This window comes from Phormidesmis sp. 146-33, assembly GCF_052939515.1.
In genome coordinates this window covers 1-40,773 of record NZ_JBJPHU010000057.1, presented here as the reverse complement: position 1 = coordinate 40,773, position 40,773 = coordinate 1, and the positions used below count along the sequence as shown (strand labels likewise).

Genomic DNA, 40,773 nt, shown 5'->3' with positions numbered 1-40,773 from the left:
AAAGCCGTCCTTTAGCGAAGCGGAGGACGGGGTTTTAGACCCATCTCTCTGATAAATGGGTCAACCGCTGCCAGAGTTGCATCTGCTACAACGCCCATCAGCCCAACGTTTCCGCCGCCATACACGAGCGTTAAACCTTTTGTTGCTAAAGTTTCACCCAGTTGTTGTGCAGCAAGTTGATAGGCGGGATTCGCCCCCATGCTGGAGACACAAAATACACAAATAGCCTTCACGATCAGCTTTCCTCTAGCGTTTCGTAGAAGGCTATCACAAATTTTGATGGTATTAAAACTGATTAGATTGCTGTTGGTAAGCGAGATAAACGGCTTCTAAAAATAGATCGGCAGTCATTTGAAAGGGTAATTCTTGCATTCCGATTAGCTGTCTAGCTTGACGAGCCAACTGTATACTCAAGTCCGATCGCGCTTTTGATTCCATTAGCGTTCTGCGCTGCAAATACTCCCGAATCACAGCAAAATCATCGGGTAATAACTTCCCAATCTCAGCCGTATTTAACAATTTATTCGCCAGAGATTGTGCATCTGTGGATAGCTGAAACGTTGCAGAGACGACAGGGCGCTCATTTTGAACGACGATCGTTCCCGCTGCCCAATCCCCCACTCGCTTTTCTCGCTTACCCAGGATAATGAACAAAACGCCGACAAACAAGACATCATCAATTGGTCGTAGCAACGCTCTGAGAATCGCCTGAGACAAACCCGCAGGTTGCCCATCATCTCGAATCACGCGGATTTTGGCGAAGCGCTTTCCGATCGTTTGTCCGCGCCACAGTGTCTCAAAAAATACAAAATAGCCAATGTAAAGGCTGAAGCCGACCAGCATTCCGATCGCCTGCATCCACAGGTTCAGATTCCTAGAATTGATATAGTTGGACAACTGCCAATAAACGATCATCCATATGAGCGCAAACGCCAGCAGGACAGCACTCCAGACGATGTAGTCGATCAATAGTGCCAGCGTCCGATTGCCAATTCCTGCCAGCGTAAACTCTAACTCGACACTTTCGGGTGTTTGAACTTTGACCTGATTGAAGAAACGCATAAATTGTTTAACGATCGCGTAACTGCAATCCTAACCCTTCACGACGAGCGCGAAGATCATAATAAATTACGGCTTTGATCACCTGCCAAAAGGGCATCACCAGCGCAGAACTGACAATTAGAACCACAAGAACCGCCAGACCTACAAACACCGCTAACACGGGCACCGAACTTGGATCGCTGGGGATAAAGATCTGTAAAACTGTACTCAAAACCTGCGTCGGAATTTGTACCACCAAGCTAACCAGAAATGCGACGAACACAACCCACTGAATGCGACCTACAGCCCCTTCAGTTAAGTCCCAACTGCGGCTAAGAGAAGTCGTTGCATCAATATTTTCTTCAACGGCGATCGCCACATCATAAACAAACCATCGAGAATAGATTCGGATCAAAACAATTAACGCAGCAATGGTGCCAACGATACCAAATAAAATACCGATCGGGCCCAACAAAGTACTTAGACCAAACACAAGAGCGAGAACGATCACGATTCCAATGTACAAGCCAATAAAAATCAAGCCTAGTAAAATTGATGCTACAAAGAAACGCCAGATTCGGCTATTGGTAAAGCGTCGAGCGTCTCTGATGCTTTCTGGCTGGTTGATTAATTCTGCGTAGGCGTGTCTCGAAATTAAGCCAGAAATGGCAGCCATCTTGGCCCATCCAAAAACTGGAACAAAAATCCACAGGTAGGTGATCAAAGAAAGAATAAGGTACTGTTTGAAATGGGAGCGATAAATTCGGATTCCAGTGCTGACAACGTTACCGACACTAAGCGGGCCGAGGGGACTAGCGGGACTGACGTTTGACATAAGATTGGGTTATTGATTGAGGAGGCGAATGAGGTGTGGCAATAGACTTGAAACTGTCTAAGCCCTTATTAGAGGCTGAGGTGCTTCAAGATTTGCGGTCTAAAGTCTAACAACGATAGAGTTGACGCTATCTTAAGCGACCTAACAGTTAGTTTCCGGAAAATTTAAGATTGTTCAAAATGAATGTCAAACGTTGGATTGCACGACGAGAACCAAATTGGAAATTGTTGGATGCGCTGCTCACACGAGTCGAAAAGCGAGGATTGCGATCGCTCCAGACCAACGAGATCAAACAGTTGGCTAGCTTATACCGATCGGTTTCGGCTGATTTGGCCCGCGCCAGAACCAATCAAGCCGTAGTTGGAAATACGTTGGTTCATGATTTACAGCAGTTAGCCTCTCGTGGCTACAGTCAAATTTATCAGGGGTCACGCCGTCAAGAGTGGAAGGCAATTCTCGACTTTTATCGCTGGGGCTTCCCGGCTGTGGTGCAAGAAACCTGGGTTTGTATTGCGATCGCCACCGCTTTATTCATCTTAGGTGGCTTGATTGGCTGGTGGTTTGCGTGGCGTGATTCGGCTTTTATGTCGCTCTTTGTGCCCGATGAAATGCTGCGAATGGTGCGCGACGATCGCAAGCTGTGGATGGGTTCGATTTTGGGAACGGAACCGACCGCTTCGAGTCAAATCATGATCAACAATATTATGGTTTCATTTAGAGCGATCGCAGGTGGTATGACGTTAGGAATCATCACCGTTTTGCTGCTATTTTTTAACGGGTTGATGATCGGAACGATCGGGACTTTAGTGGGTCAAAACGATTTAGCTTTTCCATTTTGGGCATTTGTATTTCCCCACGGATCTTTAGAACTTCCCGCAATCTTCTTAGCCGGAGGAGCCGGGTTATTGATTGCACGAGGAATCTTATTACCGGGAAAGTTTCGTCGAGCCGATGCACTAAAGTTTTATGGATTACAAGCGGCTCAGTTGGTTTGTGGACTGGTGCCCATGCTGGTGATTGCGGGAGCGATCGAAGGCTTCTTTTCTCCCAATCCTGCGATTCCTGATCTTCTCAAATACATCACCGGAATCGTCTTGTTTGTGTTGCTAATCAGTTATTTCAACCTAAAGCATTCAACTGATCAACAAAGTACCGAACTTCTGAATTATCCTAAAACCTAAAGTATTGAAAGTGATTGTCATGCAAGCCACAGAACGCCGCTACTACACCCCACAAGAATATTTAGAACTCGAAATTTCCTCTGAAATTCGTAACGAATACATTAATGGTGAAATAATTACCATGACAGGAGGTACTCCTACACACAATCAAATTACTGGCAATCTCTACGCTCATCTCAACTTTGCCCTGAAACGCCAAACGTTCAGAGCTTTTGTCACTGATCAGCGTCTTTGGATACCTCAAAAGAGAACTTATACTTATCCTGATGTAATGATTACGCCGCGAGAATTTCAGTTACAAGAAGGAAGAAAAGATACGATCGTTAACCCGATCGCCATTGCAGAAGTTCTCTCTAAATCAACCAGAGATTATGATCATGGCGAGAAGTTTTCTGCTTATCGGACAATTCCCAGCTTTCAAGAATATTTGCTGATTGACCAATACAGTATTCACGTCGAGCATTATTCAAAAACTAACGCAAATCAATGGCTACTCTCTGAATATGAAGATCCGAATTTTGTTCTATCCTTCACTTCTTTTGAGTTTCAGATTGCTATCAAAGATCTTTACGATGAAGTCGATTTTGATGCGGTTGGAGAAACCGACTCGAGTTTTCAAAGTTGATTTTTGGCTTTGAGTTGTAGATAGCGATCGACGAGTTGTTCTGTAATTTGATTGGCGGGCGCATCCAAAACCAACACCCCTTTTTGCTTTAATTCTGCAAACGCAACTTGACGCTGAGCCAACAAATCTAACGCCACTGCCCGCGCATAAGTAGACTGAATATTTTCAGTAATCGTATGAGCTTGAAGGTCAACTTGCGGATCTCGAAGCGTCACACAAAACGGCAAATAACGAGGCGTTAATCGACCCATCGCCGCTAACAATTCTGCCGAAGCGGTGGTGTCTACAATGTCAGTAATTAGCACCACCAGAGCGCGACGAGACTGTTGATTAACCAGCGTTGTCACCGCTCCCAAATAATCGGGTTCCAAAATCTCAGGCTGAATAGGTGTTAATCGCTCAATTAAATGCGTCAAATGAGACTGACCGCGTTCTGGTGGAATCCAGGTGTGAATCTGACGATCGAACACGCCCACTCCCACGCGATCGCCTCGATTCAAACCCGCCAAAGCCAGAGAGAGCGTCGCATTTAGCCCCCAGTCAAAGCGAGAAAGTCCCTTCACGTTAGCCGTCATCAAGCGACCGCGATCGAGCAATATAATCAGCGTTTGTTCTTGTTCTGGCTCCAACACGCGCACCAAAGGCTGGCCTCGTCGAGCGGTCGCCTTCCAGTCAATGAAGCGGAGATCGTCACCCACGCCATATTCCCGCAGTTCTGAAAACTCGGTGCCGATGCCCAATCGTTTTGCTCGTTTCATCGCTCCAGAAGACTGCAAAGTCAACCGAATCGAGAGCGATCGCAGTCCAATCAAATCGGGATACACCGCCACAGTCTGATTTTGAGGAATCTTCCAATCTCGCCACGCCAACCCCCACGGACTCAACTGCCTCACCTGAATCCCCCGCCATTGATGTTCTCCGCGACTGGTAGGATGCACCGTATAAATCAATTCTTGACGACTATTGCTCGGTAACTTTGCCGCCAGCGGCATGACCGACACGCCAAAATCTAAGGGATACGCATCATGAATTTGAATTTCAGCAGGTTGCTTCCCAGCTTCGACCGACAGACTCACTAGGTTATCTCGACCGATCGACAACCGCGACAACGACGATCGCTCCACCCTGACTTTTTCGACCCGACGACTATCGACGATCGCCAACCCCAACACAATTCCATCCCAAATCAAAAGAGTTAGAAGGGATGCGCTTAGACGATTTTCAGCCCAAATTAGGGAAATGAGAGCCGCGATCGCCATTCCCAACAGCAGTAGCCCATAGGTGCGACGAGAAGGAATCATGGGAGGGATGAGGGATGAGGGATAAGGGATGAAGTTGATTCTGCGTTTCAGCCGAGATTTGCTAGTTTCGCTATCTAGGAACGGGAACCTGGCTCAAGACAGATTGGATCACTGCATCAACTCCTACGCCGTCTAATTGAGCTTCGGGACGGAGGATTAGACGATGCCGTAACAAGGGAGGAGCAATGGTTTTGATGTCGTCTGGGGTGACAAAATCGCGCCCAGAAAGCCACGCCTGGGCCTTACTTGCTTGTAGCCAACTGACCGCCGATCGTGGCGACGCGCCCAACACCAGATCGGGATGCTGACGAGTTTTTTGGACAACAGCTAACAGATAATCCAAAACTGACTCCTGAACCGAAATCGCTTTCACCAATTTTCGCGCTTGGACAATGTGCGCTACGGTTGCCAACGCATTCAGCTTCTCTAAGTCCGATCGCTTTGCCTGAAATCCTGCCTCACTGTTGAGCAACATGCGCTTCTCGGCGGCGGCATCTGGGTATGAGACAAACAGCTTAAAGAGAAAGCGATCGAGTTGCGCCTCTGGCAAGGGATAAGTGCCCTCAAACTCTAGAGAATTTTGTGTAGCAATCACCCAAAACAACTCAGACAGCGCCAAACTTTCACCATCTAATGTCACCTGCTGTTCTTCCATTGCTTCGAGTAAGGCGGCCTGAGTTTTGGGCGGGGTGCGATTAATCTCGTCGGCTAATAGAATTTGCGTAAAAATCGGCCCTTTCTTAAGCGTGAAACTGCGCGTATTTAAGTCAAAAATATTCGTCCCCAAAATGTCAGAGGGTAGAATGTCGGGCGTTAGCTGAATCCGCCGAAAATCAGCCTGCACCAACTGAGCCATGACTTTAACGAGCAGCGTTTTTCCCGTTCCCGGAACGCCCTCCAAAATCACATGCCCCCCCGAAAGTAGCGCGACGAGAAGCTGTTGAACGATCGCGCCTTGACCCACAACGACTTTATCGAGGGCTTGGCGGAGACGATTAATCGTGGCGTAGAGGTCGGACATAGGAGGTAGGGAGGAGGGAGGAGGGAGGAGGGAGGAGCTAGCTAGGGGAGGTGTTGGTGGACGGTTTGGATATTTTTGATCCAGGTGGTCAGGTCTTGTTCGCTGAGGCGTTGTTTTTTGGAGAGGGGTTGAAGGACTGGTTGGAGGTCGGTGGTGGGGCGGCCGGTTTGCTTGACCCAGAGGTTAATCAGCGTTTCGGGGTCTAAGGGCGTTGAGCCGAGACCCAAAGCTTGCTGAATTTGAATTTGTTCTGCTTTGCCGATCGCATCCACCACAAATTCACTGCGACCTGCTTGATGCAAAACGCCCGCAAGTGCCTGAATATAAGCTTCACTATTGTCAGTTTTGGTATTGGTTAAGGGCAGAGGTTGACCCAGGCGATGATTGTTTGCCCAGATGTAGACCAAAAGCAGCACGATCGCTTGCACCAACACTGGCAACAGAGGCGTTTGGGTCAAATACGTCAGCCAGTTTCCTTTCTTTTGAGCTACAACTTCGCTTTCTTGGTAGCCGTGGCTGTATTCATCAACCCAAATCGTCTTGCTGTTTTGTTTGACCAGTTTGGCTAGAAATGCAAGATTCGGCTGGTCTTGATAAGCATTGGCACCCAAGTAAGGCGTATTGACGAGAATGACCCGTCCTTTACCGATCGCGCTTTGCCAGACAATAGCTCCATAGCGATCGCCCAACAACTGCGCTTCACCCCGCTCCAACTTTTCCCGGCGAGAAGTTTCGATTTTGACACCACCTGTCTGAGTCGTGCTAAAAGGCGCTTCTGTCGCAGGCGTAAATTTCCCTAAAATAACCAGGGTGTTGCCTCGACGCACCCACTCTAGATTGCTTTCTGCCAGCGATGCCCGATCCATTCCAGGGTCGATCGTCACAAGCGTCACCGGAGCCTTGTCTAAACCAGCCTGTTTCCCAAACTCCGCAAAAGGACGCTTCCACTGTTTAATCGGCGTTTCCTGCTGCTGCATGTAGGCATACCAGGCCCCATACCCATCGGGAGCGCGACTAAACGTAGAGCCACCGACCTGGCGACCTCTCGGAGCCGCAAATAGGGTAAGCAATACGATCGCCACCAGCACAAATCCAGCAAACAAGAGCCGTCGATCGATCCGCTTCATCTGATCTGCCCCTCGCTGCCTTGCTCAATCTCTTGATAGGCTCGCTGACAGGTCGAAAACTCTTCAGACGAAATAGTAGCCTGACCAAAACACAGTTGCTCATGAGTGCTAATCAGAGTTTGATAAGACTGTGCTTGCGGCAACTGCTGGACGACCTGTAAATACTCTCCATCGGTGCGGCTAGACTGATGCGGCAACAGCTTCGTATCGTTTAAGCGCTGTAGCATCGCCATGTATAAGGCACGACACGCTTCCGAATAATTGCCCTGACGCTGAAATTCTTGCATCTGACGCATCCAAGCGGCAACGGTACGATCGCGCTCCTCATCCCCTTTAGCGGGTCGGTTGAGCCAGCGAGCCTTGTCAGGATTTAGAACGTTGAGATAAGTGAACAATCGCCAAATCCGCCAGCCTAACCAAATTGAGGCAAAGATCACGATCGTCCAAAAAGCCGTTTCCAGCAGATTCTCTGGAAACCACCATTGGGGCGCATTGGGTAGATTGGGCAGATTGGGAGCTACAAACACTCGCTCAACCCATTCCCCGGCGCGCCGGAAAATCTGCTGGACTTGCCAGTCAAAACTATTTTTCTCAAAAGCAGCAGACATGCAGGAATCTCATCCAGACGTGAGAGCGATCGGACGCAATAAATCACGCCTCTTGCTTAGATCCCACATTATATTCGCTTACTTCAAGAAGCTACTGAATATCCACAAAATGAAGAATGTAACCAAACTCACCACCACATCTGGCATCGGCAACCCTGGAATTTGCGATCTCAAAGAGATATCTGCTGAAGCAGATCGCAGCGCTCCATCGAGCAAGCCACCAATCAAAAATCCCAGAATCAATCCGCCCAGACCGAGCAAGACCGATCGCCCCAGTTTGCGCTCTTTACGATAGATAAAGTACAGCGTAGAAGCCACACTCACCGCCATTGCTAACTGCAACGTAGAATCTTGCGGATAGAAAAACACGACACCCCCCAGAGCAAGCTGAATCACCGCAGGTAAAGCAATCTCTTTGGCAGCGGGCACGTCCAGCAGATTGCTCAACCACTGAGGAGAACTTTTAGACGGAGACGGGGCCGGACTGGGCTTTGATTGGGCTAGCTTTTCTGGAAAGCGAATGCGATCAGGCACCGGAATTTTCCCTTCCTGGCGCATTTTGAGGCGCTCCATCAGGACAGCATCATAGGCCGTTTCGATCTCGGTTAGTTTTTTTTGATCGTCAGCAAACTCTGTCAACAGACGCTTTTTGGCACTCTGAATCTCCTCAAAGGTCGCACCTTCTTGGACACCGAGTTTTTCGTAGGGATTTCGATCGCTCATCAGCCGTTACTCCACCTTCTCATTCAGGGTAACTTAGCTCAACACAGGTTCACAACTAGACTTTGGACTTTAGACTAAGAACGTCAGACCTCGATCATTTCGGGCTGCTCGGCTAAAAACGAATTCCCTGCTCGTCTCCAGTCTACCGTCTATCGTCCGCCTCTCCCACAAGCTTTTTTGCGGAAACCACGGTATCTGAGGATATTCTAGACAAAAGCTGAGGCATACTAATGCTGATGGCAAATATATCCTGTGTATTACAGAAATAGACAGCTTCTCAACTAGCTCTGCACATCACACCTAGTTTCCACCCCTACACTTTCAACGCAAGGTTATGGTCATGGCTCCAGCCAAGATTCTCGTAGTAGATGATGACTCGGCAATCCGGAATTTGATCCATCGTTTTCTCACGAAGCAAAACTACCAGATGGAGTCTGCCGAAGACGGTAAAACGGCTATGACAACGTTTGAACAGTTCAATCCTGATTTAGTAATTTTGGATGTGAATTTGCCAGATGCCAATGGCTACAATCTCTGTCAAGAAATGCAGAGCCGTACCGGAGTGTTTGTATTAATGCTCACCAGTCGGACAGATGAGGCAGATAGAATTCGCGGATTTAGCCAGGGTGCGGATGATTACATCACAAAGCCTTTTAGCTTAGGAGAGTTGGGCGTTCGAGTTGGGGCGATCTTAAAACGTCAGCGAGTCGTGACAACCGCCGAGCAGCAATGCCTGAGTTTTGACAAGTTGGTGATTGATCCCGTCCGGCGAGAGGTCAAGCTTAACGAAGATATGGTGCCTTTGACGGCGCTAGAGTTTGATCTGCTGCACTTTCTAGCCAGCCATCCGGGTCGGGTGTGGCGACGGGCAGAGTTGATTCAAGAAGTTTGGGATTATGAGTATGTGGGCGATCAGCGGGTGGTAGATGTCCATATTGGTCAGATCCGCAAAAAGATCGAAATCGATACGAGCCAGCCAGCTTTGATTCAAACGGTACGTGGCGTTGGCTACAAGTTTGAGTCGCCTCCCGCAACCGAAGAAAAACGATAAGCGATCGCGGAGTGATGAAGGTTGCTCCGCTTTTTTTTAGCTGAATCCATTTAGCTGAATCCATCAAGTTCGTTCGCTTTGTTGTTCAGCGCTTCTGCTCCCCAATTCTGGGAGACTTTCAAACAAGACTGATAGCGCGAAGCGAGGAATTTCATCGAATTTACGTATTGCTACAACCGATATTGCCGATAAACGTCGCTGGCGGCCCTATGCAATAGAGAGTGCCGATACACCAGAGCGTCCAGATCCTCTGCATAACCGCCGCCAATCACACAAGCGATCGGAACGCCCAATGAGACGCAGGTGATCAAAACTTGCATTTCGCGGCGAAAGAGTCCGGTATCGGTGAGCGAGAGTTTGCCCAGACGATCGCCCAAGTGTGGATCAACGCCAGCATCATACAGCACCAGATCGGGTTTCACTTCTGATAATAGGTCTGGCAAATAATTTGACAGGGTTTGTAAATAGTCGTCGTCTTCCATGCCTTCTGGGAGTGGAACATCCAGGTCACTCTGCTGTTTGGTGCCCGGAAAGTTAACGCCGCAGTGCATCGAAAACGTGAACACACTGGGATCGTTTTGGAAGATAAACGCCGTCCCGTCGCCCTGATGAACATCTAAATCGACGATGAGAATCTTTTGAGCCAGCTTGTGTTTTTGGACATAGCGAGCGGCGATCGCCAGATCGTTAAAGATGCAAAACCCTGAGCCATACGCAGGAAAGGCGTGGTGCGTTCCGCCAGCCGTATTACAGGCTAATCCTTGTTTGAGCGCCAGTTGCGCGGTGAGAATCGTGCCCCCGATCGCGACACAAGTTCGATTCACTAATTCAGGACTCCACGGCAACCCGATGCGGCGCTGGGCCTTGGGATCAAGGGTGCCGTTGCAGTAGGCATTAACATAATCGGAGTCATGAACAAACTCAATCCACGCTTGAGGAGACCGCTGGGGAAAATGGAATTGAGGCGCGATCGCCACGCTCTCCAACAGCAGCATTTCGTAAAGTTTCTTGAACTTCATCATGGGAAAGCGATGATCCGGCGGTAACGGCGCAACGTATTGCGGATGGTAGATTATTGGCAAATCCATTGAAGCATTTGTCTGAAAGGCGTTTTGAGTTTTGTAAATTACTCTGGTCAAGTATTGCTGTTTGTAAGAATTTCTAGGTTGCCGATCTCTAATCCTTTAGACTGATCTCCAATGTAAATTCTTGATGTAACGGTCATGGCGCATTCGGTTTGGCAAACATATTTAAGTCTGATTTCTTTTTTTGCAGCAGTTATTGGTCTTTACGTTTTACATCACGTTAACTCCAAGCCAGGTGAGGAGCTGGACGCTGCTGACCATACGCTGTTTGCGTTGAGTTTTGGCTATTGGGTGGTGCATTGCATGGCAGTCGGGGCCCAAAGAATGGTGTCACCTGACTGGGAGATTGCCGCCTTAAGCCTAAAGTTTACCGCTGTCTTTTCTTATCTACTAACATTCTCCAGCGCGTTGAGTCTGCCTCTGCATCGGATGTCAATTAGACAGAAGCAGACAGAGCCTTAATTTTTACGGAGAGCAGAAGATCGCGACAGCAAGCTTGCCACCGTGATCTTCTCTCATTCACTCTTTGTCGCCTGATTGACTGACAAATCTTTTCAGGTAGGTTGGGTTTCACCAGGTTCAACCCAACGTTAGCAACGGTAGAAAGGCGGCTGTTGGGTTTCGCGTTGCTTAACACCAACCTACGAAAAATCGAGGGTTTCAGGAGTTTTGTCAGTCAACCAGCTTTGTCGCTCCGTCTGGTTGCTACTTTGACATGATTTGAGCGATCGCGGCTTCTAAATCTGCCTGTTCTAAAGTCGTCAACACAAACACTTCTTGGGCAGTTTTTCCGTGACGAGCGATCGCTTTGTAACCGCCGCGAATTGGCACCGATATTTTGAGTTTGAAGTGTGGAGAATGCGATCGCACAGACGCAATCACGCCGGGCGTAATGGTCTGAATGCCAGGATAGTGAGTCAGCTTTTCGAGCAGAGCAATCAACCCAGGAACATGTGTGGAGTGATTTAGAACCAACCGTCCACCAGAGTTTTTCATATCAAACGGTTGACTCCTATCTGTTTATTAATCACCTATGCCGCTTCTAGGGGAGCCATTGTCAGCCCTTCCATGCCTAGCTGCATGTGATAAAGCTCTGCCTGCTCTAGCGGCCCCGTCCAAACAATGGCTTGCCCATCGAAATGAATTTGATTGGTGAGATTCCAGGCTCGATCGCCCGTCATCCCCGGAATATATTTGAGTAAGCACTGAGACACATGCTCAAATGTATTAAAGTCATCGTTCAAAACAATCACCTTATAGTTGGGACTCGTTTTGCGAACTGTTTGGCTTGTCTTTTCGGGGGCAGCCACCGCAGCGATGATTCCCTGAAAGATTACAGCCTTAGAAGCTTTCAAAAGAGTCTTAGTCATAAGGCAATTACCCAAAACTTTAGAGAATTTCTGTCATAAATTCTAGACTACCGCCAAAGAACGGAAGTGTGACAATTCATCCCAGAATTAAACCCAGATCCGACAACCTGGGCTTTTCGAGATGCAGTCGATCGCAACCCAACATTTTTAGGAGAACACTCACGAGATGCAGTCGATCGCAACCCAACATTTTTAGGAGAACACTCACGAGTCGATCTTTCCTAATCCACTGAGGGAGATTGAGCGTGGGCGATCGCCGCAATTACATCAGTTTGCGCTCCACCAAGGGTCGTGAATTCAATAAAATCGTTATCTACGTAATATTCGGTTTTATTAAATTCACAAGCCTTAGATGACTGTTGAATACGATCGTTATTGGCAAAATACCAGATTGGTTCCGGGTGTATTTTGGAAGCCGTTGGAGACCCATCCACTCAGAGGTTTGGCAATTTGCACCCAGATCCGACCATCGGGAGAAACCTTAGAGGTTGCAGGCGTGGTGGTCAAGAAAACTTGACTATTAAAATCAACACCCCCGACAACACTAGAAGTCGTATTCGGCCCTTGACGAACGACGAGGCCTTGGGTTTGAGTGACCCGACGGCACAGCCCTTTGGCAGGAGGCGTAGGCGCGGGATTGTTGGCACAGAGTTTTAGGTTAACCGTCTGCACAAATCCTTTGCTGGGGGCACTTACGCCAATAAATCCATCGGTTCCACCGTTCTCAGAAAGGGTAACGCGCTGCTCGGCGGGTAATGCGGTGACTACGGCGCTGGTGGACGATCGCTGACTAAAAATTGCGGTAGATTGTTTGGCTGCACGGCACTGTCCGACCAAGGAGGCAGGAGTTTGAGCGGCGGCAGGCAGGCTGCTGGTGGCGATCGCCATAATGGTTACACTTGCGATCGCTTGATTCCAACGATTGTTCTGAAGGCTGATCATTTAAATACACTCCTCACTGAGTAAAACTCGCACAAGACGCAAATTTCTGCACTTGTTCCTGCATGGAATTATGACATGCAAGTTCTACACACATTACCAAAATTAAGCAACTGAAAATTTTCTGTAATGTACTGGCTGGGGTCGTTTCAGATCCCATGACTCTTGCCGATCACCCAATGCCGACGAAAGAATCGAGCAAGGGCCGTTTCTTCTAAAGACAAGAAGATGGGACGGCCGTGGGGACAGGTTCGAGGGTTGCGGGTTTGTTGCCACTGGTCGAGTAGGGTTTGCATCTCGGTCAGCGTCAGTGGGGTGCCATTGCGAATTGCGCTGCGACAGGCGGTGGCGACTTGTGCCGTTTGCAGATCTCCGCCCAAGCTCAGTTCTAGCAGGGCTGCTGGGCAATCTTCTCGCTGCGCCAAAAGTGCGGGTGCGGTACGAATCGCCCAAAGCTGGTCGCCAAATGGTTCGACGGTGAGGTTTAGACGATCGAACTGTTCTAACTGATGAGTAGACAGGTGATGGAGAATAATGGCGGGTTCTAAAGGGACTAGCTGCCAGCGATCACAGACCTGTTCGTACAAAACGCGCTCATGGGCAATGTGTTGTTCGACGAGCCACAGGCCAGCGGGGTGTTCGGCGAGAATGTAGCGATTGTGAACCTGAGCGATCGCGGTCAGTGAGGAGTGAGGAGTGAGGAGTGAGGAGTCAGGCTGGATTCCTCGATCGACAGTGTAGCCGCCTCCGGATTCAGCGGTTTTGAGAAGTTTGCCGACGCGATCGCTGTAGAGCGCTTCGCCAACAGATTCGGGATTGAGCCGGAGAGCTTGATCGATCGCTTCACTAACTTTTGTCTGCCAAAATTCCAAATGATGCAGATAGATTTCGGCTTTGGCGGGGTGACGATTCCAGTCAATTTGTTCGGGGGGCACTTGTAAATGCAGCAGACAGACGGGGTAACGATCGCGGGGCAAGGTGCGTCGAAAGGCGTTGAAAATAGTCTGCTCTAAGTCAGGCATCTGAATTGATCGCCCATTGATCGCCACTCTGACCCAATCTGGACGATGACGATGACAGCGATCGGGCAGTCCAAGGAGGATTTGCAGGTTTGAGCTTTCTTGGCTGACTCCTTCCGGAGGAACTTGGAGGTTGATTTCTCGCAAATCAGTATTCTGAACGCTTCGCAAAATTTGAGGAAGAATTTGCCGAGCAGTCTTACCTGACCAGAGATTGAACCATTCTCGATCGTTTTGCTGAACCTGCCAGGTGACCTGGGGATGGCTCAAGGCGATTTGCTGAATGATGGACTGGATGGCGCGGAGTTGTTGAGCGATCGGAGGCAATCCTTCGCGGCGGGCGGGCCAGTTGCCAAACAAATTGTTGACGGTGACGATTGTACCGGGCGCGATCGCGGCAGTTTCGACCTGGGCGACTTCTCCCTGAGTGTTGTAGAGAATCTTCCAGCCCTGAGTTGAGTGGATGGGACGGCTGAGAATTTCTAAGTCTGAAAGCTGCGCCAAACTGTGAAGCGCCTCACCCCGAAAGCCTAAACTGCGAATCTTCCAGAGGTCGTGGCGATCGTGAATCTTGCTAGTCGTATGGGGCAAGGCGGCCTGCTGCAATTCTGGCAAGTCCATGCCTGCGCCGTTGTCTGCGACCTGAATGCGCCCCTGATCGCCCCAAACTGAAATGGTAATGCGAGTGGCAGCGGCATCGATCGCGTTCTCTACCAGCTCTCGCACTACGGCCGCCAGAGAATCAATGACTTCGCCAGCCGCAATGAGATGAATGACTTCGGTTGGTAATGGTTGAATACAAGACCCCATACTTCTAGTCTATCGGGTGATTGCAGGAGGCGACGATCGGGCTGCAAAATCACGCTGCGTAGGGCTAGATCGGTGGGCAACCTCTCAAACGCAAGTTGTTTGACATAAATAATGTGGAGTTCGCTAAATAATCCTGACGGAGAAGAATCAGTCAGTATTATTACGAGTAATAGCGTTTAGGTAGTGCTAACACACTCACTTGTAATTCAGTGAATTTGCGATGTGACTCAGAATTTTGGCGTTGCTGAATCAGGGGATGAATTGTCCCAAAGCGGAAGGAAACCCAAGGTTCAACCTCAATTTTGGGGGATTTAGGAGGCGAAAAGATGGGCACTTCCCGCGGATTCATCCCTCCAATCAGCAACGCCAGAATTTTTAGGCTACTGAGTGCCTTTCAAGATTGTCAGGTCATTCTACCCACCGTCAATTTGTCAAATCTTGGAGCTAACATGACCGTCTCAACCAACCCCCGTCTACTCGAACAGTTTCAGTTGCAAAACGGAATCTTTTTCCCTAAAAACTATCAACAACTAAAAGCAACTTCCCAAAAGCAACTGTGGGATAAAGTTGGAAAAACTTATTACGGTTCTCAGAAAATTGAGGATGCAAATGAAGATATTCTCAAGGCAAGTCACTATCAAGAAATCACTGGAAAGATTGGCGGTCTTTGGAATCGATTTGCTAACAATCAACACTTTGAAACTATTCTTGAGATTGGTTGTGGCTATGGGAGAGCCTCGATCAATCTTTCTAAAGAAAAGAATTTGACCTGCGATCGCTACTACGGCATTGACATTTCTGAATCCTTGCTGAGACGCTTGTTGCGCTTTAAGGAAGTCTATGATTTCTATCCGTCAGCCGAGTTTAATATTATTTGCGACTCAGCCGAAACTTTGCCTCTTGAAGACAATTCTGTGGACTTGATTCTCTCAAATGCTGTGTTGATGCATATTGAAAAAGAGAAGGTCAAAAAGCTGATGTTAGAAGTGACTCGCGTTCTCAAACCAGGCGGCGCTTTTATTTTGAATAATTCGTTTCACAATCAAAACTGTCCGGCTCACTGGCTCAGAAACTTATCCAGAACAATCGTGCCTTTTGGCGCAAATTCTATCTACTTAAATCAGCATTCTGCTACCGAAATTGAAAGGCTGCTGCACAGTGTAAATGTGCGATCGAAATGCCCAGGATTCATCGTCGAACCCAACACCCACTATGCTCTATTGCCCGAAGAGTTGGGTCGATTTTCGGTGCCATTTGCCCATTCAATCAACCGCAGCCTCAAGCCTTCTCATGCACTCAAAGGAACGTTAGCCTACAGCTACAACGCTTACAGCGCAGGGGTTTTGGGTTAAAGTGAATTCTATAAAATCCTTCGCTGCGGTTGTTAATTCAGGAGAGCAAGCTAAATCCCCCACGAGTGAGGGACTTTGAACCAAAAGTCTTGTCTGAAAGTTTCCCCCAATTGGCACTTTGGAGGGCAAACGCCGTAAACACCGTAGCAAAAAACTCTCATCGAATTGACAACTCAGGGTCGAATCGGGATTTCGATCCAAAACTCAGTTCCTTGACCAGGTTGAGAACTGCACTTAAAGACTCCACCGTGCTTCTCGACGACGATTTCATAGCTGATGGAGAGTCCCATTCCGGTGCCTTTGCCGATCGGCTTGGTGGTGAAAAACGGATCAAACACCTGTAGTTTGAGACTTTCAGGAATGCCCAACCCATTGTCACCAATACGAATCAAAATGCGATCTCTTTGAGTAACCCGCAAGGGGTCGCTTCCCAATCGCTCAGTCCGGATGCGAATAATCGGCGGGTCGCTTGACCTGATCCCGGCTTTGCTCTTTTGACTGTCTGCTTCCTCTAAGGCATCGATCGCATTGCTCAAGACGTTCATAAATACTTGATTTAGCTGTCCGGCATAGCACTCAACTAGAGGCAAATCGCCATACTCGCGAATTAACTCAATCCCCGATGTGTCTGCTTTAGCTTTGAGGCGATGCTGCAAAATGAGCAAGGTGCTTTCCAGTCCTTCATGAATATCAACGGGCTTCATTTCGGCCTGGTCGAGTCGAGAAAAATTTCGTAAAGACAGCACAATTTGGCGAATGCGTTCGGCTCCTACCTTCATCGAAGACAGCGTTTTGGGCAAATCTTTGGATAGAAAATCGAGGTCGATCGCCTCCAATTGCTCAGACACTTCTACAGAAGGGCGGGAACACTGTGCCTGGTAGATTTCGACCAGTTTTAACAAATCGTGGGCGTAGTCGTTGACGTGATTGAGATTGCCATAGATAAAATTCACTGGATTGTTAATTTCGTGGGCGACTCCTGCAACCAGTTGCCCCAGACTAGACATTTTCTCGGTCTGCACTAATTGGTTTTGCGTCTTTCTCAAGTCGTGCAGCGTTTGCTTGAGTTGCTCAGTTTGATTTTGGGTCTGAGCCAACAAGTCCGACTGCTCTAACGCGACTCCCAACTGGGCCGCAACCTGAGTCGCAAACTGAATCTCGATCGGCTTCCACACTCGCGGTCGATCGCACTGATGAATGCACAACAGCCCCCAAAGTTGATCCCCTCTCAGCAGCGGCGTCGTGAGCAGCGCCTTAACCTGAAACTGATCGAGAATGCCACCAAAACACGCTTTATGACCTGCGGCTTGAATGTCATCCAACGCTTGAACTCGTCCATTGCGATACAGCGTCGCATAACTTTCGCCAAAGCAGTGATCCCGCACTTTAGTGGCTAATGCAGAAGGAAAGTCGGGCAATACATCTTCTGCGATGAATTCACCCTCGTTAAATTGGGAATCAGGGTCAAAGCGGTAAACGCCCACTCGATCGGCAGACAGCGATCGCCGCAGTTCTTGAGTCAGCGTTTTAAAGATAGTGTCGAGATCCAGCGACTGGCGCATTTTGGTCACGACTTCAAAGAGAATTTGCTGCTGCTCGGTGGACTGTCTGAGTTGGGCGGTGCGCTCTTCGACCTGGACTTCTAGACGAGCATTGAGGGTTTGCAGATGCTGGTGCATTTCGTATTGCTGAATGGCGGTCGCAAACTGCTTACCCAGGGTTTGGAGCATTTCAATCTCGTCCGTTGTCCAGGGTTGGGCTTGACCCTTTTTCGATTCTTTCCAGACTTCAAACGAGAGTTGAGCGGGACGCTGACGACGATCGGGGTCAACCTGCCCAGCCCAGAGAATCTCAGTCTCAATTTCATCGCGAAACACCGTCAGATAGCCCAACAGTAGATGGCGATGCCAGAGTGGAACAATCAAAATGCCCCGAATTGGAGTAGGACGAAAAGCAAACTGCAAATTGCGTAAACCTGGCTCTTTGTAGAGATTTTGAATCTCCCAAACGGACTGCTCATCCGACTTAAAAAATTCCTTCCAGACGCTGTATTGCTCCATGAGCGGGTAACGAGCCTCAGCCGGGATCTGGGGCTGAACTCCATTGGTATAAAGCCGAACTGAGCAACTCGGCACTCTCGAATCAGAAGAACCAGCAGCACAAAGCTCTAACGCTTCAGGACGAATCCACAGCCGACCGCCCGATCCGTGTAGGGCTGTCACCGTTTCATCAAGGGCAGCCTGTAGCTCGATCGTCGAGAGCGAATGCAGCAGACAGGTAATACGATTGATCGCCGCTTCTTGGGTGGCTTTGGCGCGGGCTTGGCTGGTGAGGGTAGATTGAGCGATCGCCACCGACAGTTGATCGACCACCAATTGAACGGCCCGCACCTCAATTTCTGGAATTTCTCGTGGCTCAGAATGGTGAGAGACAAACAGCCCCCAAAGTTGATCGTGCACCAACAGCGGCATGACTAGAGAAGACGTGACTCCCATCGCCATCAAATACTCAACATGACAAGGATCGACCGCTCGATATTCCAGGTCTGCAAACGCAATACTGGTGTCTACGTCTTCGAGAGCACTTTGGCCAATCTCCTGAGTGTCTACGTTGACGATCGATCGCGTTCGCGTTTTGGCAAACAATTCTCGTGCGTAGAGAGGAATGTCATCAGCCGGAAAGGTCAACCCCAGCAGCGACGGCAAGCGACCGTTTTGAATCGACTCAGCGACGACTTGACCACTCCCATCGGGTTGAAACTGATAAATTTTGATGCGATCGGTGCCCAAAAACTCACCGACTTCTACCGCCGTTGCTTGCAAAATATCTTTTAGCTCTAGCGATCGTCGAATGCGATCAATGATGCGATGTAATAATTTTTCTTGATCAAGGTTAGCGGATTTGTGATTGGTCGGCTCAAGGCTCATCGCTTATATTTCATCTATTAGGATTGGTCAGCACAGAGATAGAAAGACAGAATTCCTTCTGTTTCTACCAGAAAGTATGGGCAAACCGATCGACAAAATTGCGGAGAGCGTGAGTAAAAATTTGAAAGAGACTGACTGTGTGATCTAGTAGAACAATTGAACCGTGATCTTCTCGGCGTTACAGACTTTGAGAGACTTTAAGCCTGCAAATTCCTCTCAGGGTTGAGAAGTTAATGACCTGTAATTTTTTGGCTGACAGTTCAAACCGTGTCGCTAAGAGCAAGGTCTGCCTTCGCCCACTCAATCCCTCGCAAATCAAGATTTTCACAAAATAGTGTCACTTTGCGACAAAAGTCCTCTATCGTATCAGCTTGCGCTCTTTGGGCTGATAGTCTGTGCAGTCTTTTGCAGCCGTTGTCATCGCTAGAGATGGATTGACCGCACACTTGACGTAGGGATTGCTATTAAAAAAGCGACACTTTTTGCAGGGGGATTGCGCCGTCAATTTGTTGGTCTCAACGTCTTTGCGATTGACCTTCCAGGTATTGGAAATCACACAGACCACGGCCGCCCAGACTGCCACAAAGCAAATAGGAATCATCACCATCGCCGCATCTTGATTAGCAACCGATGACGAAACTTCTGGAGGCGGAGAAGTTTGGGCTTGAGTCAGGGTCGATCGATCAGCAATATTTTGTTTTAGAACAGGTAAATAAATCGACTCAGAGGGCGGCATAGCAGTTTTTTCTCACTTGATAGGATCAACCCAGTCAGACTCCATCCGAAGGAGGAAATGCCCCTTGATGCTGTGCTGGCGATTAGGTGCAAATTTAATCCAGTTAATCTAAGTTTTAGCGACGCTTGGGACAGCTTATCTCTGTCAACGGTTTTGGATTTGGTAAGTTCACGTATGCCAATGGAGATAATTTGGGTGAATTGGTTACGAGCGAATGGCTTTGAGAATCGGATGTTAAATTGATTGATTCCCGATAGGATAGTGCAGAGCAAATCACAACAAACTTCAGAGCAATTGCTGAATGGTAATGTTGAAGGCTTGGTTGTCGATCGGTTCACTATAGTCGTCATGGAGAATTCAAGATGATCAAGAACGCTCTAGCAGCTTTCTGCACGGTTGCTCTGTTATTTGCCGTTCAGCCTGCTCAAGCACAAAATCCTGCTCCGGCTCCACAAGCTGCCCCTGCTGCGTCTCCTCAACCGAGTAAAGACGAAGTGCAGAAGTTTGCGGGAGCCATCAAACAGATTTTGGTGATCAACAAAACTTCTGAGCAGCAGGCTGTGCAAGCGATTCAGGGGGAAGGCTTGACACCGCAACGGTTTGACGAAATTTACAAAACGCAGGCAAATCCTAAAGCAACTCCCGCCAGCCAAATTCAGCCGAAGGAGCGGCAAAGTTACGATCGCGCAGTTGCTAAGTTAGTGACGATTCAAAAAGATAGTCAATCTAAGATGGAAAAAGCGGTACAGGATCAGGGTTTGAATGTGCAGCGATTTAACCAGATCTTTGAGGCGATTCAAAAGAATCCTCAGCTAAAGCAAGAAGTTCAGCAGTTGATTCGCAAGTAGAAGTTTGCTTTTAGCGGTTGGCAAGGGGTCGATCGCTAGAAGTTAATTAAGTGGTGAATTTGATGGCGTTCTTTTGCCTCGTCGCGTGGAGCTTTTGCCCCCAAGCTGCCATTGGGAGACTTTAAGAGGTTAGAGCAGGCGTAGCTGAGTTTGAGTGAGTTGGGTCGAGGCGGGATCTTCGAGATCGATCGCCAGATCGCTATCTCCTAACCAATCAGTTTGATCGAGAAGGTTTTGGGCGGCCGTGAGAATGGGTTCTTGCAGGTCGCGCAAATCTTCTCGGTTGTCTAGGTAGGCGCGCAGGGCGTTCAAGGGGTCGATCGTCGTCCCAATTCCCAATTCGGGGAGGCGCGATCGTGACAGTTGGCTAATTAATTCGGGTTGAAGGGTGTAGCTGTGGGCGATGCTCAGGGTTTGGTGAAGTTGGGTGTCGTCCATGCGATCGCTCTGTTCGGGACGAAGCTGGTAAATCACTCGCACAACAGCATTTTGAACGGATTCTGACTCAATGGCTTCGAGTAGGGCGGATTGCGGATCGTCTTCTTCGGACAAATCAAGCTGAATGGTGCAAAATTTGCGAACGGGCAGGGGACAGAACTCGATCGCCGCATTCCCTTTTTGCAGGTCAATTAGCACATAGCCTTTGTCTTCTTTTTCTTCACTAAAATCAACTCGTTCAATACTACCGGGATAAACGATCGGTGGATCTTGACAGAGAACTTGATGTCGATGAACATGACCTAACGCCACATAATCGAAACAGTCGCGTGTCAAAAACGACAATGGAATCGTGAATCCTTTTCCGACTGCCAAAAACCGCTCTGCGCCGTAGTTTGCGGCATCTGCCATCAGGTGAGCTAAGAGAACGGTGGGAACGGTAGGATCGAGTTTGCGAATTTCACCTTCTAGGGCAACGCGGAGGCGATCGAGCAGCAAATGTCCCACTTCTGACATTGACAATCCTTCGGTCTCTGGTCGCGTTAGTAAAGTAGACCGATTGAGCCACGGCAATGTGATCACTTGAACCAGGCCGTTTTGAGTTTGAATGCAGTGCGTTTCGAGGCGATCGCCCACCACGATATTGGGAACGCCTAACGTTCTGTAAATGCACAAACTTGCGCCGCCTGCTCCTTGAGAATGCTGATCGTGATTGCCGACAAGCAAAACGGTAGGAATTTGAGCCTCGACCAGGCGATGAAACTGGCGGGCAAACGCTTGCTGAATATAGGGTGGAGGCGTGGCATCAGGAAAGGCATCTCCGCCAAACAGCACGAGATCGACGGGTTCTGAGAGGGCGCGATCGATACACCGTCCCAATGTGGCAACAAAATCTTCTAATCGCGTATTCAGCCCCGTTTCTGGATTGATTTTTCCATGCGAAAACCCGCTACCTAGGTGAATATCAGAAAGGTGAAGAACTTTGATCATGCGGTTAGAATGCTCGTGCAGTTTAAGGCTAGTTTGCTGAAGTTTCTTGGCTTCGTTATTTGGCGCTTTTGCCCCCCAACCCCCAATTCTGAGGGACTTTAAGATAAGAATTTCAGTGCAAAATTCTCCATTGATGGGCAAAGTCCTTCATCGAATGCTGATAGTTTAGGATTTGCGAATCACGCTGCTACGAACTATTGTACTAAACAGGCTGTCGGGTAAAAACTTTCGCAGTAAAAGCAATATTCCAGCGTTGCCGCCTGCGGGATAGCGAAGTTTTTTAGAATTGTCAGTTGCAGCTTGATAGATGATTTCGGCAACTTTTTGGGGTGGCGATCCGGTTTCTCCCGCTTTTTTGAGACTGGGAATTACTTTGGCGGCGAAAGCATCGTAGGCGCTCAGTCCTGGCTTTTGGGCAAGGTCGAGCGATCGCCCATAAAAATCAGTTTTAATTGGCCCTGGCTCAATCAGTTTGACTCGAATATTAAAGGGTTCCAATTCATATTGCAGCGAGTCAGAAACCCCTTCGATTTCCGGTAGAGGCTCCGGTGATCAAGACAGTCTTTGTCATGGCGTTGTAAATTGAGGGATGAAGGATGAGGGATGAGGGATGAAACAATGAAGTTAATTCTTTACAGCAAGCCGGGATGTCATTTGTGTGAAGGATTACAGGAGAAGTTAGAGCAGATTCAAACCCTGGAAATCGACCTGGAAATCCGCGACATCACCACCCGCGACGACTGGTTTCAAGCTTACCAGTACGAAATCCCCGTTCTCTTTTTGGTGGACGATCAAGCAAATCCTTCATCCCTCATCCCTCATCCCTCATCCCTTATCCCTCATCCCTCCTCCCTGCTTCCCCGCCTTTCTCCTCGCGCTACCGTTCACCAATTAGAACAGATGCTACAGAAATATGGGGGCCTCGATCGCTAATAATAGGCGCAAGCGTTTTGGCAAAGGAGTGAACGATGCAGCTTAAAGAATTATTGGCGAAACTGCCTGGATTAGGGGAATTGCCCGACCACCCGGCACTAGACGCGGATGTAAAAGGGTTGACGACTAATTCTCTCGCATGTCAGGCAGGCGATCTGTTTATTGGGATGCCCGGAACGCGAGTCGATGGTGGCGATTTTTGGCAAAGTGCGATCGCATCCGGCGCGGTGGCAGCGATCGTCTCTTCTCAAGCGGCGAGTAAGGCGATGGGCGATCCGGTGTTTTTGACTGAACGGCCGCCTTTGGTGATTCCGGCGATCGACATGATGCAGGTGTGCGCTCAACTCGCGGCCGCTTTTTACGAATTCCCAGCCCAAAAGCTCAAGTTGGTCGGCGTGACCGGGACGAATGGCAAAACCACGACCACCCATTTGATCGAATTTCTTTTAACCGAGGCGCAAAAACCGACCGCTCTGTTTGGCACACTCTACACCCGCTGGAAAGGCTTTCAGCAGACGGCGGCTCATACCACTCCGTTTCCTGTCGATTTACAGCGTCAGTTTGCAGACGCGATCGCCGCAGGCTGTCAGGTGGGCGTGATGGAGGTGAGTTCTCATGCGCTGGCTCAGGGTCGCGTGTTGGGCTGTCCGTTTGAGGTGGCGGTGTTTACCAATTTGACGCAGGATCACCTCGATTATCACAAAGACATGGAGGATTATTTTTCGGCAAAGGCGCTCTTGTTTAGCCAGTCTTATCTCAACAGTCGAGCGATCGTTAATTTGGATGACACTTATGGACAACGCCTGATCGAGCAGCTAAAAGAAAACGCTACAGCCGTCTGGAGCTACAGCACACAGCAAAAAGCCGATTTGTGGACGAGCAATTTAGTTTACGGTTCAGACAATGTGAGCGGACTTCTCCATACGCCCAAAGGTGACATTGAATTTCGATCGCCCCTGGTGGGTCAGTTCAATTTGGCGAATTTGTTGGCGGCGATTGGCGCAGGTCTGCATCTCGGACTCGATTTACAACAAATGGCTCACACGCTGCCCAGCTTTACAGGTGTACCGGGGCGCATGGAGCAAGTGCAGGTGAAACCTGATCAGGACATCAGCGTGATTGTCGATTATGCTCACACGCCTGACAGCTTAGAAAACATGCTGAAAGCGGCGCGGCCGTTTATTCCGGGTCAGATGATTTGTGTGTTTGGCTGTGGCGGCGATCGCGATCGTACCAAGCGTCCCAAAATGGGCAATATTGCTGCAACGCTGGCGGATCAGGCGATCGTGACTTCTGACAATCCTCGGACTGAAGATCCCGATCGCATTCTTCAAGATGTTGTGGCGGGTATTCCTGAATCCGTCAAGGCTCTGGTGGTGAGCGATCGAGCGACCGCAATCCGCACCGCTATTCTGCAAGCCAAACCAGGAGACGGCGTGTTAATTGCAGGCAAAGGCCACGAAGATTATCAGATTTTGGGAACGGAGAAAATTCACTTTGACGATCGTGAACAAGCAAGAGCAGCCCTAATCGAACGAGGCAAACGATCCTAATGGTGCATTATTCGTGGTAAGCAGATACGACAGAATTGTTTATCTAAGATTCATCAATCTATGTAACCTTCATTCAATTTAGTGTTGTAGAAGCTTCCAAGATCTGTAGCACTCAAAGATCAATTTGGTATAAGGGATTCAGCAGTCTAAAGGTGTGGGTTAGAGTACCGCTTAAGATGATTGCTAGTTTGAGATGGATAATTTGTCGATCGCGTTAATCCAAACATAGTCTGGGCTTAACATCCTGGTAGTAGACTACACAGCAATTCAGTTAATCCAATCCAGGCACGTTGATGAATAACCATTTTTGGGAAAATCTGAATCCTTCCTCAATCATTCAGAGAATCTCTCGGTATATCAGGGTGATTCTATCTAGCATTGTTCGACCTTCAAATTTTCGCTTATTTAGACGACTTTTGGCATTTGCGATCGTCACCTTTTTGATTGCAATTGGTATTCATACAACGGTTGCTCAAAGTGCTACTAGACAATCGCCCGTTGTGTTGATTTCTCTAGATGGCGCAACGCCTAGATTTGTTGAAGAGTATCTACAAAAAGGCATTCTCAAACCGAACCAGGGCCTGGGATTATTAAAAAGTCGGGGAGTCGTTGCCGAGCGTAACATCACCTGTAATCCCTCACTGACGGCGGCTTGTCATGTCTCGATCGGAGCCGGGGCCACGACGGCCAAAACCAATGTAGTCGCTAACAGTTTTCACCTGGTTGCCAGTCCGTTTCGGCAAAATATTAGCGGGTTTGCAGCCCCGATCGGCGGCTATTCGATCGACGCTAACGGCGTGAGTCAAAGCGCCACACCCACCGCAGAACCCATCTGGATCAGACTGCGACAAAACGGTAAAAAAGTCGTCGCTGCCACCTTTCCGGGTGCCGATGGCGCTGATATTCGTCTGACCACTGCGCCGACCAGTCCGCTACTGCAATCTGCTAAAGAACGCACCGTCGATTACACCGTGCCATTTGGAGCCTTTGCGGGACTGTCTGCGAGAGGGTTTAGCCTGACTCGTTCTGACTTTCAGCCTGCCTCAGAGCCGACGATTGCTCAACTCACCGCCGTCAACAAAGTCTCCTACAGTCCCGTTTTGCAAACTTCGCTAGAGCAGGTCACCGTCGGAGGAGCCAGTTTTGATCTGCAAGCGGCGGCACTTGACACCAGCAACGATCGCCAGACTAACTACGACACGATCGTGTTCTTTGATGCAAAATTGGGAATTCAAGTGGGTGGCAGCTTGCCCTCTACAGGGTCGGCATTTGTGCAGGCAAAACTCAAAAAATCGAGTCCGTTTTACTTTGAAGGCAGTTCTAACAAGGCTGGAACCGCTTTTTATGTCAGCAGACTTACGCCTGACTTGTCTACGGTGCGTTTAGTTCGCTATTCGGCTAACGCCATTCCTCGCAACGCTGCTGTCTTGGCGGATGTAGACGATATCAACAACAATGTTGGATTTTGGGCACCGCAACCTGATTTTCGGATTCCTCAGCGATCGGCAGTCGGTCTGAATGCCTTTCCTGATAGAGAACTTGAAGACATTTACGAAGACCTAGTTCAAACCTTTACCGACTATCAAACCCGTGTCGCCCTGAGAGCGATCGCCAAGAATCCTGATGCCGATCTGGTGCTGCTGTATTTTGAACAACCCGACGGCTCGGAACACCAATTTTTGACGATCGACCCGCGACAGGCAACCGATCCCACTGATCCCAACTCGATCAACGGGGGACAAGATGCTGCCAAGGTTGCCCGCTATGCGACCTATGTTCAGAGGGCTTATCGAGTCGCCGATCGAGCGCTTCAGCAAGTGATTCGAGCCGTCGGGACTCGTGGGGGCATTCCGCGCCGTAACATCATTGTCGTGTCGGATCACGGGTTTTCGCCCTTCCACACCTCGGTCAATCTCACGCCTTACCTGACAAGTAAAGGATTTGATCCGACTAAAGTGCGGGCAATCACGTCGGGCCCAGCGACCAACATTTACATCAATCTACAGGGACGCGAACCCGATGGCACCGTCAGCCGTGAAGAATATGTCACCCTCCAACAGCAGATTGTGCAAGCGCTTCAAGAATTGGTAGACACGAATCCCAACTACGCCAAAAACCAACCCATTTTTGACAAGATTTACCCACGTCCGTTGCCCCAAGATGGGAGCGATCGCCCCTTTGGTCTGGGCACCAACGAATTCATTGCTCAAGACAGCGGCGATGTGTTTGCGACAATGGCTGAAGGCTACAACTTTGACGGAACACAAACCCCTTCGATTCCACGACTGGGGGATAATTCCTCGGTGACTGGCTTCCTTTCGGTGCCCAGCTTTTATGGCGCACATGGCTACAATCCAGAGAAGCTCAACATGAGTGCGGTGTTTTTTGCGGCGGGGCCAGATATCGATCAGGGCAGTCTGAAGCAAGTTCGCAATATTGACGTAGTGCCGACGATCGATCGTCTGCTCGGAATCGAATCAGCACCCACTGTTCAGGGACAAGCTTTGAAGCTTAAATCCTGAGTTCTCTGAATTTTGGAGATTTCTGAATACTGATTTCTGACTATCAAAGGCTGTGGTTGAGACACTCCACTTAACTCTTGAAGATCGAGTTTTGCGGATTTCCACTACAGCCTATTTTTTAGCGTGAATTCGATAAGAGGTTTTCCGCTTCGTTGTTCACGGCTTCTGCCCCCCAACCCCCCAATTTTGGGGGACTTTCAGAGAGGAATTCTGGTTCAAAGTCCCTCACTCGTGGGGGATTTAGGGGGCGTTCCTGGATCTAAAAGCGAAGCGAAGCGTTCATCGAACTGACGTTTTTTAGCGTCAATTTGACTTGGTTATTTCTTGCCTTTTCGCCGTCAAGATTACTAAATCCTCTGGGGGGTGATTAGCATGGGGGAAACCGATCAACGGCGATCGTTCAGCATCTAATGCTTGTTGCCCCATGAGTCTCCATTTGTTACCTGATTTTTTTGAGTCCTGCCTGAATTCGATTTGTCAGCATTACGCCCATTGGTGGCAGGTCTACACACGGACGGATGTGGTGGGATGCGATCGTCAAAAAACAGCCCCATGAATTTGATGAAGTTATTTGACTTCGTTGTTTGCATTTTCTGCTCCCCAAGTTGCCAATTCTGGAAGACTTTAGATTAGTGCTGAGAATCTTGTTTGGCGGCTGACCGATGGTACGATCAAACACGCCCCACGATCGTAGAGACGGCATGGCTAGAGAGAAGCGAACGATTCGATATGACGATGATGTGTGGGTGCTACTAGAAAGTCACGCAAAGGCAACAGGCAGACCCGTCAACACGATCGTCAATGATGCCCTGCGCGAGTATTTGACTGATGAAAATAGCCTTGAGGCACGAGTTGCCGCTTTGGAGGCGCGGGTAGCAGCGATCGAGTCACGCGGTTAGGTTCTGCCTTCGACGAGCGATTTTAGGTCAGTTAGCAGGTCTACTAGCATTCGGACTTGTTCATCGATTTCGTCTGGCTTCTCTGGGTCGAGGCGAACGACGGTTTCGACGACGATCGAGAGGTCAATGATGATTTTGGGTTTCATGGGTGGCTATAGGGTGGCTAAAGTCTGTCACTAGCATAGCGGATTCGTTTTCTGTGAGCAAGCCTTTGAGCGAAATTTGAGCTTGGCGGTTAATTGAACGTAGGTTCGATAGAATTTTCCGCTTCGGTAGTGAGCGCTTCTGCCCCCCAACCCCCCAATCTGGGGGACTTTAAGCCCAGATCTACGGTTCAAAGTCCCTCACTGGTGGGGGATTTAGGGGGCTGCCCAGATTTGTAACCGCAGCGAAATTTTTCGTTGAATTCACGTTAATTGGGCGACAGTTGTGATTAAGCAAACAACGATCGTGATTTTGACGACTCTGTGTGAATACTGATAGAGAAGCCCCCTACGAGAAGATTTGATATGTCAGCGACTCCTGCCAGCCTTCAAGCGTTTGTTAGTTTTTGCCAGGGTCTGAAGGGGGATGAGAAAGGGGAGTCTCAGACGTTTTTAGATCGTTTTTTTAGGGCATTTGGGCATGAAGGGGCGATCGAGGCAGGCGCGGAGTTTGAGGATCGGCTCAAGAAGTCCAGTGCTAAAGGAAAGACGGGATTTGCGGATCTGGTGTGGCGATCGCGCCAATATGTTCCGGGCGTTCTCATTGAGATGAAGAAGCGGGGCGAAGATCTGAGCAAGCATTATGCCCAGGTGGAGCGGTATTGGATGCGGATTACGCCCAATCGGCCTCGGTATGCGATGTTGTGCAATTTTGATGAGTTTTGGATTTTTGACTTTGAAAATCAGGTGGATGAGCCTGTAGACAAGATTTCTCTAGAGCAATTGCCGGAGCGATCGAGCGCGTTGACGTTTATGGAGATCGGCGGGATGCGTCCGGTGTTTCAAAACAATCAGGTGGAGGTGACGGATCGATCGGCGCGACGGCTAGGAGAGCTTTATCAGTTGCTGTATGAGCGGGGTAAGCACAATGGGTTTGACAGCTTTAGTGAGGAGCAGCTACAGCGGTTTATTTTGCAGTGTGTGTTGGCGATGTTTGCAGAAGATCGGGGGCTGTTGCCGCGTGATATTTTTGTGTCGCTGATTCAAGACTGTATGACGGGGGGCAGCACGTATGACTTGATTGGGGGGCTGTTTGAGCAGATGAATCGGCGGGGCAAAACGCCTGCGGGACGCTATCAAGGAGTGGATTATTTTAATGGTGGATTGTTTGCGATCGTTGACCCGATCGAGCTAACGCATGAGGAGTTGAAGTTTTTGGATGTCTGTGCGCGAGACAACTGGACTTATGTGCGTCCGTCGATTTTTGGCAACATTTTTGAGGGGGCGATCGATCAGTCAAAGCGTCATGCTCATGGGATTCACTTTACGAGTGAGGTCGATATTCGGCAGATTGTCAGGCCGACGATTAGTGATTTTTGGGAAGAGCGGATTAATGGGGCGAGTTCTATTGCTGAGTTGAATGCGCTTCAGCTTGAGTTGCAGGCTTATCGGGTGCTTGATCCGGCGTGTGGGTCGGGCAATTTTTTGTATGTGGCGTATCAAGAATTAAAGCGGCTAGAGAAACTGTTGATTGACAAGATTGCAGAACGGCGGCGATCGGACACGGGGCAAATGGCGATCGGCTATGTGACACCCAATCAGTTTTTTGGGATGGATACGAATCCGTTTGCGGTGCAGTTGGCGCGGGTGACGATGATGATCGGGCGAAAGATTGCCATTGATAAATTGGGTTTGTTTGAGCCTGCTTTACCGTTGGATACATTGGATCAGAATATTGTCTGCAAAGATGCCCTGTTTAGCGAGTGGGAAAAAGCAGATGCGATCATTGGCAACCCGCCGTTTTTGGGTGGAAAACAGATGCGGATTGATTTAAGTGATGAATATGTTAATCAAGTGTTTCATCGCTTTCCAGATGTAAAAGACTCGGTAGATTTTTGTTCTTATTGGTTTCGTTTAGCTCACGATCATCTTGACGAAAATGGTAGAGCCGGATTGGTTGGCACAAACTCAATTAGTCAAGGTAAAAGTAGAAAAGCTAGTTTAGAATACATTACTCAAAACAATGGCTATATTCATGAAGCAATCTCTACACAGCCCTGGTCAGGAGAAGCAGCAGTCCATGTCAGTTTGGTGAACTGGAGTAAGCAGCTACCGAAAAGATATCATTTAGATAATCAAATTGTTCTAGCGATTAACTCGTCGCTGCAATCTACGGTAGATGTTTCAAATGCAAAAAGGCTTTCAGCTAATCTGAGCAGATGTTTCGCAGGTATAACTCCCGTTGGTACAGGCTTCATCGTCTCCTTAGAGCAAGCAGAGGCATGGAAAAAGGCAGATCCAAAAAATTTAGAAGTTATACGCCCTTTTCTGGAAGGTAATGATCTCGCGTCTAATCCATACAAAGATCTAAGAAATTGGATTGTTGATTTCAATGATATGAGCATTGAAGAAGCAAGTGAATATATCCAGCCATTTCAGTGGATTAAAACAAAAGTTAAGCCAGAAAGAGATTTGAATCGTAGGCAAGTTTATCAAAGCTACTGGTGGAAGTTTGGAGAACGAAGACCAGCAATGCGTCAAGCTCTAAAATCTGTTTCTCAATATTTCGCTGTTGCTCAAACTTCAAAATGGGCTATCTTTCTTCCTTGTTCGCTGGAATGGCTACCTAATGCCAGGACACGAGTTGTTGCTTGTGATGATTTTTACATCTTGGGGATACTTACTTCTACAGTACATCGGGTTTGGATGAATGCACAAAAATCAACTCTCAAGGCAGATATTTCCTACACTCACAACACTTGTTTTGAAACGTTTCCATTTCCGCAATCGCCCAGCGCAAAGCTAATTGATCAAATTCGCAACGCAGCCCTAGAACTTCATGAATACCGCACCCAACAGATGGAGAAAAAACAATGGGGCATCACTCAGCTATACAACCAATTTTTTCACGAACCCAGCAGCCAACTCGCCAAACATCACGCCAAACTCGATGATCTCGTTCTAAACGCTTATGGGTTTAGCAAAACTGACGACATCTTGACCAAACTCCTCGACCTCAACCAACAACTCGCCCACAAAGAAACCCAAGGCGAACCCGTCATCGGCCCGTGGGCACCCACCGACAGCCAGCCTTAATGTGAATTCGACAAAGTTTTTGCTGCGGCTACAGATCTGGGCAGCCCCCTAAATCCCCCAAAATTGGGGGACTTTGAACTAAGATTCTTGTCTTAAAGTCCCCCAAAATTGGGGGGTTGGGGGGCAAAAAGTCTCCCAGAATTGGCAGCTTGAGGGGCAAAAGCGCAAAATAACGAAGCGGAAAGCTCGATCTCTTCGAGTTACCCGCAAGGGGGCGAATCGACGTAGCTTCACATCTCAAACTCAAAACTTACGCATCTCTGCGCTCTAGTAGAGCAACCAATCGATCGACACTTTCAGCCTGCATTCGAGCCGTTTCAGCCTGCTGTTGAGTGATTCGCTTGAGTTCATCAAACCCAGTCGTGACCATTTCTTTGAGGCGATCGATTCCCTCATTTGTGCTTTCAATGCGTTCAGCAATCTTTGTTGTGGCTGTTGCTAACTGTCTGAGTTCGTATTGAATACCCATAACACGTTATTTCTTTTAATTTCCCTCTTTGCGCTCTAGCAGTGCGATCAGACGATTGATACTCTCAGCTTGCATTCGTGAATTTTCCATCTGCATTCGAGCCGTATCAGCCTGCTGTTGAGTGATTTGCTTGATTTCGGTGAAGCCAGTTGTGACCAGTTCTCTAAGCTCATCGAAGCCAGTATTAACGGTTTCTCTGAGGCGATCGATTCCCTCATTTGTGCTTTCAATGCGTTCAGCAAGCTCTGTTGTGGCCGTTGCCAACTGTCTGAGTTCATACTGAATGCCGATCGTAAAATCCGGTTGCGTCATAACCCCTCACCATCTTGGACGTGAATGAATTTTACCAGCACAATCTAACTTCTCTCTCTCCGCTCTAGCAACGCCACCAATCGATTGACACTTTCAGCCTGCATTCGAGCCGTGTCAGCTTGCTGTTGAGTAATTTGCTTGAGTTCCTCAAAACCAGTCGTCACCACCCCAGTCAGGTGATCAATCTTCTCAGCCAGCTCTGTTGTAGCCGTTGCCAACTGTCTGAGTTCGTACTGAATGCCGATCGTAAAATCTGGTTGCGTCATAGCTCCTCATCATCTTCAACGTGAATGAATTGTACCAGTAGCTCATTCATCGCTGCCAAAGTGCTGATCGAGAAAATTGAGTGCATGATTGCGAAGGTCATAATATTCAGACGACTCTCGAAGCTGTTGGCGATCGCGCGGATGATCAAACGGCACCTCTAAAATTTCGCCGATCGTCGCAGCCGGCCCGTTGGTCATCAGAACGATGCGATCGGACATATAGATCGCCTCATCGACATCATGCGTAATCATCATCACCGCCTGACGGTGGCTCTCCCAGATTTCGAGAACCTGACGCTGAAGTTTGCCGCGAGTCAATGCATCCAACGCCCCAAACGGCTCATCCATCAGCAACATTTTGGGACGAATCGCCAACGCACGAGCAATCCCCACTCGCTGCTTCATCCCGCCCGAAATCTGATCCGGGTATTTGTCCGCCGCCGCCGTCAGATTCACCATCACCAGGTGTTCATTCACAATCTGCTTTTTGTCACCCGCAGACAGATCCTTCAACACTTCATCGACTGCTAACCGAATGTTTTCTCGAACGGTCAACCACGGTAACAGCGAATAGTTTTGAAACACCATCATTCGCTCGGCTCCCGGCTTGCGAATCTCTCGCCCGTCGAGTCTCACCGATCCAGAAGTCGATTTCTCCAGCCCCGCCACAATCTTGAGCAGCGTCGATTTACCACAGCCAGAGTGACCAATGATCGAAATATATTCATCCTGCCCGATCGCTAAATTAATCCCCTTCAGCACAACGAACTCGCCCCCATTGGGAGCCTTATAAGACTTGTGCAGGTTCTCGATTTCTAAAAATCCGGTTGGATGAGCGTTGGTGTCAGGCATGTCGATCGTCGGTATCGATTGACTCATGATAAATCTCCTGGGTGAGAACTTTGTAATTAGCGAATCGGTTCCCGGCTCAATGAAGGTCAGTTCAAAGGTCAGTTCTATGGGTCAGTTCTATAGAATTCTTGCGCTTCGTTGTTTGAGGCTTCTGCCCCCTAAATCCCCCACGAGTGAGGGACTTTGAATTAGATACTCTTGTCTTTAAGTCCCCCAGAATCGGGAGTTGGGGGCAAAAGCGTTGAAGAACAAAGCGAAAAACTCCATCCAATTCACGCTAGATAAATCTTGGTAGGAGCATTGGCTCGAATCTCAAAACTCTCCAAATAGCGAACCGGATCACTCGGATCAAACGCTTTCTTGTCGATAAAGACTTCCGCAGGTTCAATCTTGTAATCATCACTCGGACAAGCAATTCCCAGGTCAGCCGCGACTTCTCGATAGATTTCAGTCTTCCAGGACTTTTCGGCAACTTCGTGAGCATTGGCAGGAATTTCCTTAATTTGTCCCCAGCGGGCGGCTTGCGTCATTAGCCAAATGCTGTGAGATCGCCACATAAACGTCGAGTGAGCATTCGGCACTTGCGGCACATTTGAGGGAAGGTCGAAGAAAACAGTCGTGTCGTCTGCCTTCACGGTGCGATCTTTGCCATCGAATCCGCCATAGTTATATTCACCCACGATCGCAGGTCGAGTCAGGTTGAGTTTTGCCCCGGTGAACGATCGCGCAGAAATGATTTTGGCGACCTCTTCTCGATTGTTGGGATCGCCACAGTAGCGACAGGCTTCGATCATGGCTTTGAGCAGCGATCGATAGGTTTTGGGATTCTCATCAATAAAAGACTGCGTGACACAGAGAAGGCGATCGGGGTGTCCGTGCCAGATTTCTTTACCCTGAGCAAACGTGAAGCCGATTCCTTCATTGCCTGAAATGGCGCGTGTGTTCCAGGGTTCGGCCACCATATAAGCCTGCATTGCCCCGATGCGAACATTCACCACCATCTGAGGCGGAGGCACAATCATGACGCGAAACTCCTGAATCGGATTGACTCCCGCCGCCGCCGACAAATAGCGCACAAAGTATTCATAAATTGCAGAACTGAGAACCACCGCCCAGACTCGTTTTTCAGACGGCAAGTTGTCAAAATAGCGCCGAAAATCTCGTCCAAAGGCCTCCAAGTCGCCATTGTATTCAAACCAGGGACGCAGGCCAGACTCCCACATCGCTCGATTCATGGTCATTGCGTTGCCGTGTCGATGAATCGTCATTGCGGCACAAAGTGGGGCATGTCGGGCCCCTTCTGCTCCCATTCGAGCATTGACTACGGCACCAGACACCACAGGCGATGCATCCAATCGTCCAAAGATAATGCCGTCGCGAGAAGTGGCCCAACTGGCTTCTCGGCTGAGTTTGACGTTAAGACCGTACTTATGAAAAAAGCCTTTCTCCCAGGCGATCGCAAACGGCGCACAGTCATTGACGGGGACGTATCCGATCGTTAGATTTGGCTTCTCCAAACTTTCGGGCTTGATGATCTGGTCGATCGCTAAAGCCGCTTGAGAAAGAGACTGAGGGGCACGATTGGCATCGATCGCACAAGACGATAACACGAGTCCGGTTGCCGTTCCGCTCATTTGTTGCATAAACTTCCGTCGTGTCCAAAAATCTTGAGTCATAGCGGAGAAGGGAGGAGGAATGAGGGAGAAAAGAAGGGATGAGGGATGTTTGGTTTAACGGGAGTTCGATTAAGTTTTTTCGCTTCGGTGTTCTGCGCTTCTGCCCCCCAACCCCCCATTCTGGGGGACTTTAAGACAAGAGTTCTAATTCAAAGTCCCTGACGGGTGGAGGATTTGGGGGCTTCTCTCATAACCGCAGTGAAGAGATTGAATTAGTGAAAAGATTGAATTCACCTGGGTTTAGCGGAGAACTTAAAGCTTTTTCAGGTCGATCGCCGCTGACGAGTTACAAACGCTTCGAGTTGGGTGATGGCAAAGTCTAGGAGCAATCCTGTTAGACCAATTACTAGAACGGCTAAAAACACTGAACTTAAGTTGAGGCGGCTCCATTCATCCCAGACAAAAAAGCCAATTCCTATGCCACCTGTCAACATCTCGACTGCTACAATGACCAGCCACGCCACACCCAAACTAATTCGTAAACCACTAAAAATGTACGGCAACGCAGCAGGCAAAATAATCCTGGTGATTCGTCTCCAGCGCGGCATTTCTAACACTTTTGCTACGTCTAAATAATCTTGTGGAACGCTAGAAACACCAAGCGCGGTATTGATAATCGTTGCCCAAAGTGACGTGATAAAGATTACAAAAATTGCAGAGGGATCAGCCAAATTGAAAATTGCTAACGCAATCGGGAGCCACGCCAATGGAGACACCGGCTTAAAGATCTGAATCACTGGATTCAACGCCAACATCGCTCGTCTAGACATGCCAATCAGAAAGCCGATCGGAATCGCTACGAACGCCCCCAAACCAAAGCCAATCAACACCCGCCGCAAACTCGCCAACAGGAGCCAGCCAATTCCGAGATCCCCTGGCCCACGCCGATAAAAGGGATGCAAAATGAAATCTAAGTTTGCCATTAACGCTTCTGGCGGAGTCGGCATCACGTCGTGTTTGAGCAAGGCGATCGCCCACCACAGCACAATCACACCCAAAAACCCGATCGCAGGCAACCACACCGCTTCTTGAGCGATCGCGGGACGCACTTTTCGCCAAGTAGCCTGACTCGCAACGGCTACGATCACAGCCAAGTTTAGCTGAAGGATCATCGTCAACACCTCAAGCTCAAAGACTCAAACTAAATGTTCGACCTAAATTAGAGACACTGATGAGCCTAAAGCAAAATGCTGAAACTCTACAGTCCTCTCTCAACCGCCGACGGAGTTAGCTGACGGGCGAGGGCTGAGAGATGCCCTTCTCTGGTATTGGTCGCCGACTCAAGTTTGAATCGTTTGCGATCGACCTTTCACAGAAGATAAGCCCCGATGTTTTGGTTCCTCCGCTCCAGTAAGTTACTTGCTAGAAACTCACCAGATTAAGCTGACCGATTTGACTTTTAAAGACTCTACCATTCTCCGCCAAATGTATCAATCCATCTTTTGTCGTAGGGTGCATGGACAAAGCTGGAGGATAGTGAATATCAGAATTACTTTGGTTTATACAGCAGATTTCTAGTTAGTGAAGCACACTTAAATTGGCAAGAAACCTGACCAGGAGTTTCAATCACTTATTTTTGTACTTCATCTATTTGCAAAGTGCTGTAAAGGTGACACGATGAATAAAACAGTTGAAACTCAAATTATTGAGGCCGAAGAACGGCTTAGACTGGCAATGTTGGCTTCTGATGTCAGCGTCTTGGATGAACTACTCGCCCCTGAACTCGTCGCCACCAGTCATCTCGGAGAAATCATTAGCAAACAAGACGATCTCGCTGCACACAAATCTGGCTTGATTAAGATCTACGAGCTAACCCCTTCCGAACGGCAGATTCGACTGTATGGAGAGGTCGCGATCGTCTTCGTCAGAATGCAAATAGTTGGCACCTACAATAGCAATCCCGCGAACGGTGACTTTCGTTTTACCCGCGTCTGGGCCGTCTCCCCCAAAGGAACCTGGCAAATCGTCGCCGCTCACATTGGAATGGTTGCCCAATAAAGTACTTCACGGCGATCGACTGCAAGCTCGATTTGATTGTCACACAATTCAATAGGATCGGCTGCAAACTTGATTTGATCGTGATTTTCGAGAATTGTGGTCACTGTGAGGAGGCTTGCGGGCAGGAAAGGAAGAACGATCGATCGCACTTCCAGGCAATCAGCTTAGGTTAGCGCTCGCATCTCACTCGCTTTTTCCTTGGCTGCAATCGCGCTTCACAGTCTTTCGTTAAGCGATCGCATTGATGTTGTTAAAATTGAGGATATTGTCAATGAGGCTGAGAGTATGGAAGTCCAAATGCTTGCCGATATTCTTGCGTCAGATAGTCAGTGGCTTGCTACGCATTATGACGAGCTAATTGCAAAATACCCTGGTAGAGTGGTTGCGATTGAAGGTGGGCAGATTGTAGGCGTTGCGGATACTAGAGAAGAGGTTTGCCGTCCTTTTGTTGAGGCAGGGGTGGAAGTTTTGCCCTTAGTCATTGATGTTCCTCACCCAGAGACATCGTATGATTTGTTGATTTAGAAGGTGTACCTTGTGGCTCCGATTCGGTTTCCCTATCTTCAAAAGCGAGGAAATCTTGAACCGATTATTCCAATGGGTGTGAAGTTGGGAGATCGTTGGGAATGGATTGAGGTTTATGTCGATTCGGGTGCGGCTTACAGTCCTAATTGACCATATGCTGGTTTGCGAATAGCGATCGCTCGACTGTACAGTTTGGTTGATCTGGAACGTTTGCCCAGATATGACTTGCTGCTTTAGCAAAATGTGTAAGGTGAAATCGGGTGAGGATTGAGAGACAACCTGAAGGTTCATAACACCGCTCTCACAATAATGGTCTAATTTCAACGTGCTAGAAACGGCTACGATCTCGCTATCTGGAAATGGTTGAGCGCTGGCATCAATTTGGATCAGCGATCGCAACAACATGAGGCGAGTGAACATCGATCACCCAGTTCTCATCGATTACTTCTAGGCTGTCGTCTAGAACTAGAAGTAACTCGCCCACAGGTAAGCCTGTAGGAACGAGGAGTAAATATCTAAGTTGAAGCCAATGCGCGGTTTCTGTTTGATTTGGAGTTACGCCTAGAGAACTGCTAATCAGTTGAGGAGTAGGCAGTTGTTTAAATCGAATCGTTTCGTAAGGTCGATCGTTTTCGTCCCAATAGCCGTGAATTTCAGCTTGGCAATCTTGTAGATGTTGGTGTGCGATTTGATTTGGATCGATTTGTGCTAGAGCTTGAGTGAAGTTTTGCCAAACTGGATGAGTTTTGAGTGTTGTATTCACAGAGCTTATTCAATGAGTGGTCATTTTGCCTGGGAAATGGAGGACTTCTTCTATTATTTTGGCGTGAAATCGACGGTTGCCACCTTTTCCCAAAATTTTAGATTTGAAATCATAATCGAGTTCCTCTGAGGGAACCAGCCCAGTATTTCCTTTGGGCGGAACGACACCTTTCTTGATCGCTTTAAGATGCTTGCCTAATCCATCATACAAAGTACCGAGTTCGATCTGAGATTGACTGAATGAAACTTGTTGATCGTTGTTGAAGCAATAAATTTTATTCACCTCGATCACTTGCCATTGGTTCGGAAGTTCTGGATATTCTGAGCTAGAGCGATCGCTCATGTTGTTTCAGTCGTAGTCAGTGTTCCAGATTTTAGCAGGTCGCAAAAAATGAAGCGCGACCCCTTGCGGGTAACTCGAAGAGATCGTGCCTCTCAAATAGAGCGATCGCATTCAAGCCGATAAGCGATCAAGGTGCTGTTGAACGATCGCGCTACTCAATTGTTCACAAAGTTTTTCGAGCAGTTGCTCATGAGTTTTTGGGGACAGTTTTCCAAGTTGTCTCTGAATCATCGATCTTCGTAATGTGGACTAGATCGGTTGAAAGGAGTTGAGTTGGGATTCGACTTGTAATGAGCGCGAAGATGATATGACGATTCTCTAACTGAGCTTGTTAGACAATACGCGGGGCGAATTTTGCTATTTGATAGATCGTCGAAGGGAAACTCGATCAAGACAATCTTACGCTTCATCTGCGATCGGTTCACCATCTTCTAAGGTGTAAATATCTTCTTCAGGATCGTTCAGTAAGTCGTGGACAGAAGCAGCGATCGCGGACAGTGACCATTCTTGCTCTGAAGAGGGATCTGAAGTGTCTAGAGAATCGACAAAGGTAAGAACGACCTGCTGTTTTTCCAGAGGAAGCTGGCGAAGTTTGTCGAGAACAGCTTGCTGAATTTGAGTTGCTTCTAACATAAGACGATAAACAGGCAGATTGGCTGTCCCGAAGATAACGCTTTCCCCCATTTTACGTGATTCAAGTGAAATCGCTCTAACAACAGGCGATCGCACTGCCAGGTTAAACAGATCGCATTCAATCCGACAATCGATCGAGGTTCCGTTGAGTGATCGCCATATGATACTCATCGCCAAACTCCATAAAGATTTCCATTGCGGTTTGCAAACAAGCTCTCGCCTCCGCAGCATTTCCCTCCGCCTCTGCTAACAGCCCTAATTGACCATAGGTACTGGCTTGCGAATAGCGATCGCACTTTGTAGACTGCTGATTAAATCCTACGATTACCGCTACTGAATGACTATCGCGCTCAAACTTGATACGATCGCTGTAAATGTAAGTCATTCTTCGTCTGGGACAGTTTTGCAGGTGTAAATTTTAATGTCAGCAAGAGATTCCTTTCATGAAACAGTTAAGCAAGCCTTGGTAAAGGATAGTTGGGTGAATGTTGCTCCGCTCACCTTGAGATATGGCGCAACAAAATTAGAAGTTGACTTAGGAGCGGAACAAGTCCTAGTCGCACAGAAGGACAGCGTTCAAATTGCAATTGAGGTAAAAAGTTTTTCGGCAGCGAGTGTTGTGTATGAGTTTCATCAAGCAATTGGGCAGTACATCCACTATCGAATGGTTTTAAGACAAACTCAGCCCAATCGTATCCCTTATCTGGCTTTACCTGATGAAATTCATCACCGTTTTTTCCTGACTCCGTTTTTTCACGATAGCCTAGAGGAGAATCAAGTCCGGTTACTGTTAGTCGATCCAGATCTCGAAGAGGTAAAACAATGGATACCCAAACCTCTATAAATGGCACAGATGAGACGCTTGACCAATGGATGAGCGATCGACGTTATCGCAATATTATTTTGGATGTGTTGCAGGAGATTGTTGAGCGATCTCAAGTATCGGGGTCAGTGCGAACCGTCCCAGTTTTTGATGAGACACATCATCAGTATCAGATTCTAGATATCGGTTGGGATGAAGCGGGTCATCGCATCTTTCAGCCTGTGATTCATTTAGAGCTATTGGATGGCAAGATTTGGATTCAAGAAAATGTCACCGATATTGATTTGGCGAAAGCTCTGCTGGAATGGGGTGTAAAGACATCAGACATTGTACTAGGTTTGCATTCTCCAAGTTTGCGGCGTTTTAGTGAATACGCGATCGAATAGCTGCGATCGCACTTCTAAATCCGATCGTACAACTCAATGCGATCGCACTTCTAAATCAAACCGATCGCACTTCAATCCGACAATCGATCGAGGTTCCGTTGAGCGATCGCCATCGAATACTCATCGCCAAACTCCATAAAGATCTCCATTGCGGTTTGCAAACAAGCTCTAGCCTCCGCAGCATTTCCCTCCGCCTCTGCTAACAGTCCTAATTGGTAATAGGTACTGGCTTGCGAATAGCGATCGTTGAATTCGACATAGATTTGGAGGGCCTGTTGATAGTCGGTGCGGGCTTGTTCATACTCGCGCAGTTCTTGGGCAATCATGCCTAAGTTGTGATAGGTACTGGCTTGCTCATAGCGATCGTTGTATTCGACATAGATTTGGAGGGCTTGTTGATAGTCGCTACGGGCTTGTTCAAACTCGCGCAGTTCTTGGGCAACCACGCCTAAGTTGTGATAGGTGCTGGCTTGCGAATAGCGCTCGTTGTACTCGACATGGATTTGGAGGGTTTGTTGATAGTCACTGCGGGCTTGTTCATACTCGCGCAGTTCT

At 48.4% G+C, this 40,773-nt stretch carries 46 protein-coding genes and 1 riboswitch; of the genes, 17 read left to right on the top strand and 29 right to left on the bottom strand.

The window, feature by feature from the left end; all coding sequences use genetic code 11:
* Positions 1-11 precede the first annotated feature (11 nt).
* From ACJ2PR_RS21110 to ACJ2PR_RS21100, 3 genes are read right to left on the bottom strand one after another with little or no spacing between them, the layout of a single operon-like run.
* A complete protein-coding gene (locus ACJ2PR_RS21110; RefSeq protein ID WP_446866005.1) occupies positions 12-233 on the bottom strand; it encodes an LOG family protein in 222 nt (73 codons plus the stop codon).
* A gap of 52 nt (positions 234-285) precedes the next feature.
* Complete coding sequence (locus tag ACJ2PR_RS21105) at positions 286-1,062, bottom strand: RDD family protein (protein ID WP_446878435.1); 777 nt, start codon at positions 1,060-1,062, stop codon at positions 286-288.
* Between the two features lie 7 nt (positions 1,063-1,069).
* Positions 1,070-1,876, bottom strand: a complete 807-nt coding sequence (locus ACJ2PR_RS21100) for a hypothetical protein (RefSeq protein ID WP_446878434.1) — start codon at positions 1,874-1,876, stop codon at positions 1,070-1,072.
* Positions 1,877-2,055: 179 nt separating this feature from the next.
* Between ACJ2PR_RS21100 and ACJ2PR_RS21095 the strand changes: the two genes are divergently transcribed.
* Positions 2,056-3,057: a stage II sporulation protein M gene (locus ACJ2PR_RS21095; RefSeq protein ID WP_446878433.1), complete on the top strand. Its 1,002-nt coding sequence runs from the start codon at positions 2,056-2,058 to the stop codon at positions 3,055-3,057.
* A 19-nt stretch (positions 3,058-3,076) separates the two neighbouring features.
* Entirely contained in the window at positions 3,077-3,682 is a 606-nt protein-coding gene (locus ACJ2PR_RS21090) for a Uma2 family endonuclease (protein ID WP_446878432.1), read from the top strand.
* Here ACJ2PR_RS21090 and ACJ2PR_RS21085 read toward each other — a convergent pair.
* The 5 genes from ACJ2PR_RS21085 to ACJ2PR_RS21065 form a co-directional block, all read right to left on the bottom strand.
* Entirely contained in the window at positions 3,673-4,983 is a 1,311-nt protein-coding gene (locus tag ACJ2PR_RS21085) for a DUF58 domain-containing protein (protein ID WP_446878431.1), read from the bottom strand. The two genes, ACJ2PR_RS21090 and ACJ2PR_RS21085, sit on opposite strands and share 10 nt — an antisense overlap.
* Positions 4,984-5,053: 70 nt before the next feature.
* The gene (locus ACJ2PR_RS21080; RefSeq protein ID WP_446857397.1) at positions 5,054-6,004 is read right to left on the bottom strand and encodes an AAA family ATPase; all 951 of its coding nucleotides are present in this window, start codon (positions 6,002-6,004) and stop codon (positions 5,054-5,056) included.
* Positions 6,005-6,045: 41 nt separating this feature from the next.
* Positions 6,046-7,131 carry a DUF4350 domain-containing protein gene (locus ACJ2PR_RS21075; RefSeq protein ID WP_446878430.1) on the bottom strand — a complete coding sequence of 362 codons (1,086 nt, stop codon included), beginning with the start codon at positions 7,129-7,131 and terminating at the stop codon, positions 6,046-6,048.
* Complete coding sequence (locus ACJ2PR_RS21070) at positions 7,128-7,739, bottom strand: DUF4129 domain-containing protein (protein ID WP_446865997.1); 612 nt, start codon at positions 7,737-7,739, stop codon at positions 7,128-7,130. Before ACJ2PR_RS21070 ends, ACJ2PR_RS21075 begins: the two co-directional genes overlap by 4 nt.
* A gap of 78 nt (positions 7,740-7,817) precedes the next feature.
* Complete coding sequence (locus ACJ2PR_RS21065; protein ID WP_446865996.1) at positions 7,818-8,462, bottom strand: CPP1-like family protein; 645 nt, start codon at positions 8,460-8,462, stop codon at positions 7,818-7,820.
* A gap of 340 nt (positions 8,463-8,802) precedes the next feature.
* On the opposite strand from ACJ2PR_RS21065, the gene ACJ2PR_RS21060 reads away from it, so the two are divergent.
* Positions 8,803-9,513: a response regulator transcription factor gene (locus tag ACJ2PR_RS21060; protein WP_446857393.1), complete on the top strand. Its 711-nt coding sequence runs from the start codon at positions 8,803-8,805 to the stop codon at positions 9,511-9,513.
* A 170-nt stretch (positions 9,514-9,683) separates the two neighbouring features.
* Here ACJ2PR_RS21060 and ACJ2PR_RS21055 read toward each other — a convergent pair whose 3' ends face one another.
* The gene (locus ACJ2PR_RS21055; protein WP_446878429.1) at positions 9,684-10,601 is read right to left on the bottom strand and encodes a histone deacetylase family protein; all 918 of its coding nucleotides are present in this window, start codon (positions 10,599-10,601) and stop codon (positions 9,684-9,686) included.
* A 135-nt stretch (positions 10,602-10,736) separates the two neighbouring features.
* On the opposite strand from ACJ2PR_RS21055, the gene ACJ2PR_RS21050 reads away from it, so the two are divergent.
* The gene (locus ACJ2PR_RS21050) at positions 10,737-11,060 is read left to right on the top strand and encodes a hypothetical protein (RefSeq protein WP_446857391.1); all 324 of its coding nucleotides are present in this window, start codon (positions 10,737-10,739) and stop codon (positions 11,058-11,060) included.
* A 243-nt stretch (positions 11,061-11,303) separates the two neighbouring features.
* Here ACJ2PR_RS21050 and ACJ2PR_RS21045 read toward each other — a convergent pair whose 3' ends face one another.
* From ACJ2PR_RS21045 to mutL, 4 genes are all read right to left on the bottom strand, one after another.
* Positions 11,304-11,594: a DUF2103 domain-containing protein gene (locus tag ACJ2PR_RS21045; protein ID WP_446857390.1), complete on the bottom strand. Its 291-nt coding sequence runs from the start codon at positions 11,592-11,594 to the stop codon at positions 11,304-11,306.
* 35 nt (positions 11,595-11,629) lie between these two features.
* A complete protein-coding gene (gene clpS, locus ACJ2PR_RS21040) occupies positions 11,630-11,968 on the bottom strand; it encodes an ATP-dependent Clp protease adapter ClpS (protein WP_446857389.1) in 339 nt (112 codons plus the stop codon).
* Positions 11,969-12,340: 372 nt separating this feature from the next.
* Entirely contained in the window at positions 12,341-12,910 is a 570-nt protein-coding gene (locus ACJ2PR_RS21035; RefSeq protein WP_446857388.1) for an SH3 domain-containing protein, read from the bottom strand.
* Positions 12,911-13,056: 146 nt separating this feature from the next.
* Complete coding sequence (gene mutL / locus ACJ2PR_RS21030; RefSeq protein WP_446878428.1) at positions 13,057-14,736, bottom strand: DNA mismatch repair endonuclease MutL; 1,680 nt, start codon at positions 14,734-14,736, stop codon at positions 13,057-13,059.
* Between the two features lie 326 nt (positions 14,737-15,062).
* On the opposite strand from mutL, the gene ACJ2PR_RS21025 reads away from it, so the two are divergent.
* Entirely contained in the window at positions 15,063-16,088 is a 1,026-nt protein-coding gene (locus ACJ2PR_RS21025; RefSeq protein WP_446865992.1) for a class I SAM-dependent methyltransferase, read from the top strand.
* Positions 16,089-16,261: 173 nt separating this feature from the next.
* Here ACJ2PR_RS21025 and ACJ2PR_RS21020 read toward each other — a convergent pair whose 3' ends face one another.
* Together ACJ2PR_RS21020 and ACJ2PR_RS21015 are read right to left on the bottom strand one after the other, a co-directional pair.
* Positions 16,262-19,015: a GAF domain-containing protein gene (locus ACJ2PR_RS21020; protein WP_446878427.1), complete on the bottom strand. Its 2,754-nt coding sequence runs from the start codon at positions 19,013-19,015 to the stop codon at positions 16,262-16,264.
* A gap of 358 nt (positions 19,016-19,373) precedes the next feature.
* The gene (locus ACJ2PR_RS21015) at positions 19,374-19,751 is read right to left on the bottom strand and encodes a hypothetical protein (protein WP_446878426.1); all 378 of its coding nucleotides are present in this window, start codon (positions 19,749-19,751) and stop codon (positions 19,374-19,376) included.
* Between the two features lie 362 nt (positions 19,752-20,113).
* Here ACJ2PR_RS21015 and ACJ2PR_RS21010 point away from each other — a divergent pair, with 362 nt between their 5' ends.
* Positions 20,114-20,599: a DUF4168 domain-containing protein gene (locus ACJ2PR_RS21010; RefSeq protein WP_446857383.1), complete on the top strand. Its 486-nt coding sequence runs from the start codon at positions 20,114-20,116 to the stop codon at positions 20,597-20,599.
* A gap of 129 nt (positions 20,600-20,728) precedes the next feature.
* On the opposite strand, the gene sbcD is transcribed toward ACJ2PR_RS21010, so the two are convergent.
* A complete protein-coding gene (gene sbcD / locus ACJ2PR_RS21005) occupies positions 20,729-22,027 on the bottom strand; it encodes an exonuclease subunit SbcD (protein ID WP_446878425.1) in 1,299 nt (432 codons plus the stop codon).
* 165 nt (positions 22,028-22,192) lie between these two features.
* On the bottom strand, positions 22,193-22,525 hold the full coding sequence (locus ACJ2PR_RS21000) for a hypothetical protein (protein ID WP_446878424.1): 333 nt from the start codon (positions 22,523-22,525) through the stop codon (positions 22,193-22,195).
* Positions 22,526-22,645: 120 nt separating this feature from the next.
* On the opposite strand from ACJ2PR_RS21000, the gene ACJ2PR_RS20995 reads away from it, so the two are divergent.
* From ACJ2PR_RS20995 to ACJ2PR_RS20975, 5 genes are all read left to right on the top strand, one after another.
* Positions 22,646-22,960: a glutaredoxin family protein gene (locus tag ACJ2PR_RS20995; protein ID WP_446878423.1), complete on the top strand. Its 315-nt coding sequence runs from the start codon at positions 22,646-22,648 to the stop codon at positions 22,958-22,960.
* Between the two features lie 35 nt (positions 22,961-22,995).
* Positions 22,996-24,513, top strand: coding sequence for a UDP-N-acetylmuramoyl-L-alanyl-D-glutamate--2,6-diaminopimelate ligase (locus tag ACJ2PR_RS20990; protein WP_446878422.1), 1,518 nt, complete (start codon positions 22,996-22,998; stop codon positions 24,511-24,513).
* A 293-nt stretch (positions 24,514-24,806) separates the two neighbouring features.
* Positions 24,807-27,035 carry an alkaline phosphatase family protein gene (locus ACJ2PR_RS20985; protein WP_446878421.1) on the top strand — a complete coding sequence of 743 codons (2,229 nt, stop codon included), beginning with the start codon at positions 24,807-24,809 and terminating at the stop codon, positions 27,033-27,035.
* Between the two features lie 424 nt (positions 27,036-27,459).
* Positions 27,460-27,591, top strand: coding sequence for a hypothetical protein (locus ACJ2PR_RS20980; RefSeq protein ID WP_446878420.1), 132 nt, complete (start codon positions 27,460-27,462; stop codon positions 27,589-27,591).
* A 106-nt stretch (positions 27,592-27,697) separates the two neighbouring features.
* Positions 27,698-27,934 carry a hypothetical protein gene (locus tag ACJ2PR_RS20975; protein WP_446878419.1) on the top strand — a complete coding sequence of 79 codons (237 nt, stop codon included), beginning with the start codon at positions 27,698-27,700 and terminating at the stop codon, positions 27,932-27,934.
* On the opposite strand, the gene ACJ2PR_RS20970 is transcribed toward ACJ2PR_RS20975, so the two are convergent.
* Complete coding sequence (locus ACJ2PR_RS20970; RefSeq protein ID WP_446878418.1) at positions 27,931-28,080, bottom strand: hypothetical protein; 150 nt, start codon at positions 28,078-28,080, stop codon at positions 27,931-27,933. The two genes, ACJ2PR_RS20975 and ACJ2PR_RS20970, sit on opposite strands and share 4 nt — an antisense overlap.
* Before the next feature lie 363 nt (positions 28,081-28,443).
* Here ACJ2PR_RS20970 and ACJ2PR_RS20965 point away from each other — a divergent pair, with 363 nt between their 5' ends.
* Entirely contained in the window at positions 28,444-31,173 is a 2,730-nt protein-coding gene (locus ACJ2PR_RS20965) for a DNA methyltransferase (RefSeq protein WP_446878417.1), read from the top strand.
* Positions 31,174-31,423: 250 nt separating this feature from the next.
* Here the strand turns inward: ACJ2PR_RS20965 and ACJ2PR_RS20960 are convergent, their stop codons facing one another.
* The 6 genes from ACJ2PR_RS20960 to ntrB form a co-directional block, all read right to left on the bottom strand.
* Positions 31,424-31,642: a hypothetical protein gene (locus ACJ2PR_RS20960; protein ID WP_446878416.1), complete on the bottom strand. Its 219-nt coding sequence runs from the start codon at positions 31,640-31,642 to the stop codon at positions 31,424-31,426.
* 15 nt (positions 31,643-31,657) lie between these two features.
* Positions 31,658-31,954 (bottom strand): hypothetical protein, encoded by a 297-nt coding sequence (locus ACJ2PR_RS20955; protein WP_446878415.1) that lies wholly within the window; start codon positions 31,952-31,954, stop codon positions 31,658-31,660.
* Positions 31,955-31,998: 44 nt separating this feature from the next.
* Positions 31,999-32,220: a hypothetical protein gene (locus ACJ2PR_RS20950; RefSeq protein ID WP_446878414.1), complete on the bottom strand. Its 222-nt coding sequence runs from the start codon at positions 32,218-32,220 to the stop codon at positions 31,999-32,001.
* 42 nt (positions 32,221-32,262) lie between these two features.
* On the bottom strand, positions 32,263-33,099 hold the full coding sequence (locus ACJ2PR_RS20945; RefSeq protein ID WP_446878413.1) for an ABC transporter ATP-binding protein: 837 nt from the start codon (positions 33,097-33,099) through the stop codon (positions 32,263-32,265).
* Positions 33,100-33,344: 245 nt separating this feature from the next.
* Positions 33,345-34,748: an ABC transporter substrate-binding protein gene (locus ACJ2PR_RS20940; protein WP_446878412.1), complete on the bottom strand. Its 1,404-nt coding sequence runs from the start codon at positions 34,746-34,748 to the stop codon at positions 33,345-33,347.
* A gap of 263 nt (positions 34,749-35,011) precedes the next feature.
* The gene (gene ntrB / locus ACJ2PR_RS20935) at positions 35,012-35,860 is read right to left on the bottom strand and encodes a nitrate ABC transporter permease (RefSeq protein ID WP_446878411.1); all 849 of its coding nucleotides are present in this window, start codon (positions 35,858-35,860) and stop codon (positions 35,012-35,014) included.
* Positions 35,861-35,949: 89 nt separating this feature from the next.
* Positions 35,950-36,143, bottom strand: a riboswitch (cyclic di-AMP (ydaO/yuaA leader).
* Positions 36,144-36,365: 222 nt separating this feature from the next.
* Here ntrB and ACJ2PR_RS20930 point away from each other — a divergent pair.
* From ACJ2PR_RS20930 to ACJ2PR_RS20920, 3 genes are all read left to right on the top strand, one after another.
* Positions 36,366-36,746, top strand: coding sequence for a nuclear transport factor 2 family protein (locus ACJ2PR_RS20930; protein ID WP_446878410.1), 381 nt, complete (start codon positions 36,366-36,368; stop codon positions 36,744-36,746).
* Positions 36,747-36,944: 198 nt separating this feature from the next.
* A complete protein-coding gene (locus tag ACJ2PR_RS20925) occupies positions 36,945-37,271 on the top strand; it encodes a DUF5678 domain-containing protein (protein ID WP_446857363.1) in 327 nt (108 codons plus the stop codon).
* Between the two features lie 12 nt (positions 37,272-37,283).
* Positions 37,284-37,421, top strand: coding sequence for a hypothetical protein (locus ACJ2PR_RS20920; RefSeq protein ID WP_446857362.1), 138 nt, complete (start codon positions 37,284-37,286; stop codon positions 37,419-37,421).
* Positions 37,422-37,647: 226 nt separating this feature from the next.
* Here the strand turns inward: ACJ2PR_RS20920 and ACJ2PR_RS20915 are convergent, their stop codons facing one another.
* From ACJ2PR_RS20915 to ACJ2PR_RS20900, 4 genes are all read right to left on the bottom strand, one after another.
* The gene (locus ACJ2PR_RS20915; RefSeq protein ID WP_446865978.1) at positions 37,648-38,034 is read right to left on the bottom strand and encodes a hypothetical protein; all 387 of its coding nucleotides are present in this window, start codon (positions 38,032-38,034) and stop codon (positions 37,648-37,650) included.
* 9 nt (positions 38,035-38,043) lie between these two features.
* On the bottom strand, positions 38,044-38,376 hold the full coding sequence (locus tag ACJ2PR_RS20910; RefSeq protein ID WP_446865977.1) for a hypothetical protein: 333 nt from the start codon (positions 38,374-38,376) through the stop codon (positions 38,044-38,046).
* A 399-nt stretch (positions 38,377-38,775) separates the two neighbouring features.
* The gene (locus tag ACJ2PR_RS20905) at positions 38,776-39,180 is read right to left on the bottom strand and encodes a hypothetical protein (RefSeq protein ID WP_446878409.1); all 405 of its coding nucleotides are present in this window, start codon (positions 39,178-39,180) and stop codon (positions 38,776-38,778) included.
* Positions 39,128-39,394: a tetratricopeptide repeat protein gene (locus tag ACJ2PR_RS20900; protein WP_446878408.1), complete on the bottom strand. Its 267-nt coding sequence runs from the start codon at positions 39,392-39,394 to the stop codon at positions 39,128-39,130. Before ACJ2PR_RS20900 ends, ACJ2PR_RS20905 begins: the two co-directional genes overlap by 53 nt.
* 36 nt (positions 39,395-39,430) lie before the next feature.
* Between ACJ2PR_RS20900 and ACJ2PR_RS20895 the strand changes: the two genes are divergently transcribed.
* Together ACJ2PR_RS20895 and ACJ2PR_RS20890 are read left to right on the top strand one after the other, a co-directional pair.
* A complete protein-coding gene (locus tag ACJ2PR_RS20895; RefSeq protein ID WP_446857356.1) occupies positions 39,431-39,853 on the top strand; it encodes an element excision factor XisH family protein in 423 nt (140 codons plus the stop codon).
* Positions 39,832-40,218, top strand: coding sequence for an element excision factor XisI family protein (locus ACJ2PR_RS20890; protein ID WP_446878407.1), 387 nt, complete (start codon positions 39,832-39,834; stop codon positions 40,216-40,218). The genes ACJ2PR_RS20895 and ACJ2PR_RS20890 overlap by 22 nt, the downstream gene beginning before the upstream one ends.
* A gap of 71 nt (positions 40,219-40,289) precedes the next feature.
* Here ACJ2PR_RS20890 and ACJ2PR_RS20885 read toward each other — a convergent pair.
* On the bottom strand, positions 40,290-40,773 hold a 484-nt coding region (locus ACJ2PR_RS20885; RefSeq protein WP_446878406.1), incomplete at its 5' end, for a tetratricopeptide repeat protein.

Coding starts and splice junctions, on each gene's coding strand:
- ACJ2PR_RS21105 (WP_446878435.1), bottom strand. CDS start 1,062: ATGCGTTTCTTCAATCAGGTCAAAGTTCAAACACCCGAAAGTGTCGAG.
- ACJ2PR_RS21100 (WP_446878434.1), bottom strand. CDS start 1,876: ATGTCAAACGTCAGTCCCGCTAGTCCCCTCGGCCCGCTTAGTGTCGGT.
- ACJ2PR_RS21095 (WP_446878433.1), top strand. CDS start 2,056: ATGAATGTCAAACGTTGGATTGCACGACGAGAACCAAATTGGAAATTG.
- ACJ2PR_RS21090 (WP_446878432.1), top strand. CDS start 3,077: ATGCAAGCCACAGAACGCCGCTACTACACCCCACAAGAATATTTAGAA.
- ACJ2PR_RS21085 (WP_446878431.1), bottom strand. CDS start 4,983: ATGATTCCTTCTCGTCGCACCTATGGGCTACTGCTGTTGGGAATGGCG.
- ACJ2PR_RS21080 (WP_446857397.1), bottom strand. CDS start 6,004: ATGTCCGACCTCTACGCCACGATTAATCGTCTCCGCCAAGCCCTCGAT.
- ACJ2PR_RS21075 (WP_446878430.1), bottom strand. CDS start 7,131: ATGAAGCGGATCGATCGACGGCTCTTGTTTGCTGGATTTGTGCTGGTG.
- ACJ2PR_RS21070 (WP_446865997.1), bottom strand. CDS start 7,739: ATGTCTGCTGCTTTTGAGAAAAATAGTTTTGACTGGCAAGTCCAGCAG.
- ACJ2PR_RS21065 (WP_446865996.1), bottom strand. CDS start 8,462: ATGAGCGATCGAAATCCCTACGAAAAACTCGGTGTCCAAGAAGGTGCG.
- ACJ2PR_RS21060 (WP_446857393.1), top strand. CDS start 8,803: ATGGCTCCAGCCAAGATTCTCGTAGTAGATGATGACTCGGCAATCCGG.
- ACJ2PR_RS21055 (WP_446878429.1), bottom strand. CDS start 10,601: ATGGATTTGCCAATAATCTACCATCCGCAATACGTTGCGCCGTTACCG.
- ACJ2PR_RS21050 (WP_446857391.1), top strand. CDS start 10,737: ATGGCGCATTCGGTTTGGCAAACATATTTAAGTCTGATTTCTTTTTTT.
- ACJ2PR_RS21045 (WP_446857390.1), bottom strand. CDS start 11,594: ATGAAAAACTCTGGTGGACGGTTGGTTCTAAATCACTCCACACATGTT.
- clpS (WP_446857389.1), bottom strand. CDS start 11,968: ATGACTAAGACTCTTTTGAAAGCTTCTAAGGCTGTAATCTTTCAGGGA.
- ACJ2PR_RS21035 (WP_446857388.1), bottom strand. CDS start 12,910: ATGATCAGCCTTCAGAACAATCGTTGGAATCAAGCGATCGCAAGTGTA.
- mutL (WP_446878428.1), bottom strand. CDS start 14,736: ATGGGGTCTTGTATTCAACCATTACCAACCGAAGTCATTCATCTCATT.
- ACJ2PR_RS21025 (WP_446865992.1), top strand. CDS start 15,063: ATGGGCACTTCCCGCGGATTCATCCCTCCAATCAGCAACGCCAGAATT.
- ACJ2PR_RS21020 (WP_446878427.1), bottom strand. CDS start 19,015: ATGAGCCTTGAGCCGACCAATCACAAATCCGCTAACCTTGATCAAGAA.
- ACJ2PR_RS21015 (WP_446878426.1), bottom strand. CDS start 19,751: ATGCCGCCCTCTGAGTCGATTTATTTACCTGTTCTAAAACAAAATATT.
- ACJ2PR_RS21010 (WP_446857383.1), top strand. CDS start 20,114: ATGATCAAGAACGCTCTAGCAGCTTTCTGCACGGTTGCTCTGTTATTT.
- sbcD (WP_446878425.1), bottom strand. CDS start 22,027: ATGATCAAAGTTCTTCACCTTTCTGATATTCACCTAGGTAGCGGGTTT.
- ACJ2PR_RS20995 (WP_446878423.1), top strand. CDS start 22,646: ATGAAGTTAATTCTTTACAGCAAGCCGGGATGTCATTTGTGTGAAGGA.
- ACJ2PR_RS20990 (WP_446878422.1), top strand. CDS start 22,996: ATGCAGCTTAAAGAATTATTGGCGAAACTGCCTGGATTAGGGGAATTG.
- ACJ2PR_RS20985 (WP_446878421.1), top strand. CDS start 24,807: ATGAATAACCATTTTTGGGAAAATCTGAATCCTTCCTCAATCATTCAG.
- ACJ2PR_RS20980 (WP_446878420.1), top strand. CDS start 27,460: ATGAGTCTCCATTTGTTACCTGATTTTTTTGAGTCCTGCCTGAATTCG.
- ACJ2PR_RS20975 (WP_446878419.1), top strand. CDS start 27,698: ATGGTACGATCAAACACGCCCCACGATCGTAGAGACGGCATGGCTAGA.
- ACJ2PR_RS20970 (WP_446878418.1), bottom strand. CDS start 28,080: ATGAAACCCAAAATCATCATTGACCTCTCGATCGTCGTCGAAACCGTC.
- ACJ2PR_RS20965 (WP_446878417.1), top strand. CDS start 28,444: ATGTCAGCGACTCCTGCCAGCCTTCAAGCGTTTGTTAGTTTTTGCCAG.
- ACJ2PR_RS20960 (WP_446878416.1), bottom strand. CDS start 31,642: ATGGGTATTCAATACGAACTCAGACAGTTAGCAACAGCCACAACAAAG.
- ACJ2PR_RS20955 (WP_446878415.1), bottom strand. CDS start 31,954: ATGACGCAACCGGATTTTACGATCGGCATTCAGTATGAACTCAGACAG.
- ACJ2PR_RS20950 (WP_446878414.1), bottom strand. CDS start 32,220: ATGACGCAACCAGATTTTACGATCGGCATTCAGTACGAACTCAGACAG.
- ACJ2PR_RS20945 (WP_446878413.1), bottom strand. CDS start 33,099: ATGAGTCAATCGATACCGACGATCGACATGCCTGACACCAACGCTCAT.
- ACJ2PR_RS20940 (WP_446878412.1), bottom strand. CDS start 34,748: ATGACTCAAGATTTTTGGACACGACGGAAGTTTATGCAACAAATGAGC.
- ntrB (WP_446878411.1), bottom strand. CDS start 35,860: ATGATCCTTCAGCTAAACTTGGCTGTGATCGTAGCCGTTGCGAGTCAG.
- ACJ2PR_RS20930 (WP_446878410.1), top strand. CDS start 36,366: ATGAATAAAACAGTTGAAACTCAAATTATTGAGGCCGAAGAACGGCTT.
- ACJ2PR_RS20910 (WP_446865977.1), bottom strand. CDS start 38,376: ATGAGCGATCGCTCTAGCTCAGAATATCCAGAACTTCCGAACCAATGG.
- ACJ2PR_RS20905 (WP_446878409.1), bottom strand. CDS start 39,180: ATGAGTATCATATGGCGATCACTCAACGGAACCTCGATCGATTGTCGG.
- ACJ2PR_RS20900 (WP_446878408.1), bottom strand. CDS start 39,394: ATGACTTACATTTACAGCGATCGTATCAAGTTTGAGCGCGATAGTCAT.
- ACJ2PR_RS20895 (WP_446857356.1), top strand. CDS start 39,431: ATGTCAGCAAGAGATTCCTTTCATGAAACAGTTAAGCAAGCCTTGGTA.
- ACJ2PR_RS20890 (WP_446878407.1), top strand. CDS start 39,832: ATGGATACCCAAACCTCTATAAATGGCACAGATGAGACGCTTGACCAA.